Origin of the sequence: Tenacibaculum amylolyticum (assembly GCF_964511145.1) — a bacterium.
In the GTDB taxonomy this organism is placed as follows: domain Bacteria; phylum Bacteroidota; class Bacteroidia; order Flavobacteriales; family Flavobacteriaceae; genus Polaribacter; species Polaribacter amylolyticum.
This window is the reverse complement of record NZ_CAZEFZ010000063.1, coordinates 123,085-180,755: the sequence shown is the minus strand read 5'-3', so window position 1 is coordinate 180,755 and position 57,671 is coordinate 123,085. Positions and strand designations below refer to the sequence as shown.

Sequence of the window (57,671 nt, the reverse complement as noted above, 5' to 3'; positions counted from 1 at the left end):
TGTAATAAACTATAAAACATCTAAACTACCTTTACCTTCTCTAATTATTACTGGCTCGTCTTCTGTTAAATCTATGACTGTAGAAGCGTGATTATCTCCATAACCACCATCTATAACGATATCTACAATATGTTGCCACTTTTCGAAAATTAGTTCAGGATCTGTAGTGTATTCAATTACTTCGTCTTCATCGTGTATTGAAGTAGATACAATTGGATTTCCTAATTGTTCTACTATGGCTCTCGCAATATTGTTATCTGGTACACGAATTCCAACTGTCTTTCTTTTTTTAAATATTCTAGGCAAACTATTACTTCCAGGTAATACAAATGTATACGGTCCTGGTAAAGCTCTCTTTAATATTTTATATACAGGTGTTTCTATTTGCTTTACATAATCTGATAAGTGACTCAAATCATTACACACAAAAGAGAAATTAGCCTTCTCTAGCTTTATACCTTTAATTTTAGCTACTTTTTCCATGGCTTTTTGGTTTGTAATATCGCAACCTAAACCATATACTGTATCTGTAGGATAAATTACAATTCCTCCTTTTTGTAATACTTTTACAACCTTATCAATCTCTTTCGGATTGGGATTCTCGTTATATATTTTTACAAATTGCGCCATATTAAGTAACTATTTTTATCAAAAATAAAAAACTTCCAACTTGGTAGTGTTGGAAGTTTTTAAATATTTTTTAGTAGTTATGCTTCATTCTCTATAAGCCTGAAACCTTCACCGTGAATATTTAAAATTTCAACTGTTTCGTCTAATTTTAAATATTTTCTAAGCTTAGCTATATATACATCCATACTTCTAGATGTAAAGTAATTATCATCTCTCCATATTTTAGTAAGTGCTAATTCTCTTGGCATTAAATCATTTTTATGAATTGCCAACATTCTTAATAGCTTACTTTCTTTTGGTGATAATTTTTGAGGATCATCTCCATTAAATGAAAGGTGTCTCAATTTAGAATTAAATGCAAATTTTCCAATTGTAAATTCAAACTGATCATCATCCTTAGACTTTTCAGTTTCTTTACGTTGTAAAATTGCTTTGATTTTGTGTAACAGTACTTCTGAATCGAAAGGTTTGTTAAGATAATCATCAGCCCCCACTTGATAACCTCTTAATACATCTTCCTTCATTGTTTTTGCTGTTAAAAAAATAATAGGCACTTCCTTATTGGTAGTCCTAATGTCTTCGGCTAAAGAAAAGCCATCTTTTCTTGGCATCATTACATCTAAAATACAAAGATCATACTCTGAATTTTTAAACATAATTAAACCTTCGATTCCGTCTTTAGCATGTGTTACATTGTAATCATTTAATGCTAAATAATCTTTTAAGACTGTTCCAAAATTTGGATCGTCTTCAACTAATAGAATTTTTCTTGTTCCCATTGTTCCCTTCAAATTTATATTAATGGTAATTTCACTGTAAACATACTTCCTTTGCCTTTTTCACTTTCCACATATACTGTTCCGTGATGATTGTCTACAATTTCCTTCACATATGCCAAACCTAAACCGTGGCCTTTTACATTGTGAATATTTCCTTTATGTTCTCTATAAAATTTATTGAACACATACTTTTGAGCATTCTTACTCATTCCAATTCCTTCATCTTTTATCTTAAAGATAAAGTATTTATTTGTACTTTCTGTATATACATCAATTTTAGGGGATTTATCCGAGTACTTTATTGCATTTTCTAATATGTTTACAATTACATTAGTTAAATGGAATTGATTTCCAAGTACTTCAGAAGAGATAGCTCTAAAATGTGTTTGTATTTCTCCTTTTTTATCTGAAACTAACAGACTAACATGATCTATTGCTTCTTCTATGATATCATGAGCTTCAACAGCTTCCTTGTTAATCTCTATTTGATTCTTTTCTAATTTAGAGATTCTTAAAACGTTCTCAACCTGCCCATGCATTCGTTTATTTTCATCTCTAATCATCTTTACATAACGTTTTACCTTTTCCTCATCGCTTATTATTTTTGGGTTTTTTATAGCATCTAAAGCCAAATTTATAGTTGCAATAGGGGTTTTAAACTCATGCGTCATATTATTAATAAAATCGGTTTTAATCTCCGATATTTTCTTCTGACGGATTAATTGATATAGAGATGTTGAGAATGCAGCAATAATTATTCCAATAAATAATAATGATAAAATTAATGTTTTCATCATCCCAGAAAGAAGATTCTTTTTCTCATTTGGAAAGGAAACATATAGCTTATAGTTACTATTGCCGTTATCATCTTCAAATAGTGGATAATAATAGCTATTATTCTCATCTACTTTAAAATAACCTGATTTAATAGCTGTAGCAAGCCCTCCTTCATACACTCCAAATTTAAATTTCTGATGAATATTCATTTTTCCTAACTCATCTCTTAGCGTATTGTCCAATTCTCTACTACTTACCCTTTTATGAATAGGCATATGTCGTTCATTCTGACTAAACATATATTCGATTTGCTCTCTTTCCCAATTCGGGTAAGTCATGTATCTCGAAAATCTATTCTCGTCGGTAAAAGTATTTAACTTACTATCTTCTGTTTTGTAGATTGTTGTGGATGAAAAATCTTCTTTTCCTGTAAATCTTTTAATAATTACAGTATCGTTACTTATGAAATCTACTGGTATTTTAAAATTTTCTTCTAAAATAGTAGCTCCAAATGTAAATTTTTGCTTGCTTACAGTATCTATTTGTTGAAATAAATAGTTTTTTATCTCAGCTGTTGATCTCGATTTATTTTTTTCAAAGAACTCTCGATGTCTATCAACAAACTCTTTGTATTCCCTTTCTTTAATTCTTTCAGAAGTTCTTGCAAGAGCTATTGTAACATTGTTTTCAAACTCTAATTGTCTACTTTTAACGGCATCCTTAACCCAATATACTTGTACTGCTATAATTCCTATTAAGGAAATACTCATTAACACCACAATCAGAATAAAAATTCTCCTTCCCATTATTCAAAGGTACTTTTTTAACATAAAGCTTAAAATGCTTTTAACTTAGATTAACAAAGATACTATGTTTTTAAGAAAAATTTAAGATTTATGTTAAAGTATCGATAACTGAAGTCTACCTTTTTGTTAAATTATTATGAATTCTATTCACTTCATCAGTAACAGATGTAATAGACAGATTATGAATTACATAGTGAGATTGTAACATTTTTTTCGCATCGGACCATTGGTTTTTAATTCTGTTTTTCACCTCTTTTTCAGTTGTTTGATCTCGTTTTACTACTCTTTCTACTCTAATTGCTTCTGGTGCTGTAACTGTAATAATTTTGTCGCATAGTTTTTCGCTTCCATTTTCAAATAGAATAGCATTTTCATAAATTATATAATCTTTGTCCTCGTGAGATTTAACAAAGTCTTGTAAGTGTTGATACACAACTGGATGCACGATTGCATTTAGTTTTCCTAGCTTTTCTTTGTCTTTAAATACAATTCCTGCTAAATATGGTCTATTTAAAATACCATCCTTGTATACTTCTTGAGAAAACTCTTTGATTAACTCGTTTTTAATTACTTCTGAGTTATTCATTAATTTTTTTGCTTCTATATCGGCAAAATATATAGCAACATTATCAAAATTAGCAAACATATTAGCCACTGTAGTTTTCCCACTACCAATTCCTCCTGTTACGCCTATTAACATACAATATGGATTATTTATGAATTAAAAAATCGATTTTTTGAGGTGAAACCCTTACTGAAGACACTAAGTTTGATCTGCTTTTTACAATTGGTGTTAAATACATAACTCCTTTTTCTTTTGCCGCTTTATAGTCGCATAACACCTCAAATGAATCTTCTGTTATTTTACTATAGTTCTTTAAGCCTACTTTAAATGTAACTTTTACTTTTTTAGGGAAAATATTTACATCTAACTTTTTGGAAATATTAATAAGTTTAACCGGTATTTCAAAGGTTCCTTCTGTAAACTTATCTACAAGAATTTTGGCCTCAACACTATTGTTACTCAATTTAATTCCTTTTCCATCATTTGGTAGCTGAATAGCAATATCTGTTTGAATATCTTCAGAAACATCTTGTATATTTAACGTTTCTGTTGACAAACTACTTATTTTGCTAATCTCAGATGCAGGACCAGACACCAAAATACTATCAGGTTTTAATTCTGTAGCTGCCAAACCATAACCTGGTTTAAACTTAATTGCGTTTGTAAATCTTACAGGTACTTTTTTAACACTCAACGTTCCTAAGTTAAAATGAATTGTATCTTGTAATATATCTACTAATTCCAAACCAGATTTTAACTGATTTTGCAATGCCGATTTTTGAGTATTTGGTAATAGATAATATAGTGTATCTCTTTTCCTTTTTAATTTATTTAGCGATAGTACTAACTTTTTATTAGACACATTTGCAGAAAATAAATTAAAACCATTTCCTTGTACTAATAATGTAATTTCCTCTATTGGAGTTTCTTTAAATATTTTCTCTTGAGATAGCTTATCATATTGTACATTAAAGGTTATCTCTGTTTTATATTCTTTTGAAAGGTTTATTAAAAACCACATACAAAAAGAAATAATTAAAAAGCTAAAAAATATTCTCGGTATGTTAATTATCCTATTCAACTAGTACTTTTTTATTGCAATCTAATTAAAAACAAAAAAGTGAGCAAAAGCTCACTTTAGTTTATATACTTACAAAGAATTTATTTCTCTGCTATTTTTTGTGTTAGTTCCATAGAAATAGCAGCTCTTTCAAATCTAATTTTTCCTGCTCCTGTTTCTATTACTACAGTATTATTGGTATCGTTTACCTCTACAATTCTTCCATGAATTCCACTTGTAGTAATCACTTTAGAACCTTTTTTAATATCTGATCTAAATTGTTTTTCTTTTTTCATTCTTCTTCTTTGTGGTAGAATCATGAAAAAATACAATACAGCAAGCATTGCTACAAATGGTAACATTTGCATTAAACCATCTGTACTTGCTTGTAAATAAATTAAGTGTAACATTATGATGCTTTATTTTTTGGAGTTACCATTCCTGTAACTTTAACTTGCTCCTGACCTTTTGCAGTATTTGTTGTTAATGTTACTGTTTTACTTTGTTTGTTTGGTTTTCCTGAAGTATTGAATTTAACAACTACTTCTGCAGTTTCTCCTGGTTTAATAGGATCTTTTGGCCAAGTTGGTACAGTACAACCACAAGTAGCTTTAGCATCTGTAATTACTAAATCAGACTTTCCTGAGTTTGTTACTTTAAAAGAAGTTTCAACAACATGTCCTTCATCAACAGTACCAAAGTCGAATACTTCTTTATCAAAAGTAATCACAGGAGCTCCCAAGTTAATTTCCTTATCTCTTTGTTGTGCTTCTGCTACGTTTTCTTGCTTTACTTTAGATGCTGCATTTCCTTTACCGCAAGATACGATAGTACCTAAAGTAGCTGCGATAGCGAATATCCCAATTATTTTTCTCATTTTTTTATTTGTTTAAGTATTACAAAAATAAAGATTTAAAATTTTTATAATAAACCTCTACCTATTTTAACCATTTTATTGTTTTCTAAATAATCTTTTGCAAGTTTATCTAAAACTCCGTTGATAAAATAACCACTTTTATTTGTTGAATAGTCTTTTGCTAATTCAATATATTCATTAATGGTAACCCTACTAGGTATAGAAGAAAAATGTAAAAACTCTGTAATTGCCATCTTTATTAAGATCATATCAAGATCAGCAATTCTATCTGTTTCCCAGTTTGGAGTTTTTTCTCTAATATCATCTTCATATTTGTGGTGGTTTAACATTACTTTGTTAAACAAACGCGTCACAAACTTTTTATCGTCATCATCTTTGTATAATTGACCTAATACGAAAGGACTATTTTCTTTTTGTTTATTTAACGTTTTAACGATCCACGTATTAACAAAAGGAATATCATCTACCCAAGAAATCATTTCATCCTCGTAATAATCTGCTAACTTCTCATTAGGCGCAATGAGTTCTTTGAAAAAGCTTACTACTAATAATCTATCTGCATGATATGAATCTTCAGGAGAATTCATATAGTCTTGATACATTTTACTAGCTTTTAATTCTTCCCAGATAATTTTAACATACTCTTCTTCTATATCCCAATTATCTATCTTATTCAATTCAAGATACCCTTCTAAACTTACGCTATCTTTAATTTGATTGATTAATCTATTATTGACAAACTTTGTATTGGGATTTAAATCTTCTTTAGTAGCTAAGATTTTTTTCTTAGAAAGCTCTATTTTTTTTGAAGCTAACTTTTGTACTTCTACTAATAACTGAAGGTTTAGTACATACAGGTCGTACATTTTTTGAATACTGAACTTCAAAAATTTCTCCTCCTTAATTAAATCTGTATTATTAGATTGCTGCATTGCATATACAGATTGCATTACTTTTAGGCGAATATGTCTTCTATTTATCATTAAATGATGAACTTTAAAAAAGGCGATAGAAGTAACTTTCTATCGCCTTGCAAAAATATAATTTTTATTGATTCAGTCTAGCTATTTTGCTCTTTTTTACGAGCATCTATTCTTCCTTGTGCAATGTTAAATGCAGCTCGGTGTGTAGTTATATTCTCCTTTTCTGCTAAATCGAAAATTTCTAAAGTAGTATTGTAGATATTTTCTGTTCTCTTAATGCTCTCTTCTTTGTTATATCCTACTACTTCTGCATATACATTAATAATTCCTCCAGCATTAATTAAGAAATCTGGTGCATAAGCAATTCCTTTTTCTTGTAACATTTTACCATGTCTAGCTTCGTTAGCTAATTGGTTGTTTGCTGCTCCTGCAATTACTTTTGCTTTTAGTTGAGCAATACTATCGTCATTTACTGTTGCTCCTAAAGCACATGGTGCGTAGATATCTATGTCTAATCCATAAATATCGTTTCCTAAAACAACATTTGCATTGTATTTTTTACTTAACTCTTCTAAACGAGCTTCGTTGATATCATTTAAAATTACTTGAGCTCCTTCATCAGTAATGTGTTTTACTAATGTTTCTCCAACATGACCAACACCTTGCACTAATACTTTTTTTCCTTCTAAATTATCAGAACCAAACTTGTATTTAGCAGCTGCTTTCATCCCCATATAAACTCCATAAGCAGTTACAGGAGAAGGATTTCCAGAACCTCCAATTGCTTCAGAAACACCTGTTACGTGTGGTGTTACTTCTCTGATAATATCCATATCACGAGTTTCCATACCAACATCTTCCGCAGTAATATATTTTCCACTTAAAGAATTAACAAACTCTCCAAATTTACGCATTAACGCATCGTTCTTTTGCGTTTTTGCATCTCCAATAATTACGGCTTTACCTCCACCTAAATTTAAGCCTGTTATTGCAGATTTATAGGTCATTCCACGAGACAAACGTAATACATCATTTAATGCATCCCATTCCGTTTTATATTGCCACATTCTAGTTCCTCCTAAAGCAGGTCCTAAAGTTGTGTTATGAATACCAATAATTGCTTTTAATCCTGTATCTTCGTCATTGCAAAATACAATTTGCTCATGACCATCGAAAGATAGTTGTCCAAAAACAGGATCGTTTTTAAGGTCTTTAGTATCAATAATTTCCGACATCATATGTTGTTTGTTTTTAATGAAGATAAAATTATTATTCTTCAAATTTCAGGTGGCAAAAATATGAATTTCGCAATTACAAAACAAAAAAAGACTCTTAAATTGAAGAATTTACAACAAGAAAACGTTTTCTGTTTCATTAAAAACAAAAAATAATTCTTTTAACGTATTTTAAAAATTTGAAAGCATTACAATACCTTAACAAGTACTTTATTAAATATAAATGGCGATTATTTGTAGGAGTTGTCATTACTATTTTATCGAAACTCTTATCGCTAAAAATTCCTGAAATAATTAAAAATTCCTTAAATATTGTAGAAGATTATGTTAAAGGAAAGGAAACAGATCTAGATGTTGTAAAACATGAATTATTAATAAATGTACTCATTATTATTGGTGTGACTTTATTGGCTGGTTTTTTCACTTTTTTAATGCGTCAAACTATTATTGTAGTTTCTCGATTAATTGAGTTTGATTTGAAAAATGAAATTTATCAGCAATACCAACATCTATCTGTAAACTTTTATAAAAAGAATAGAACTGGAGATTTAATGAGCCGTATTTCTGAAGATGTTTCAAAAGTACGTATGTATTTCGGTCCAGCTATTATGTATTCTTTAAACATGGTAGTACTTTTTGCGATAGGTTTTACAAAAATGATGGAAACAGATCCTACACTAACTATGTATACCCTAATTCCATTCCCTATACTTTCTATTTCTATCTTCTATTTAAGTAAAGAAATCAATAAAAAAACAACCATTGTTCAACAATATTTATCTAAACTAACAACTTTTAATCAAGAGTTCTTTTCTGGTATTAATGTTGTAAAATCTTATGCTATAGAGAAGTCTGTTTATAACGATTTTTATCAGCTGGCAGATGAAGCAAAAGAGAAAAATATTGAACTTTCAAAAGTGCAGGCATTATTCTTCCCTTTAATGATTTTATTAATTGGAATTAGTAATATTTTAGTTTTATACATTGGAGGAATGCAATACATTGCTGGTGAAATTCAGATAGGAGTTATTGCTGAGTTTATTTTATATGTAAATATTCTTACATGGCCTGTTGCTGTTGTTGGTTGGGTTACTTCTATTGTACAACAGGCAGAAGCATCTCAAGCACGTATTAATGAGTTTTTAGAGCAAGTTCCTGAAATTAAAAACAACTCTACTGCTGATACTCATATTAAAGGTAAAGTTACTTTTGACAATGTATCTTTAACTTATGATGATACTCATATTACTGCTTTAAAAGGAATAAGTTTTACTGTTGAAGAAGGAGAAACATTAGCAATTATGGGTAAAACAGGTAGTGGTAAATCTTCTATTGTTAATATGATTACGAGAATGTATGACGCTACTGGAGGAGCCGTTCTAATAGATGACATTCCTATTAAAGAATTGAATTTATACGCTGTGAGAGACCAAATCGGTTTTGTTCCTCAAGACCCGTTCTTATTCTCTGATTCTATTGAAAATAATATTAAGTTTGGTAAAAACGATGCTACACAAGAAGAAATTATTGCTGCAGCTAAGAATGCTGTTATTCACGATAATATTATTGGTTTTACAGATGGGTATCAAACTATATTAGGAGAACGTGGCGTTACTTTATCGGGTGGACAAAAACAACGAACTTCTATTGCTAGAGCTATTATTAAAGATCCTAGGATTTTAATTTTTGACGATTGCTTATCTGCTGTAGATACTGAAACAGAGGAGCAAATTTTATCTAATTTAGAAAGAATTTCTCAAGGAAAAACTACTTTCATTATTAGTCACCGTGTTTCTTCAGCAAAAAATGCTGATAAAATTATTGTTTTAGACGAAGGAAAAATCGTTGAACAAGGAACTCACAATCAACTAATAACAAAGGGAGGTATTTATAAAAACTTGTACGAACAACAACTTTTAGAAAAAGAAATTTAGAGTTTTATGTGTACAAGTAAAATATTTTGTTAGATTTGTTTACGAAAAAATGAAATAAACTACTATTTACTAAGATTCGAATTATGAGCGAGAGAGTTGAACAAGAAGAAATCTTTTCACAGGTATTAAGAGCAGGAAGAAGAACGTATTTTTTTGACGTTAGAGCGACAAAAGCAGATGACTATTACTTAACTGTAACTGAGAGTAAGAAATTTACTCATGATGATGGATCTTTCCATTATCAAAAGCATAAAATCTATTTATATAAAGAAGATTTTAGCGACTTCAAAGAGATGCTAAATAAAGCTACGGATTTTATCATCGATCAAAAAGGTAGCGAAGTAATTAGTGAGCGTCATCAAAAAGATTTTAAAAAGCAAGAAGAAACAACTTTTGCAGAGCAAACAACTGAGAGCTTTACAGATGTTTCTTTTGACGATATATAAGACTTTAATTCAAATTCAATTTACACAATGTAAAAACCGCTTAATAAGCTTTTAGCTTACTAAGTGGTTTTTTATTTTTATGTAATAATGCTTTTCATTGCTTTAGACTTAGCAACCGTTTCTTCCCATTCTTTTACTTCATCGCTATCTTTTGTTATTCCTCCACCAACATATATAGAAACTTTAGAATTTTCTACCTCCATACAACGTAAGTTCACATACAAATTTGTGTATACCTCTTGATCACTTTCAAGATTTAATTCTCCTAAAAATCCTGTATAAAAACTACGATCATATCCTTCTTTCTCTATAATAAATTGTTTAGACTTTTCTTTTGGAAATCCACAAACTGCTGGTGTTGGATGCAATACATTAATCAGGTTAGCTATACTATCTAAAAACCTTCCTGTAATAGTAGTCCTAAGATGCAATAGGTTTCCTATTTGAATAGTTTCCAAATCATGAATTTGCAATTCATTACAAATAGGATCCAATTTCTTTTTTATATACCTAGTTACAATCTCTTGTTCTTCTATTTCTTTTGGTTCCCAAACAACTTCATTACCCTCCTTAAAAACTTGAGTTCCTGCCAATGACATTGTTTTAAAACTTTCTCCTTCAATTGACATCAATGTTTCAGGCGTGGCTCCTAACCACATTCCTATAGTGGGGTGGTACCAAACATAAACAAAAGCCGTTGGGTATTTTACAATTAACTTTTGTAATATCTCGACAACCTCAAGTTTTTCTAGGGAAATAATTTCTTTTCTGGATAGTACTACTTTCTCAAAACTTCCTTCCTTAATAGCATTTACACCCTTTTTAACCAACGTAATATGCTTCTCTTTTCCTTTTTCATTTAAAGGGAAATCTACAGAATTTAAATCAACACCTGTAAAAGCTACTTCTTCTTTTACATAAGTGGCTTTATTTATAGGTATTAATATAGTATCCTTATTACTATCAAAAGGAGCAAAAACAAATCCTGATTCTTGATAACTCTTTGTATAATATTTTTCATTAGTATGCTGAAAAAAACCTTTTAATTTATTTGTGTTTGGAGTTTTGTAAACAACAAATGGTAGTTCTTTTGATAAAGAACTTATAATATCTTGAAATATTTTCAATGTAAGTTTTTTAATAATTCTTCTTTTATAAAGCCAAAATTCGACCAAACTAAACCATGTCCAGCGTTCGGCACATCAACCAATTCAAACTGATCTTTTGGAAACTGTTCTTCTAGCATTTTCGAATTTTCATATGGTACTATCCAATCAGTTGTTCCATGAATATCTACGACTTTATTTGGTGTTTCTTGCCATGTTTGTTCAAAATTTTTCAAATCTTCTCTATGGGAAAGTTTTTCTTTAGATGCCTCTTTCCATACTTTAGGAACCAACCATCTTGTTAAAGACCATTTATAAAAATTCAGCATCCAAGGCATTGGCTCTACGCTACTATGTACAGCTGGAGCTAACAATATTATTTTTCTTACTTTTTCTTTTACTGATAGTGCAATAGGACCTCCGTAAGAATACCCTACTAATATTACTTTATTCTTATCTAAATCTTTAATTATATATTCTAGCATATTACGTTCAAAAGCAATACTTTCTCTTACACTATTTTTATCATCATAATTATACCCAATTCTATCATAGGCTATCATATTTGCTTTAGACTGCAATACGCTATCCGAAAGGTATTTAGAAAAATCATTTATAGAACCAATAGTTCCATGTACAAATACTAATGTAGGCAATGTAGTATCTTTTTGTATTGCTATTTTTCTAAAATCTAACCCTTCAAAACGCTCTTTAGTTAATATAGGTTTTTCTACACTTTTTGTATAGGCTTTTAAAATATCAGCATCTGATTTTGGAGCTGTAAATGTTCTAAATGCAATGTATACTCCAATAAGAAGTAAGAAGATTAATGCGAAAATCACTTTCAATATTTTTTTGAGCACGATTTATTATTTTTTATCTAATATAATATTTGTGAGCTTACATATAGAGATCAAATTTTCCTCTTCATCAGTAACTTTTACTTCCCATAAGTGTGTCGTTCTACCTCTATGAATTGGTCTGGCTGTAGCGTATACTACACCTTCTCTTTTACTTTTTAAGTGATTAATACTTAATTCTATTCCTTTTACAATTTTATCATTTGTTTTCAAAAAAAACATAGATGCAGAACTTCCAACTGTTTCTGCTAATGCAGCCGTGGCTCCTCCATGTAAAATACCATATGGCTGATGCACTCTTGAATTTACTGGCATTTTAGCAACTAAGAAATCATCTCCTATATCAACAAATTCAATCTCTAATGTTTCCATTAATGTGTTGTTATTATACGAGTTAAACTTCTTTAAAACTTCTAGTTTTTCCATGAACATTCAATAAAATTGATAAATACATAAATGAGGAGTAAAAATACGTATTTTTGTAGTCACTAAAAATTAGATATGTATAAAGTTCGCGCCATATTAGATGTAGAGGAAGATGTTATCAGAACCATTATTGTAAATGAGAATTTATCTTTAGAGAAACTTCATTTCGATATTGCTAAAGCATTTGGTTTTGACGGAAAAGAAATGGCCTCTTTTTATAAAAGTGATCATGAGTGGAATCAAGGAGTTGAAATTCCTTTATTCAATATGGCTGAAGCCGGTGAAGAACTTTCTATGAGTTCTTGTATTATAAAAGAATTACTTCCTAATCAAAATGATAAGTTAATATATGTATACGATTTCTTACATATGTGGACTTTTTACGTGGAGATTATAGAAATGTCTAATAAAATTACTCCTGAAACTAAAGTTATTCTAACTGTTGGAGATATTCCTAAGGAAGCACCCGATAAAATCTTTGAATCTGATAAAGTATCAAATGATTTTGATGATGAATTTAATGACATGTTTAATGATTTTGAAGATTTAGATAGCTTAGACCTTGACAACTACTAACTAGACTTTTAATAAAAAGTTAAAAATCAAGCGCCTAAAAATCTCGTAACATTTTGGTATCTTGTTCGTCGTATAAGAAATCGACTAAACATTTATAATCTTGGATACCATTTTATCTATTAAAAATCTCGACAAAAAATACGGTCGAGTACATGCAGTTAATAATCTTTCCTTTGATATAGAAAAAGGCAATGTATACGGAATTTTAGGTCCAAACGGAAGTGGTAAGTCTACCACTTTAGGAATTATCCTGAATGTTGTTAATAAAACTTCTGGAGAGTTTTCTTGGTTTGGAGGAACTATGTCTACACATGAAGCTCTTAAAAGAGTTGGCGCTATAATAGAGCGTCCTAATTTTTACCCATATATGACAGCTGTTCAAAACTTAGAATTGATCTGTAAAATAAAAGGAGTTCCTCATAGTAATATTAAAGAAAAGCTTAAAACCGTTAACTTATACGATAGAAGACATAGTAAATTTAAGACCTATTCTTTAGGTATGAAGCAACGTCTTGCTATTGCTTCTGCATTATTAAACAATCCTGAAATTCTAATTTTAGACGAACCTACAAATGGTTTAGACCCACAAGGAATTCATGAGATTCGACAAATTATTAAGGAAATAGCAAAGAATGGTACAACAATCTTATTGGCCTCTCACTTACTAGACGAAGTAGAAAAAGTATGTAGTCATGTAGTTGTTATTAGAAATGGGATTAAGTTATATAGTGGAAAAGTTGAAAACATGATTGCTTCTAATGGCATCATAGAAGTTAAAACAGATGGAGACCAAGAGCAATTAGTCAATACACTTAAAAACTATTATGATATTGCAACTGTTAATGTTGAGGATAATACTGTTATTGCTCGCCTAGAAAACGAGACTTCAGCTGCACAAATCAATAAATACTTATTTGAAAATGGGATCATCGCTTCTCATTTAGTTATGCGTAAACCTAGCTTAGAAGAACAATTCTTAAACCTTACTAATAACTAAACAAAAAAATTACACTATGTTACGTCTTTTAAATATTGAATTTCATAAACTAAGATATAATAGAGCCAGTAGAGTTCTATCCATTATTTATTTCGGATTACTAACTTCTATAGCGTTAATTGCTGCTATCAAGTTTGATATTGGTCCTATTAAATTTCATCTAGCTGAACAGGGGATTTTCAATTTTCCTTACATCTGGCATTTTAATACTTATGTTGCAGCCACTTTAAAGTTTTTTCTTTTATTAGTTATTGTATCTATGATGGCTAATGAATATAGTTACAAAACTTTAAAACAAAATCTAATCGATGGTTTAAGCAAAAAAGAATTTATCTTATCTAAATTCTATACCGTAGTTGCATTTGCAGCTATTTCAACAGTATTTGTCTTCTTTGTTTCCTTAATTTTAGGACTCATTTATTCTGATTTTAACGAATTCACGATCATCTTTTCAGATCTAGAATATTTATTTGCATTTTTCATCAAATTAGTTGGTTTTTTCTCTTTCGGGCTTTTCTTAGGTATTTTAATTAAAAGATCAGCTTTTGCAGTTGCAGGAATGATTGTTTGGTTAATAATCGAAAGTCTTTTTAAAGGATATCTAATATGGACCTTCAAAGATTTAAGAGGAGGCGCAACAGCAGAAGCTAATAAAATTATGCAATTCTTCCCATTGGAAGCCATGTCAAACCTTATTAAAGAGCCAGTTACTCGTTTAGGAGCTGTAAAATCTGTAGCTAAACAAATAGGAGAAAACTTTGTAAAAGATTACTCTGTAAATATCCTAGATATTGTTATTGTTTCTGCTTGGACTTTCATTTTTATTTACCTTTCGTACAGTTTGTTAAAAAAGAGAGACTTATAAGTAATTTTCACTATTTTCGGGGATTCAACTAAAATCCCGCATGAGAAAACAGATATTAATCGTATTTATATTTGTGTCTATCGCTGCATTTTCTCAAAAACAAGCCAACGTTTGGTATTTTGGGCAAAATGCAGGTATAGACTTTAACACATCACCTCCTACAGCCCTAACTGACGGGCAATTGAACACCGATGAAGGTTGTTCTTCATTTTCTGATCAAGACGGAAATTTACTTTTTTATACAGATGGAATAACAATTTATGCTAAAGATCATTCAGTAATGTTGTATACTGATGGTACTCCTGGTAATAATTTAAAAGGAAATCCAACGAGTACACAATCTGGTATGATTATTCCAAAACCTGGTTCAGATACTATCTATTATTTATTCACTGTAGGTACCGATTTTGTTCCTCCTGGGATTTTACCAAATCCAGGGTTCAATTATTATACTATAGATATGGCGCAACGTGGTGGGCTTGGTGAAATTATAGACGGTCCTGTTAATTTAGCTATAGATCCTGATACAGGAACAGATATAAGTCAATTTTGGTCTGAAAAAGTGGCTGCTGTAAAGGCACAAGAATGTAATGCCTTCTGGGTTATTTCATTTGTTCAAAATACATTTTATGCTTACAAAGTAACAACTGCTGGTGTAGATACAATAAATGTAGTTAAAAGTAATGCTAATTTTACTGCTGTTGATAAACGAGGATATTTACAAGCCTCTCCAGATGGTCGCTATTTAGCCTTTGCTGATTTCAATGCTAATGGTTCTTTACGATTATTTGAATTTGATAATGCTACAGGACAAGTAAATGGAACTTCCTCCCAAGTGCTATTCTCTTCCAATGTTACGGGAGAGTCTGTATATGGTATAGCGTTTTCTCAATTATCAAACAATTTATACGCTTCTACTTTTGACGGTCTTAATGCCACTTTTAATATACATCAATTTGACTTAACTAGTACTAATATTCCTGCGAGCATTAATCCTGTAATATCAAAACGTGGCTTTTTTAGAGGTGGTCTACAGTTAGGACCTGATGGAAAAATTTACGCTTCCATTCCAGGTAATTCTTTTTTAGATATTATTGAAAACCCTAATGAAAATAATGCTCAATTAATTTATACCGAGGATGCCATAGATTTAAATGGAAGAATTGCTACCCAAGGTTTACCTCCATTTATATCTTCTTTATTACTACCTATTAATATTATTGACAATGCTACTTCTCAAGTATTAAATAATCAGAATATACAATATTGCAGAGGGACTTCAGTAACTATCTCACCTGAAACAGTTTCAGGCACTGTTTCTTCTTATGAGTGGACATTTAATAACGGTACTACAACTACCACAATATCTAATCAGCCCACTCTAACACTAAATAACCTAACAACCAACGATAATGGAACTTATACATTAATTATTTCTTTAACTGATACTTGTGGTAATATAACTCGATTTGAAGGACTGTTTAACATCAGTGTCTTCGAACCTGCTACTGCAAATCCAGTTTCAGATATTAATTTTTGTGATATTGATGGAGATGGAATTAATACATTCGATCTACAAACCGATATTGCTCCAATAGTTTTAGGCTCACAAGATCCAAGTATTTTTGAGGTACTATTTTTTGATAATTTAAACGATGCTCAAAATAATATTATAGCCAATGCTATAGCTAGTCCCTATACAAATACAATTCCTTTTATCAATCAAGATATTTATGTAAGGATAAATAACCGGAGCGCTCCTAATGCTTGTTATGATTTAACACAATTTAATTTAGCCATTACAGGTTTGCCTGTTCCATCACAACCTACAAATTATTCAGTATGTGATGATGTTGCAAACGGTGGAGATACCGATGGTTTTTTCAATAACTTTATTTTGGCTACTAAAGACTCTGAAATTTTAGGAAGCCTATCTCCTACCCAATATAATGTTTCGTATCATACTACATTAACAGGTGCGCAAACTGATAACACGACAGATGTTATTGATAAAAATACACCATATAGAAATACAACTGTTAATCAACAGACCATATATGTTAGAATTGAAAATGTAGATAATACAAATTGTAATACGGTTTCAGACCCTATATCAACAACTTTTCAACCTTTTGATTTAATAGTTAACTCACTACCTGTTATAGCTAATAATCCAGCTCAAATCAATCAATGTGGCACCAGTGTAGGTTCAATAACAACTATAAATTTAACTCAAGCACAAATCTCTATTTCTGATAATAATGCAAACGAAACGTTTCAATATTATCCAACAGAGAATGATGCTATTAATGATACAGCAGTAATAACTGACCCAATAAATTATGTTACTACTAATGGAGATAGTGTTTGGGTACGAACCATAACCAATAATGGCTGTTACAGAATTTCTAGATTAAACATAACCGTTTCTTTTGCAGGTGACGTAGCATACAACCAAGAATTTACAACTTGTGATGATTTTTTAGATGCTGACGGAAATAATTCTATTAATAATGATGATACTGATGGAATTGCAAACTTTGATTTGTCTTCTGCTATAGATGATATTAAGTTACTATTTGATCCATCAATCAGAAACGATTTAGATATTTTACTCTTCGAATCAGAAACAGATCGAAATGCTGTTATCAATCAAATTTCTGATCCTACTAATTATAGAAACACTGCTTTACCTGCTAGTACACAACAAACTATTTTTGTAAAAATTATTAATAAGATTAATAACGACTGTACTGGATTAGGGGAATTCTTTATTAGAGTACTTCCATTACCCGAATTTGAAGTAACAACTCCGCAAATTGTATGTTTAAATAACCCTTCTTTTATTGAAGTAGAAATGCCTAACGGTATTTATAATTATGAATGGAGAAGAAATGGAACATTATTAACTACATCTAATTCTGAGCAATTAAACATTACCCAAGGAGGTACTTATGAAGTTACCGCAATCAATACCTCTACTCTATGCAAACGATCTAAAGAGATTATCGTAAACGAATCTATTATAGCAAGTATACAAGATGATGATGTAACCATTGTAGATGATTCTCCCAATAATTCTATTACAATTAATAATAATGCTAATAATCTAGGAATTGGTGATTATGAATTTGCTCTACAAAATGAAAACAGCACAATAGTTAGAGATTTTCAGGACACACCTTTCTTCGAGAACTTAGAGGGAGGTGTATATACTATTTTAGTTAGAGATAAAAATAATTGTGGTATCGCACAATTAGAAGTTTCTGTGTTAGAATTCCCTAAATTCTTTACCCCAAATGGTGACGGGAATAATGATGTATGGAATGTAAAAGGAGCTAGTACTACTTTTTACCCAAAAAGTAGTATTCATATTTTTGATAGATATGGAAAAATAATTACAGAAATAGCCATAGATGGCGTTGGATGGGATGGATTATATAATGGTAAAACACTTCCTTCTTCAGATTATTGGTTTAATATAGAACTTACAGATAATCAAGGAAAAACCATTAATAGAAATGGTCATTTCTCCCTACTAAGAAAGTAATAATAAAATTACTTTCTTTTTTATCAATAAAAAATAGTTTTCGTCCCCTAATAAACTATTAAATAATTAAAAATTAAAGATGCAAGCATCTTTATATAAATGTTGAGAATTATTAGTAATTTTTAAATTAATGTTAAAACTTAAACCCTTATTTATATGCTTATTTTTAAGCATACTTATCCCTGTAAATGCACAAGTTGATGTAAACCCTCCTTCAACAGCAGAAACAAACTTTAGCCCTGATCAATTAATAAATGATATCTTAATTACAGGACAATGTTCTACTGTTTCAAACATATCATCTTCAGTAAACGGAACCCCTAACCAAGCTGACACAAAAAGTTATGGTTATTTTAAACGGTTAGCTGGTAGTAACTTCCCTTTTGAAGAAGGAATCGTATTAACAACAGGAATAGCACGTCGAATAGGAATGGGATCAGCTGGGCTAGATTCACCATCAACAGGAACCACAGATAGTGATTTAAGCAATTTGTTAAGTGTACCACCAAACCAAGTTACAGATGCAAGTTCTATTGAGTTTGATTTTGTTCCACAAACTAATAAAATTAGTTTTCGATATATAATGGCTTCTCAAGAATATCAAGGGACTTTCCCTTGTGTTTTTGCAGATAGTTTTGCTTTCTTACTAAGAAGAGTTACAGACACTAATTATGAAAATATCGCTACTTTACCTGGCACTACTACTCCCGTAAGTGTTACAAATGTTCATGGCCAAATAGCTGCAGATCCAGTGACTGGAGCTGCTGGATGCGCTCCTCAGAATGAAGTTTTTTTCCATGGTAGTGATGTTACAGAAACAAGTTTTATTGGTAGAACAGTTGTATTAACTGCTGAAGCAGATGTAATTCCTAATGAAACTTACCATATTAAATTAGTTATTGCCGACTTTGGAGATAATCAATTTGATACAGCGGTTTTTCTAGAAAAAGGTAGTTTTAACCTAGGTCTTGATTTAGGTCCAGATGCAACAATTGCTGGGAACAACTCTGTTTGTGGTACAGAAACTTTATTAACAGCCAATATTCCTGGTTCAAGTTATAAATGGTTTAAAGATGGTGTAGAAATAGCTGGAGCCACGAGCCAATCTTATTTAGCAAACCTTGGAAATGGAACGTATACTTGCGAAATTGACAATGGTGGAGGCTGTACTTCAAGCGATGATATTATATTAGAATTTTCTGATGCACCTACACCTATTCCTAGTATTCCTAATATAGAAGTTTGCGATACTAATGTTGTAGATCTTACTATTAAAAACAGTGATGTTTTAAATGGACAAAGTAATACTGATTTTGAAGTATTATACTACTTAGATTCTGCATATACCAATCAAATTACTAGCCCAAATAACTTTACTATTACTGGTTCTAGCAATACTATTTATGTACGAAAAAGAAATATTACCGCTCAAAACTGTACAGCGGATAGCTCTTTTGATGTAATTGTTTCTAGTTCACCAACAGCTAGTACTCCAACCAATTATTTAGCATGTGATGATATGATGAACGGCGGAGATACAGATGGTTTTTTCAACAATTTTATTTTATCTACTAAAGATGCAGAAATATTAGGAAGCTTATCACCTACTCAATATAATGTTTCTTATCATACCACATTAATTGGTGCGCAGACTGATAATACTACAGATGCTATTGATAAAAATACTCCTTACCGAAATACAACAGCTAATCAACAAACTATTTATGTAAGAATTGAAAATGTAAATAATGTAAACTGTTCTATAGTATCTACTCCTACATCAACAACTTTTCAACCTTTCAATTTAGTTGTAAACCCATTACCTGTTATTATTAACAATCCTGCTCAAATCAATCAATGTGGCACCAGTGTAGGTTCAATAACAACAATAAACTTAACTCAAGCACAAATCTCTATTTCTAATAATAATGTCAATGAAACATTTCAATATTATCCAACAGAGAATGATGCTATTAATGATACAGCCGTAATAACGGACCCTATAAATTATGCAACGAATAATGGGGATAGTGTTTGGGTACGAACCATAACTAACAATGGCTGTTATAGAATTTCCAGATTAAACATAACCGTTTCTTTTGCGGGAGATGTAGCTTATAATGAAGAACTTACTGCTTGTGATGATTTCTTGGATGCTGCTGGGAATAATTCTGCAAATAATGACGATACGGACGGAATTACAAACTTTGATTTATCTCCTGCGATAAATGATATCAAATTACTATTTGATCCTACGATTAGAAATGATTTAGATATTTTATTCTTCGAAACTCCAGCAGATAGAAATGCTGTTATCAATCAAATTTCGGACCCAACTAATTATAGAAACACAGCAATACCTGCGAATACACAACAAACTATCTATGTAAAAATCGTTAATAAAATTAATAATGATTGTACTGGTATTGGTGAGTTTTTTATTAGAGTACTTCCCGTACCAGAATTTGAAGTTACAACTCCACAAATTGTATGTTTAAACAATCCATCTTTTATTGAAGCTGAAATGCCTAACGGAGCTTACACATATGAATGGAGAAGAAACGGTACTTTATTAACCACCTCTAATTCAGAACAATTAAACATTACTCAAGGAGGAACTTACGAAGTTACAGCAATTAATTCTACCACCCTATGTAGAAAATCTAAAGAGATTATTGTAAATGAATCTATTATCGCCAGTATTCAAGAAGATGATGTAACCATTGTAGACGATTCTACAAATAATTCTATTACAATTAACAACGATGCTAATAACTTAGGAATTGGTGATTATGAATTCGCTCTGCAAAATGAAAATAATATGTTTGTTAGAGACTTTCAAGACACTCCTTTTTTTGAAAATTTAACTGGTGGTATTTATACTATTTTGGTTAGAGATAAAAATAATTGTGGTTTAGCTCAATTAGAAGTTTCTATATTAGAATTCCCTGATTTTTTCACACCTAATGGTGATGGAAATAATGATGTATGGAATGTAAAAGGCATAAGTGCTACTTTCTACCCTAAAAGTAACATTCACATTTTTGATAGATTTGGAAAAATAATTACAGAAATAAATATAGATGATGTTGGATGGGATGGTTTATACAATGGAAAAACACTTCCTTCTTCTGATTATTGGTTTAATATAGAACTTACAGATACCCAAGGAAAAACGATTCAAAGAAAAGGTCATTTTTCTTTACTGAGAAAATAAAGTCTTTAAATTTTTAAGATTTTCATACTTTTATCCCCCTTAAATTGTAAAACATATGAAAAAAGTTACTTTATGGTTGTTTCTTTGCTTTAACTTAATAGTTTACGCTCAAGATGGTGCAACTACTTGTGATATGGCAGAACCTATGTGTTCGGATAGCTCTGGCGTTAAAATATTTAATAATGTTACTGGTGTTGCAGACACTGGTCGTGTTGGTTGTTTAGGTTCTACTCCTAATCCTGCTTGGTTTTTTATTAGAGTGCAAAGTAGCGGAGATTTAAATTTTCGAATTATTCAAGCTCCCGATTTTGATGCTGCTGGAAATCCAGTAGGAACTCCTTTGGATGTAGATTTTATAGCATGGGGACCGTTTACATCACCGAACTCTAACTGTACAAATTTAGCAAATCAATGTATAGATGCTGGTGGTGGCACAACATTCTGTCCAAGTAATACAGACGGAGCTCTTCCTGGTGCTACTTCGGATTTTTATACCACTAATCAAGACAATACAAATATAATTGATTGTAGTTATGATGGAACAGCAATTGAAAGCTTTACCGTTAATAATGCACAAGCAGGTGAATTTTATATTTTACTAATTACTAACTTTGCTAATACAGCAGGTAAAATAAAGTTAGAACAAACAAATTTTGGTATTGCAGGTGCAGGTGTTACAGATTGTTCTATTGTTGCTGGAGAATTAGGTGCAGATCAATCTTTATGTAACGGAACTCCTACAACTTTAGATGGTACTCCTACAACTGGAACAGCAATATCTTATGAATGGCAAATAGATACTGGAGCTGGATTTACTACAATTCCTGGAGAAACAAATGCTACGTTAACAATTAATGATAACCGTACTGGAACCTACAAAGTAATTATTACAGACGATGTTGGTAATACTTCTGAAGATGAAGTTGTAATTACATATTATCCAGTACCTATTGCAAATGCAGCAACAGATATCAATTTTTGTGATACAGATGGCGATGGATTAAATACATTTAATTTACAAACTGATATAACTCCTCAAATTTTAGGAGCTCAAGACCCAGCTCAATTTGAAGTTGCTTATTTCTTAAGTCAAGCAGACGCAGATAACAATACCGTAGCTAATGCTTTACTTAATCCTTATACTAACCCAACGCCTAATAGTAACCAAACTATTTATGCAAGAGTCCATAATACTGCGAATCCTTCTGTTTGTTTTGATACTACTTCATTTACTTTAAGAGTTACTACAATTGCTACTCCTACACAAGCTACCAATTATGAAGAATGTGATGATACTGCAAGTGGTGGAGATACCGATGGCTTTTTTAATAACTTTATACTAGCTTCCAAAGATGCTGAAATCTTAGGAACACTTTCAACTGCGCAATACAACGTTTCATATCATACTACATTAGTAGGAGCGCAAACTGATAACGCTACAAATGTAATTGATAAAAACACACCTTATAGAAATATAACTGCTAATCAACAAACAATTTATGTAAGAGTAGAAAATGTAGACAACACTAGTTGTGTTGTCGTATCTGATCCTGCATCTGCTACTTTTAAACCTTTCAATTTAGTTGTTAATCCACTTCCTGTTATTGCTAATAATCCTGCACAAATAAGACAATGTGATACAGATGGAGATCGAATTACAATCATGAACCTTACACAAGCTCAGATTAGTATTTCTAATAATCACTTGAATGAAACATTTCAATATTATCCAACGAAAGCCGATGCTGATGCTGACACTAATGAAATAGCTAATCCAATAAATTATACTGTAAGTAACGGGGATGTAATTTGGGTTAGAACAATAAATAACAACGGTTGTTATCGAGTATCTAGCATTGATATCTCTGTACAATTTGCAGGCGATGTAGCTTATAACAGAGTGTTTTCTGCTTGTGATGATTTATTAGATATCGACGGCAACGATACAGCTGCTAATAGCGACACTGATGGAATCACTAACTTTGATTTAAGTTCTTCTAGAGACGAAATATTAGCATTATTCCTCCCAGTTTTAAGACCAGATCTTGATGTATTATACTTTGAAACTATTGCAGATAGAGATGCAGTTATAAACCCTATTCCTGATATTGCTAATTATCGTAATAGAAATATTCCTGCAATTACACAACAACCTATTTATATAAAGATTATTAATACTATTAATAATGATTGTACTGGTATTGGACAATTTTACATTCTTGCTGATCCTGTACCAATTGCAAACCCTGTTAATAATATTGAATTATGTGACGATTTTGCCAGTGGTAGTTTTACTGATGGTGAAAATGTAGGAATTAACTTGAGAGATCAAGTACCTACAATATTAGGTGCACAAAATCCAGCAGATTATACTGTAACTTTTTATACTACTGAAAGTGATGCTATTGCTGGCACTAATCAAATTGTGAATGATACAAACTTTAGAAATACAGCGCCTCCTGGATTTGTTACAGGAGCTATTAGTCAACAAACAATATATGTTAGAATAGTTAATAATACTACTAATTGTTATAACAGTCATCTTTCATTTGAAATTATTGTTAATCCACTTCCTATAATAACAACTCCTATCACTCCGCTCGAAATTTGTGATACTGGAATTGGTGATGGAGATACTAGAAATGGATTAGAACAACAAATTGATTTGAGTGTAAAGGATGCTGAAATACTCAATGGAAGAGATCCTGCTATTTTCCAAATTTCATATCACAAAACACAAGTTGAAGCAACTAACGGGATTAATCCTGTAAATAAAACTAATTATAGTAATGATCCAGCAACTACTACTATTGTTGGGCAAGAAGGAGAAGAAACCCTATGGATTAGTATACTTAATACAAATACAAATTGTAGATATGGCGCTTCTTCTTTATTAATTAGAATTCACCCTGAACCAAATATTTTAATTACAGATATTTCTAACCTTTCGGAGTGTGATGATGATTTAGATGGAGATGATACAAATGGTATTATTCAAAATATCGACTTGACAACTCAAGCAACTGATATCTTAACAAATTATCCTATTGCAGAACATGATGATTTTATCATTTCATATCATACAACTCAGAATGGTGCTATGACTAATACTGATACAATTCCACGAGCTGAAGAAAATTCATATACCAATACTAGTAATCCACAGAGAATTTATATAAGAGTTGAAAATAGAGATACAGGTTGTGTAAATGATGATACTTTCTTTGATATTATTATCAACCCATTACCTCAGTTTGAGGTTACTACGCCACAAAGTGTTTGTTTAAACTTATCTCCTATTCAAATAGAGATAGAAAACCCTGATGGTAATTATACTTATGAGTGGACAAAAGATACAGATCCTACCGTCATTGGAAATACTACTATGATAATCGCTAGTAATGGTGGAAATTATCATGTAACAGCAACCAATACAACTACATTATGTAAACGTACAAGAACAATTGTTGTAAATGAATCTAATATTGCTACAATTACTGAAGATGATGTTACTGTTGTAGACGATTCTAACAATAATACAATTACCATTGATAATGCAAATAATAATCTAGGAATTGGTGATTATGAATTTGCCCTTCAAGATCAAAACGGTGTCATTATTAGAGATTACCAAGATGATCCTGTATTTGATCAATTACAAGGAGGAATTTATACGATTCTTGTAAGAGACAAGAACGCATGTGGTATAGCACAAGTAGATGTATCTGTTATTGAATTCCCAAAATTCTTTACTCCAAATAGTGATGGAATAAATGATACATGGGCCATTAGAGGTGCTAACTCTACTTTCTATCCTGAAAGTCAAATTTATATTTTTGATCGTTTTGGTAAAGTTATTACCAAATTAGATATTGATGGAACTGGATGGAACGGATTATACAATGGTAAAGTACTTCCTTCAACTGATTATTGGTTTAATATTCAATTAGTAGATACCAAAGGAACTCCAAGAAATAGACGAGGGCATTTCTCTTTGTTAAGGAGATAAACCTTCTTAAGATAAAGTTAAGAAATAAGGATAGTTTGTATGTAAAACTATCCTTATTTTTGTTTTATGGACTTTCAATTAGTATCAGATTTCCAACCTACTGGAGATCAACCACAAGCAATTAAACAACTTTCAGAAAATATTAATGCTGGTGAGCAATTTCAAACACTATTAGGAGTTACAGGTTCAGGAAAAACCTTTAGTGTAGCAAATGTTGTTGCAACTGTAAACAGACCTACATTGGTTTTAGCACATAACAAAACACTAGCTGCACAGTTATACTCAGAATTTAAACAGTTCTTTCCTAATAATGCTGTAGAATATTTTGTTTCTTATTATGATTACTACCAACCAGAAGCATATATTCCTGTTACTGGAACTTATATCGAAAAAGATTTATCTATTAACGATGAAATTGAACGATTAAGAATCAGCACCTCCTCTGCACTGCTTTCAGGAAGAAGAGATGTTTTAGTAGTAGCTTCTGTTTCTTGTTTATACGGTATTGGAAATCCTGTTGAGTTTAAGAAAAATGTTATAGAAATTGAAGTTGGACAACAAATCTCAAGAACCAAATTTTTGCATCAGTTAGTTACCAGTTTATATGCTAGATCTGAAGTAGAAATTAAAAGTGGAACATTTAAAGTAAAAGGAGATGTAGTTACCATTTATCCATCTTATGGAGAAAGTGGTTATAAAGTTCACTTCTTTGGTGATGAAATTGAAGAAATAGAATCTTTTGATATTGAAAGTAATCAAATTATAGAGGAATTTGAGCGTTTAAACATATATCCAGCTAACTTATTTGTTACCTCTCCAGATGTATTACAAAATGCCATTCATCAAATACAAGATGATTTGGTAAAACAATGTGATTATTTTACTGAAATTGGAAAACACTTAGAAGCAAAACGCCTAAAAGAACGAACAGAATTCGATTTAGAAATGATTCGCGAATTAGGATATTGTTCTGGGATTGAAAATTACTCACGTTACCTAGATGGACGACAAGCTGGCACAAGACCTTTCTGTTTATTAGATTATTTTCCTAATGATTATTTAATGGTGATTGATGAAAGTCATGTTACCGTTCCGCAAGTACACGCAATGTATGGAGGTGACCGAAGTAGAAAAGAAAATTTAGTTGAATATGGGTTTCGTTTACCTGCTGCAATGGACAATCGTCCTTTAAAATTTGAAGAATTTGAAGTTTTACAAAATCAGGTAATTTACGTTTCTGCAACTCCTGCTGATTATGAGTTGCAAAAAACTGAAGGTGTTTTCGTTGAACAAGTTATTCGTCCTACTGGTTTATTAGATCCAGAAATTGAAGTACGTCCTAGTTTGAATCAGATTGATGATTTAATTGAAGAAATTCAGATTCGAGTAGAAAAGGACGAACGTACTTTAGTAACAACACTTACTAAAAGAATGGCCGAAGAATTGGCAAAATATTTAACACGTATTCAGGTACGTTGTAGGTATATTCATTCGGATGTTGATACCTTAGAACGTGTAGAAATCATGCAAGATTTACGTAAAGGTTTATTCGATGTGCTTATTGGAGTAAACTTATTACGTGAAGGATTAGATTTACCAGAGGTTTCTTTGGTTGCTATTTTAGATGCTGATAAAGAAGGCTTTTTACGTTCACACAGATCGCTAACTCAAACTGTAGGTAGAGCTGCAAGAAATGTAAATGGTAAAGCCATTATGTATGCTGATAAAATTACAAACAGTATGCAACAAACCATTGATGAAACAAATAGAAGACGCGAAAAACAAATTAATTATAACACTAAATTTGGTATCACACCAAAACAGATTAATAAGAAAATAGACGACACACTCTCTAAAAGCGCAACTACTTCATATCAGTACGATCAAGCAACACAGAAAGCTGCTGAGCAAGATTTAGAATTCTTACCTAAGTCTGAAATAGAAAAGCGTATTAGAGATAAACGTAAACAAATGGAAGTTGCTGCTAAGAATTTAGATTTTATGGCCGCTGCAGCGTTAAGAGATGAAATTACTGCTTTAAAAGAGCATTTGTAAATAAAAGAAAAAGAGCAAAGTAATCTAATTACCTTGCTCTTTTTTATAAATTAATAATTTCTAGAACTTATTTTATATGCTTCAATAACTTTTCTAATTGTACATCTTTCTGCAATGCAATTTCCGAAGCCTCTATTGGAATATAGATATCTGGTTCTGTCCCATTACCGTCTAATGTTTTCCCATTCCTTTGAAAAGATAGCATTGTAGAAACCTTTACTCTGATCCCTGAATTTGGAAGGTACAGTTTCTTAGAATTTCCACTAGAACCATCTGTAGTAACTCCTGCTATTTTTACGTTTGACAATCCTTTTAATGCAGAAGTGAATACAGAAGCTGCACTAAAGACATATTCATCTACTAAAATATAAACAGGCTTTGTATATGTTTTATCTCCACTTTTCAACACCATATAATAAGGCTCTGTAAATTTAGATTCATCAAAATCTCTTTCTATTTTAAAGCTCTTATTAAATGCATCAATAGCTTTTCTATCCTTATTCGTTAGTTTTTCAGAATTATAGGAATATAAATAACGGCCATTCATAGATTTTTTGCTTTTAGCATTCGCTCTTAAAAAAGCCACATTTGCAATCCATGGAGATTCATTGGGTTGAATAAAATAAGGTGCTAATGTTTGTAAAACATCTCTTACTCCACCTGGATTCCCTCGAACATCTATAATTAAGGCTTTAGTGTCTTTGTATTTTTCCATGGTTTCTTCAAGATACTTTTCGAATTCTTCTACTTTTTTATAGCTTCCCATCATAGGAATAGCTATATAACCGATATTATCTTTTAAGAGTTTATCTAAACCTTTAAAATCCTTCATAAAGTAACTTTTAAAATGCTCTCTTTGTACTTTACCTTTAAAAGTTCTGTACTTATTCTTTTTCGTAACCACTACATCAACAGTCTTGGTTTTATGTTGATCATTTTCTAAAGTAACTGAAATAGTTTTTGGTAATTCCATGTTATTTTCAAAAAACAGTCTTCCAATTCGCTGAATTTTATCTGCTCCTCTAGACAATCTAGCTTCTTTAGGAGCTTTCTTATTTCTATAATTTAATTCGTTAGTAAGTTTAGCGACAGGAATTCCATTAATCGCATTTAAATAATGATAATCTTTATTATAAAATGCTGTGTTTTCTTCGTTCATCACAGCTATTTTTCCCTCTACAGCTTGTAAACCAAAAGGCAATTCTAAGGAATAAGTACTATGCTTTTTTCTATCAAAGTTTTCATTTTTCACAGAAGAATGTCTATCTCCTATTTCAGCCATTATTTTTCCTAATTCATTTACCAAATAGTTAGTATTAACTTGCTTTTTATTTTTGACTCTTTGCTTTAATTCTGAAAGTGCCTTTTTATAATCATAATCTGAAACTTGAACATAGGATGATTTAGATTCTAAGATTTCTATAAATACATTGATATCTTCGATCGCTTTCTTACTACTAATTTCTGTTACTTTTTCCTTTTCTTCTTTCTTTTTTAGAGCTTTTAAATAACTATTTAACTTTTTATTATCCTTGCTATTATATGCCCAAACTTTATCTCTATTTTCTCTTGAAAAAGTCCCAATATATTCTTTTGATTTTCCTTCTTTAGATAACTGCAATCTTACTTTAACTTCTGGTTTATAATTCATTCCTTGTAACACTTCAACTAAATCTTCAGAAAAACGTTTTTTCCATTTTTTCCCATATTCCTTTTTACAAAACTTAATCAACTCTTCTTTTTTAAAATTATCGAGTTTTTCAAATTGATACCATTCATTATTAAATTGTACTATTGGAGTTTCGTTTTCCCATTTTACTGCGGTAAAAGGAGAAGCTTTTTCTAATGTTAATTTCTGAGCATAAGCCATTGAAGAGATCAATAACAAAGCCAATAAAGCTAATTTTTTCGCTTTCATTTATACTACATTTAAATTATTGATTCAAAAGTAATATTCCAATGAAAGGATAAAAAAACAAATCGATCACCAATACTTCAAAATCGACTTATAAAGTATGAGTATCGATTTCTTTAGAAAAAAAGCTCATTTTAAGAAAAATGAGCTTTAATTTTTTTATATACTTCTTTAATTTACAAACTATAAAGAGACCATTTTTACGGGTAAAGTATATACTGTATTTCTAATACTTTTAGATAATTTCTTATAATTTAATCTTGCTTTAATATATCCTTCTACAAGGTCTTTATTTCCATCTGTATCTACAGATAAGACTACAATTTCATTATTCTTATTTACCGTTAATTTTACGGTTACAAACATTGTTTTTTCAACAGGAAAATTTGGTTGCTTTAATAATTTTTGAATATCTTTTGTAATGGTCCATTTTCTATCTTTATCGTCTGTAGGTGTATTATTTGCTAATACATTAGTACTAATTGCGATAAACATAATTGCTAATAAAAACTTGATTGATTTCATACTGTTTTTTTTAATGAGGGGTGATAATTTTTAATATTTTCTCTAACTTTTTGTTTGGTATTTCGATTTGCAAATCATGACAAATGTATTTTAAAAAAGAAGTTACGATGTTATCAGATGCTTATCAAAAACATAAAGAACTGTTACTAAAACAGAGATAAATCACGTTAGCTTAACAACAGATTAACCTACTAAAAAACAACAAATTAAAGCAATAAACAAAATTCATAATTTTGTTTTTCAAATATTAATAGGTAGCTAAAAAAAGCACGTATAATTTTCCAAAATGATAAAAAAACCATCTAAATAAAACAAGTTATTTAGATGGTTCTATATTAAAAAAAGGTAATGCTATTCTTCTAATTATGATTTATTCAATCATCACTATTTCATTTTTTATTTTATAAATATTCTTTTAGTTGTTGAATTTTTAGTTGAATTTATTTTTATAAAATATGTTTCTGCTTTTTTAAGTTTAAAAGCACTTAGATTCAATCGTATTTCTTTATTTCCTTCTTCTGATTTTATATGTGTAGTTCCTTTTTCAATTCCATGAGAATCATAAATTAAAATTTCAACACTTTCATCTTTTGAAAGATTTGCTACACTAATAAAAACATCTGAAGATTCATCTACAAAAGTTGGATATACCTTTGTTTGTTCTATTTCAATACGTGCTTGAACACCTCCAGGAATTCCTCCTCCTAAACATTGGTGCATCAAAATACAAATTTCTAATGGGTGATTATGTAACTCTCCATTTTCATGAATATAATTAGCAGCAATCACTTGTCCGTTTATATTTCCTGACGATTTCTTAATAATGTTTGCTTTAGGTGCTAAAACACTTCCTACAATTGTTCCTCCACCTTCTAATATTATATTAGTTGCATTGTAAAAATTCCATACAATATAAGCCCCATCTTGGTCTCCTAAACCAGCTAAGTTCAAAATATTCCAATTAAAATTCCCTGTTACATTTACATTAATAATTACAGGTGTAGTGCTATTAGGCTTGTTTTTAAATGTAATATGAGATAAACTCTTTAAATTATTTCCTGTTAGGTTTAATACATTAAGTTGATTCTCTATCAATTGTATATTTCCGTTTACTAATCTATTTGTTGGAGTCATATTACTAAAACGCGTAGATACTTGCTCTAATCTAGTAAAAGCAGCTGCAAAATCTATAACATCTTTTTCTATTACTGATGTTACTGACTGGCGACTACTTAGTCGAATTGCTGGTCTTGCATGAAAATCTCCTGGTGTTAAACGAGTATTAACAGAAGCTCCATTAGGATCTTTATCATATATGGTTGTTCCTGTTGTATCTCCTAATTTTGCTAACCCATTATTTAAATGAATCCCATCTCCAGAGGTGTAAATAATTCTTCCATTTGTAACTAACGACACTGGTTTATCTAATCCACTTACGTAATTATTACCCGCAGATTGAGCTGCAATTGCAAATGTACCATCTACAGTTAAGTCATTTCCTAAAGCTAATGCTCCTTCAAAATCTCCTCTCATTACCGTAACATCTCCTTTTACAAAAGCATTGTAACCTAATGCTTCTCCTAATGGATTTCCTTTTTCAGAAACACAAAAAGTAGCTGTAGCCTTACAATCATCACATCCTTCTATTTCAACATTATAAATACCTCCTTTATTTACATCAATAGAAGGTGTAGTAGCGCCGTTAGACCATTTATAAGTAATACCACAAGAAGATTCTCCTTCAACTATCGCATTTAAACTTATCGACTCTTTATCACAATCTATAAAATCACTATCAGCTTCTATGGTAACAGCAATATCACATTCTTCTTCTAAAGTAACACAAGATCTAAAAGGATGATGATGTAATTCTCCGTTTAAATGACTGTAATCTACAGCGATTATTTGTCCATTTACGTTTCCTGAAGATTTCTTTACAATAGTAGCTTTAGGTGCAAGTATTGTTCCTATTACAGAACCTCCACCTAATAATTCCATATTTGAAGTATTAAAGAAGTTCCAAATTATATAAGAACCATCATGATCTCCTAAGCCTGCTAAATTAGGTACGTTCCAAATAAACTCTCCATTAGCATCTACATTAATTACTAAAGGATTATTAGCTGTTGGTTTGTTTTCAAAAGTCAAATGCTGTAAACTTTTTAAAGTGCTTCCTTTTATATTTATTACATTCACTTGATTAGGTAATAACTTTATCTTGCTATTTCCTCCTAGAACATTATTCGCAGGAAGTTTACTCATTTTCAAAGACCTGCTATTTAGCTCATTAAAAGCTGCTTCAAAGTCAATATTTAAGTTCTTTCTTACATCTGTAATTGACTCCTTTGTTTGAACTTGAATTCTAGGTTTTGCATCATAACTACCTCCTGTAATTCTTGTATTTGAGAGTGCTCCATTTGTATCTTTAGTATAAATTCTAGAACCTGCTGTATTACCTAGATTAGCATATCCTCTATTAACGTATACACCTTCTCCTTGTTGGTAATGTATTTTTCCATTTATTACTAAACTAAATGGTTCACTACTTCCAAAGTAATTATCACCAGCATTTACAAGAGCAACAACATAAAGTCCATTTATTGTTAAATCATTTCCTAGAGCAATAGGTCCTTCAGATTCTCCTCCTCTTAATAGCATATTTCTTTTTATAAAAGAATTATAGCCTAGCGCTACATCTAAAGGGTTTTCACATTTTTCGTTTTCAATATTTTTGTTTCCTTCTTTAGTAATAGAAGAAAAACTACTTAATACTACGGTAAGTATTAATAAAGAGAAGATCCATAAAGATCTGTGATAATTTTTTAAATTATCTAAAAAATTAATTTTAAGTTTCATAAATGTTCGGTTAATTGAATACTAACACTTTATAAACTTTGTATAGATTTTACATCTATATGTTTAATCGTGCTTTTTTTTTATGTATTCAAGGTTATTAAAATGAAAAAAAGAGTGATTTTATACAGTACGCATATTGAGGTAAATCATAGTAGTTGAATAGCAAAACCCTATGTCTTTTTTTCAGTTTTAAAAAGTGTGTAAACTACCACATGGGCACAACAATAACAGCTAATATTTAGCTTTTAGATAATAAACAACTTTCTTTATTCTCTTTAACAGGGCAACATACCCCTAAGGAGGAATACTAAAGTAGTTTAAAGAAAATAGTATACATACTTTCTAAAAACAATTCAACAAAGTTGTCTTATTCCTTGAATAAAATAAATATGTGTTATGTTTATTATGTGTGTTTACATAAATACTATTAATGAGTTCTTTTTAGTTAGGAACTTCCATTTTTAGTTATAAAGTTGTGGATTGTTGGGATAGTTGCATCTTTATTATGCAACAAAGTAATAGTACTTTTAAGCTTCATTTTTATTTGGTTTTCTGTAAATAATATATCGGGGAAATATATGATCAAATATATACATTTTCTCTTGGCTTTAAAATGATTTATATGGTACTATTAAATCAATTTTCAGTATTATTTTAATTCACTAAGCACTGCAAAGATTCTTTAGAATGATAATCCACTTTTTATATTGCTTTATACCAAGTAGTAATATTGAAAAATTCTTACAGTAAGATAGAAACGAAATCTAAAACAAATACATGAAAAAATACTCTTTCTAAGAATTGTTCTTAAAAAGAGTATTTAAAATATTATTATCAAGAATTTTTAAGCAGTAAGTACTTCTTGTACTTTATCAGCAGCTTCTTGGAACTCAGTAGCTGAGATAATTTCCATTCCACTATTGTCTATTAATTCTTTAGCTTCTTTTGCGTTCGTTCCTTGTAAACGACAAATAATAGGCACATTAATTTTGTCCCCCATATTTTTATAAGCATCTACAACACCTTGAGCAACACGATCACAACGAACAATTCCTCCAAAGATGTTTACTAAAATTGCTTTTACATTAGGATCTTTTAAGATAATTCCGAAAGCAGTTTCAACACGTTGTGCATCTGCAGTACCTCCTACATCTAAGAAGTTTGCAGGGTCTCCACCAGCTTGCTTAATTAAATCCATAGTTCCCATTGCTAAACCAGCTCCGTTTACCATACATCCAACATTACCATCTAAATCTACATAGTTTAATCCAGCAGCTTTTGCTTCTACTTCAATAGGGTTCTCCTCACGTAAATCACGCATTTCTGCATAATCTTTATGACGGTATAATGCATTCTCATCTAAAGAAACTTTAGCATCAACTGCTAAAATTTTATCATCAGATGTTTTTAATACTGGGTTAATCTCGAATAAAGAAGAATCAGACTTTACATAAGCTGTATATAAAGCAGTAACAAACTTAATCATTTCCTTCATTGCTCCTCCGCTTAATCCTAAGTTAAATGCTATTTTACGAGCTTGAAATGGTAATAATCCTGTTCCTGGATCTATTTCTTCTGTAAAAATTAAATGTGGAGTTTCTTCTGCAACAGTTTCAATATCCATTCCTCCTTCAGTAGAATACATAATCATATTTCTACCTGTACCACGGTTTAATAAAACCGACATATAAAATTCGTTTGGTTCACTATCACCTGGATAATATACATCCTCAGCAACCAAAATTTGATTTACTAATTTTCCTTCAGCAGAAGTTTGAGGTGTAATTAACATCATTCCTAAAATATCATTAGAAATACTTTGTACCTCATCTAAATTCTTAGCTAACTTAACTCCTCCACCTTTTCCACGACCACCTGCGTGAATTTGAGCTTTAATTACGTGCCAACCTGTACCAGTTTCTTCAGTTAATTTCTTAGCAGCTGCTACTGCTTCTTCTGGAGTACTTGCCACAATACCACGTTGTGTGCGAACGCCAAAACTACTTAATATTTCTTTACCTTGATATTCGTGTAAGTTCATTCGTTATGAATTTTAAAAGTCGAACAAAAATACAAATTCAATCGAAACTTTACCCTTTTTCCAACATTAAAAAATCATCATAATATATTACAACTCCTCTTTTCTCCCTTGAAAGGATTTTTTCACACTTTTTAACAAATCTTTTGGTTTTTAACCTGTAACGCTTCATTTTTTCCTGAGTCTTTACGTTAGTAAATAATTTCCCTTAATCATCTATTGTTAAACTATGTAATCATCTTATTTATAAGAAATAAGCTATTCAAAAATGAAAAAACAAACTTTCACTTTACTGTTAATGCTATTAACGAATGCTTTGTTAGTTAATAGTCAGGTAAACCAAAACAGAAAAAAATTAGCTGCCACTAGGGTTAATTCATCTCCTAAAATTGATGGAAATTTAAATGATGATGTATGGCAAAATGTTCCTATTGCGAACAACTTTGTACAACTTCGTCCAGATAATGGTGTACAGGAATTATCTGACTACAGAACCGAAGTAAAATTAATATACGACGATAATGCTATTTATATAGCTGCGAAAATGTTTGACCCTAATCCAGATAAAATTCCAGCAGAATTTACCAATAGAGATAATTTTGGGAACTCCGATTTCTTTATGGCAATGATTAATCCTATAGATGATGGACAAAACCCTGTAATGTTTATTGTTACCGCTTCGGGTGTTCAAATTGATTCTAAAGTTTCAAACGGAAATAATGAAGATTATAACTGGAGTGCTGTATGGGATAGCGACTTTCAGATTACTAAAGATGGTTGGGCTGTAGAAATGAAAATTCCGTATCGTGCTTTACGTTTTGCTAATGAAGAAGTACAATCTTGGGGAATGAACTTTCATAGAGAAGTGCGAAATATAAACACACGTTACACATGGAATCATATTGATAATACTGTTGGTAGATGGACACAGTATGATGGTTTAATTGAAGGGTTTAGAAATATTAAACCTCCTACACGATTAAATTTTTATCCATATGCTTCTGTAACAACTATTACTGAAGGTAATTATACTACTGCAGATTGGAGTGTAGGAATGGATGTAAAATATGGACTTTCTGAAAATTTCACATTAGATGCAACACTTATTCCTGATTTCAGTCAAGTTGGTTTTGATAATGTACAGCTGAATTTAGGTCCGTTTGAACAACAATTTACAGAACAACGACAATTCTTTACAGAAGGAACTGAATTATTTAGTAAAGGTAGATTGTTTTATTCTAGAAGAATTGGTGGTTTCCCTACTGATCAATTCAATGTTAGAGGAAATTTACAAGTAGATGAAGATTTTGTAGATGGTAAGAAAATTACTGAAGAAATTATAGATTATCCTACAAGAGTGCAAATGCTTAACGCTGTTAAAATTTCTGGTAGAACTAAAGGTGGATTGGGTATTGGTTTTTTTAATGCAATTACAGAACAAACTGAAGCTACTGTAGAACGTACAGAAGAAACACAGGTTGGTAGTGATATCACGACTACAAAAAATCAGTACAAAGTAGTTACGGAGCCCTTTGCTAATTATAATATTATGGTATTAGATCAGCAATTCAATCAGAATTCTGCAATTACTTTAATTAACACCAATGTTACACGTGATGGTCGTTTTAGAGATGCCAATGCAACAGGTTTATTATGGCACGTAGAAGATAAATCTAGTACGTATAATATTGATGGAAGTTTTAGAACAACTCATATTAGCGACGATCCTGGTAACCAAACTCCTGGATATAGTTTTGATACGAGTATTGGTAGACAATCTGGGAAATGGCGTTGGGAAATAGGTTATAATTTTGAAAATAAAGATTTCAATCCAAATGACTTGGGAATTCTTTTTAGTAATAATGAACAAACTATTTATGGATTTACTGGTTTTCGTCAATTAAAGCCTGTAGGTATTTTCAATAATTTTGGTGTAAACTGGTGGTACAATGTCAATTTCCAACATAAATCTGGTATTTATACAGGAACCAATACTGGACTTTCATTTTGGGCTTCAACCAGAGAGCGTTTCGATTTTGGAGGAAATATTAATGTTCGTACAAAAACAAAAGATTTCTTTGAGCCTAGACAAGGAAGTACTTCTGGAATCTTTTTTGAAAGACCTTTTCGTGTAAATATTAACCATTGGGGATCTACAGATTATCGAAAAAAGTTAGCCTTAGATTATAACTGGTACTACACTTTCTTTAAAAACATTCCAAAAAACAGTTATGGATTTAGACTTGGGCCTAGGTATCGTTTTAACGATCGTTTCTCGTTGAATTACGCTTTTAGATTTAATAAAACGGATAATGATTTAGGTTTTGTTGATAATTTAGATAATGGCGATATTATTTTTGGTGAAAGGGATAGAACTACATATGAAAATACAGTTTCAGGAAAATATAGTTTTAACACCAACTCTTCATTATCATTATCATTTAGACATAATTGGAGTAAAGTCCCTTATAAAGACCAGTTTTTTAGTTTAGATACTACAAACGGACAGTTACTTCCAACAACACATACAGATAACTACGATAGAAACTTTAATAGTTGGAATTTAGACTTGAATTATTTCTGGCAATTTGCTCCAGGAAGTCAAATAATTGCTTTTTATCGTAATTCTATCAATCCTAATGCGACTTTTGCACCAGCGGATATTAGTTTTTCCGAAAATATAGATCGATTATTCGATGAATCTATGACCCATACATTCTCTTTACGAGTAGTATACTTTATAGATTACAACAATATTAAAAACGTATTATTTTAAATAGCTGAAACCTGTTTTTATTACTCACAACAACCCAAACAGAACACTATTTAGGTAATATATTAGTTATGTTCAAGAAATCAGATAAAGCTACTTTGTCTGGTTTCTTTTTTTATAGCTGCTCTCTACGAATATTGTACACTTTTTAATTTATTTTTATTCATTTTCTCTTCTTTGCCTTGATACAAAGAAGCAAAAATCAAGACTCATAATAAAAGTTTAAGAAAATACTACAGAACCTTCCACGGATGAAAAAAACTCGCTTCCGCTCAAACAGTTTTTCATCTATCATCCAACACTGCTTCTTTGATTTTCAAAATTTTTATTGATAGGTCGTATTTTCGAGATACTAATTAAGTAGATTTAATAGCTGACATTCACTTATTTTTATGAAATTATAATTCAGAAATTGTATTACATTCGTGCTATTGAAAGTTTTTATATGATTGTAGGAAAAAACATACACAAGTATTATGGAGATGTTGAAATTTTAAAAGGTGTAAATCTTCATATTAAAAAAGGAGAAATTGTTGCAATTGTGGGGCCTTCTGGGGCTGGAAAAACTACCTTACTTCAAATTTTAGGTACGTTAGACAGACCTCAAAAAGAACAAAATTATGAGTTAACTTTTAATGGAACTTCTATTAAAGAATTATCTGATAAACAAATCTCTGCTTTCCGTAACCAACATATTGGTTTTATCTTTCAATTCCATCAGCTATTACCAGAGTTTACAGCTTTAGAAAATGTGTGTATTCCTGCTTTTATTGCTAGAAAAAGTAAAGCTGAGACTGAACAAAGAGCTAAAGAGTTATTAGATTTTTTAGGACTTTCACATCGTATTCATCATAAACCTAGTCAGCTTTCTGGCGGAGAGCAACAACGCGTTGCAGTTGCTAGAGCTTTAATCAATAATCCTTCTGTGATTTTTGCTGATGAGCCTTCTGGAAATTTAGATTCTACAGCTGCTAAAAACTTACATGAATTATTTTTTAAGTTACGTGATGAGTTTGGACAAACCTTTGTTTTAGTAACGCATAATAAAGACTTAGCAGAAATGGCTGATAGAACCTTAGAAATGAAAGATGGTTTGGTTGTGTAAACTTTATACTATTAAAACTGTAAGTTATGATTTGTATTTCCTGCGATTATCAACATGAAGAAAAATTCTGCCCTAATTGTGGTGAAAAAGGTGATATTCCTAAAATAACTTTCAGTTCTACCATATCTAATGCTTTTCTAAGTATTACCAATATGGATAAGGGCTTTTTATATAATTTAAAAAACTTAACCTTATCTCCTAAAGTTACAATTGAAGCATACTTAAAAGGAAAACGAAAACAAATATTTAACCCAATTTCATTTTTAATTATAGCTGTAACGGCATATTTACTTCTTGCTTCTTTACTTAAAACTAAACCTATATTCCCTAATGAAAAAACTAGTTTAATTCAAGAAAGTTTAATCAACAAATCTGGTTACGAAATTGGTGCTAGTGCTGGTAAAATAATTTTTGAGTATTTTAAGTTTTTCTGGGTATTCACCATAATACCACTTTCTCTGTTTACTAAATTATTTTTTAAAAGATATAATTTTGCTGAAAACTTGGCTATTAATTCTTTCATTTTAGGCCATGTCACCTTAATAATAGGTAGTATCTCTTTTATAATATTCAAATTCCCCATACTTATAAACCCTTTTATTTACCTTGGTTTAATATGGTATTTATATAGAGTTTTTGGGAATAAAAAGTATAAATCTGATTCTTTAATAATGGCATTTACTACCATATTCTTTTTCATTATTAGTTTAATTTCAATAATTATTATAATTGGTCTGTTCAACTTAAGTTAATTTTTCAATTTTAGGTTGGAGTTATCTTTATAAAAACTAAGAGTAAAGAGGTTTCTTTACTCCTAGTGATAATTTATACTCTATCCCCAAGGATTAAAAATATTCTGAATTGAAGTTGCATAATCCAACAAGTTAATGTGAGGTTGTAATTCCACAATCCCTGGATATGAACTATACTTATCGAATAAACCTATAATTTTATTCATGTTTGATGCATTGCTTAAAATTGCTACAGAAGGTAACATTTCATCAAAAGTTGCTACTCCCCAATAAATAGCTTTATCTAATGTTTTCGCCCATTCGCTATAATCGTTAGAAGTACCTGCTCTTCCACCAACTTGTAACAACGAAGTAATTTGAAACTTATCTGTTTGAGTTGTTGTTTCTGTACTTCCAGAAGCGTTGTTATAGGATGCTCCTCCACCAATACTTGTAAAAGCAGCTTTAAAAGAGCCTCCGAATTCTTGTCTATTCGTTTCTGATTCACTAAACTCAGTTATTGTTGTAGAGTCACTAGAGAAAAGTGCTCCGCCTAAGTTATATTCTTTGGGAATATAATATCCGTACTCATTTAATACCTCAACTACAGCTTTACAAATTTTAAAATCATTATCTGTATATTTTAGTAAAGCTTGATTGATCGCATCATTAAAATCTTCGGAAGCTACATAATTATCGATATCCACTTGTAACGCTACTTTTCTAACTAAAAATTTACCTGTGATATATTGGGTTACTTCACTACTAGACTGATTTTTACTTTGCTCAAACTTGAACTCTGCTTCTCCTCCAATTTTCGGGCCTGCTAATGATACAGAACCACTATTTGTATTCGTTTCTTGTAATGAATGTGTTACTTTAGAATATGCATCTTTATACTCAACTTCTGTAAGTACTCTTGGTACCAAAGCATCTGGAAATCTTCCTTCTTTCCATGAGTATAATTTTTTATATGATTTTGTAAATCCTTTTTCTGGATCAAATGTTAGTCCGTTATAAATTTGCACATTTTCAAAAAGTGATAATTTTTCAGTAGGACTTAAATCCATATAATATTGAACACCATCTTGAGGGTCTAATGGATCTGAAAGATCTAATGCCCCAATTGTTACAGTATTTCCTGCATTTAATAAAACGCTTAATGCTATTTGAGATTCCGTAGAAAGTAAAATTTTGCTTCCTTCATTTAAAAAGTAATCTTCTCTTTTCATGAAGTTGTCAACTTCCGTTGATTCTAACACTTTTCTAACCTCTGATAATTTAGCATTAATATCAAAAGGATACGAAATCGACTCTGCTCCTGCTTTTTGAAATACTATTAATTTTATATCGCTGTTTTTCTCTATACTTTTTTTAGCCATGTTTTCTTAATTTTAATTGAACTCAATTATTTACCAACTATTAACCTTCCCAAATTGAAGGATCTATGTTATTCATTTTTCCAAATACAGCATCTGCTTCTGCTTTACTTTTGAATACAAAAACATAAAAGATGACTTCTCCAATGATATTTTCTGGACTCTGACTATCTTTTACATTATAAATTGTTCCGAAGTTTTGCTGTGATTGTGATCCTGAAGGAACTGTTGTCCCTGGTTCTATAGTTGATCCTGGTATTACCGATTCGTCTCCACTAACCAATTTAGCATACGGAGTTGTTACCGTTGAAGTACTTTTAACAGATTCACTTTGGTAAGGAACAGGAAGTGGTAAATTACATTTATATACTTTACCACCAGACTTGTACTCTGTAACTTTCCAAGTTCTTATCGAAAATTTCATGTAATTTAATGTACTTCCTCCTATATTTAAACTATCAGTAGCAACAACTTTGATCATACTTTTATGTTGACTCTGATTTTTAGTAAAGTAACAACGTAAGGTTGACTTTCCGTAGTTACCTCCATCCGTAGGACAAGTTGTATACGTTCTATATAAAGGTTCACTATTAATTGGAGAACCAGAAGTTGGTTTTATAGTATAACCATAACCTGCCGCTGCCCAAGAACTAAGTTCAAATTGAATAATACTGTCTTTTTCACAAACCACTACATTTTCTAAACTAACACCAGGTAAATCTGGATTAGCAGTTTTTACATTGGTTAACATAAAAGGTTGAAACTTTCCTAAGTTGGCATTTCTAGCTTCTTCATCTGAAGTATTCAATCGCATTCTACAAGACATGTATCTATCAAACCACCAATCTGTACTAAAACCAATTAAATCGGTTTCTTTTGTTTTATTTACATTCGTTAAATACGCTTGATTATTAATTCCTATAACACCACTTAAAGGCACGTATTTTTCTGTTCCCATACCAATAACCATATCTTCGTATTTCAAATTGGTGTTTTGGTAATTGATAAATCTGAAGTTATCTATACTTTCAGAAGTTGTCATGAATCCTGATGCGACTAGTTTGTTTCTAATCTCATTAAGTGTAGTTCTTTCATCAAATTCAAAAGGTGTAAAGTCACTCTCACCTTTATAAAAATAAAAAGTTTTAATCATCTTTTCTTTTTTAAGTTTATACTCACTTGGTTTAAAAGCATTGAAAAACAAGTGTTTTTAATACTTACACCATAAAACTATTTTGAAAAAGATGTATTAATTTGTTTTTTGGTATTAACTCTACAAAACGCTACATGAAGTTGTTTTTTTAGTGTATAGGATTTTCTTTTACGTATAATTTATCTTAAAACGATATTTCTTTTTATAATGTCTTTATACTTGTCACTTAACGTAACTTTATGTCCCCCTGAAAGAATTATCAAATTATCATTAGGGAAAATTTCTTCTATCATAGATGTATTCACTACAAAATTCCTACTCGCTTTACTAAATAATTTAGGATCTAATAATTGCAATACTTTAGTTAATGATATTAAAATGACAAACTTCCCTTTTTCAGTTATGATATTACAGTAACGACCTTCAACTTCAATAAAAATGATTTCAGCAATTAGTACTTTTTTGAGCGATCTTCCTTTTTGAATATATAAATAATCGTTGCTCACTATGGTATCTTGATAGTCACTTGCAAAAACATCGTTTTGACCATAAAATTTTTCCATAGCTAAATGAATAGAGAACAACAATTCTAATTCGTTAAAGGGTTTTACCATATAATTGAAAGGCATTGTTGCTTTGGCTCTTTCAAACAATTCTTTATCTGTTGAACTTGTTAAGAATAGAAATGGTTTTTGGGTATCTTTTAAACTGTTTATCGTTTCAGCAAAAGAAATTCCATCGGGATGTTCCCCTAAAAAAATATCGATAATAACTAAATCAATATCTTTTCTTGACAAATATGTTGCTATAGCATCTTTAAAATTTTGAGCTACTCCAATCACATTATAATTATGAGCTTCTAAAACTTCTACCAATGCTTCACTTTCAACAGGATTATCTTCAACGATAAAAACATTTACATTATCCATTTACAAGAGGTTTAGGTAAAGATACAATCATTTTTGTTCCTTTTCCTAATTCGCTTTGAATAGATAGTTTTCCTTTATTTTTTTGAATCATCGATTTACACAACTGTAAACCTAATCCTGAACCTATTCTATTTTTATGTGTATGCTTTTCAACCGCAATAGTTGCTGCTAATAATTTCTCTTGAATTTTACTATCCATTCCAATACCAGAATCTTCAATAATAATGGCTATAGAATCGTTATTAATATCTTTTGTATAAATCTTAATTTCATCTTTAGTATCAGAAAACTTAATCGCATTATCTAACAAATTTCGTAGTATTATTTTTAATGATTCTTGATCTGCTAAGACTTTAATTCCTTTCGTTACTAAATTTGTAAATTGAAGTTGTTTTTCTTCTAGTAAAGGAAGATAGTTATATACTACATGTTCTACTGTAAAATACAAATGAATTTCTTGTATTTCGAAATATGATTGTTTTGTTTGTAACATCGCCCAATTCAACAAATTATCTAGTAAGTTATAAGCGCTACTAACTATGGTACTATTACGTTGTAAAATTTGATGAGCTTCACTAATATTTTCTTTTTCTATATTTCGAATTACTTTCTTATTACTCAGTTTTAAGGTATTTACTGAAGAACGTAAATCATGACTTACTATTGAAAACAACTGATCTTTCGTTGCATTTAATACATCTAACTCTTCTTTCTGAGTTAAAATTGTTCTTTTGGATTTTACATTTAATCTATAAAAAAAAGTGATTACAAATAATAAAACTAAAAGTGCTATTACTATATAAAAAAAGCTATTTCGTTCTGCTACTTTAGCTTTATTCTCTGCCTTTAAAAGGTCTACCTCAACTTGTTTCTTTTCTACAGCAAGCTTTTTCTCTAACTGTGCTAATTCCCATATTTTATTATGATTATTTAAGGAATCATTCCACTTTTCATATTCTTTCCTATATTTTAAAGCAGCAGTTAAATCTTTTCGATTTTCTTCTACTACAGCCATATTTTTTGCTGTATTCTTTTTTAACGTGAAGTTATCTACGTTTTTAGAAAACTTATAGGCTTTTACAAAATAAGGAATCGCTAAATCGTCTTTATATTGTTCGTAATATAAATTGGCAATATCTCCATAAGCCCCTACCAATTCAACAGTATCTTTATCTTTTTCATACAATTCAATACTATTCGTTAGATATTGCTCTGCTTTTTTAAACTTTTTTAAGTGTAAATAACATAGGCCTATATTATGTTTAACATTACTAATTTCGATACCTTTAACAGTATCGTTCCATTGGTTTTCAACTTCTTTGAAAATAGTTAGTGACTTAAAAAAATTATTTTCTTGCAATGCTATCTCTCCTAAATAAGAACTTACTTGAATAAATAACTGAAAAGGCTTAGCAATTTTATGAAATGTTTCTTTAGCTGATGTAAACTTTTTCTTCTTATAAAATCCATAGCCTTTGAAAAAGAGATAATATTTCTTAGACTCTCCTCCTAGTTTTGAATTTATATCTAGTTGTTTTGTAGTATGTAATAAAATCGAATCCCATTCCTTTTTCAAATAAAAATCCAGCATTTTTTTAAAATTAGAATCATGAATAGATATATCAGATTTGGATATGATTTCTTGTTGAAGAGAAATTAATTCTTCTCTTTCTTGACTCTGCATAATATTATTTAGAAGAAGAAAAAAACACAATAAAAAGAGATTATTGTTTAGCATTTTAAAAACTTATTTGGTTGGTTTTTAAAATACAAAAAGCGGCGATAAATTCGCCGCTATATTCGTAAAAATTAGAACCCTTCTGTTCCTGAAGATGGTTTTACCGTAGTAACTGTTCCTCTAGATGTTTCTGGGTTTCTATTAATAACAAATAATTCAACTGTTTTTATTTTATCTATTGGAACAGTCTCTTTCTCACTACACTTTATAGCCCCGTCACAAAACTCCATTAGAAATGGATAATACCTAAAACCTTGTTCATTATTCTTATCGCTATGAATAAATGTCATATAGATATTCAATTGATATTCCCCTGAAGATTTATACGTGAAGTTGTAATAAAACTCAAACTGATCTTTTTTCACTTCATAATCACTATTTACAAAAGCTACTCCTTGCACGAAAATGTTCTTATTTTTTCCTTCTTCTCTAAGGTATGTAAGTAATGTTGGTGCTAAAACTCCAGGATATTCCACACCAAAATCTACTGGTATTACGAAATCCTCACCTTCTCCTACAGAAACCTTTATTAGTTTATCTTTTTTAGAGATCTTGTGCCCTGGAATTCTTGCTAGTTCTTTTTTCTCCTTTTTACCTTTATCTAAATGGTTTGTTATTGTGTTACTCATATTATATTGCTTTTGATTTATATTAATTATTATAGAATTACTAGATTTTTAATTAAGTAATTCTATAACAAAGAGAAACTAAAAAAGCAATTAAGAACTTTAAAATGTTATGAAGTAGGTAAATCCATGCATAAAATAGGTTAGTACTTTGTATGAGTTTTTGATGCTATACTAACTCTCTTATAAATACATAAGTTTTAATATCTTTAGAACACCAAATGACTTTATAAAACTTTTAAAAATGAAATATATATTAAGCTCGTTTTGCTTGCTATTCTCTATTTGTATTATGGCGCAAGACATGCGTATCCCTGTAGACACAACCGTAGTTACTTCTAATACAATTACTATAAAAGGGAAAAAAGTGAGTTATAACGCACAAACAGGAACACAACCCGTTTTTGATGCAAATGGAACTATAAAAGCTACTTTATTCTATACTTATTATTACAGAACAGATGTAAACAATACTGCAACTAGACCTTTAATTATGTCTTTTAATGGTGGACCAGGTTCTGCATCTGTTTGGATGCACATTGCATATACTGGACCTAAAGTATTGAAAATAGATGATGAAGGAAACCCTATTCAACCCTATGGTATTAAAGACAATCCATATTCTGTTTTAGATGTAGCAGATATCGTTTTTGTGAATCCGGTAAACACTGGGTATTCTAGACCTGTTGTAAAGAAAGATGAAAAAGTAGATAAAAAGTACTTTTTTGGCGTAAATGCAGATGCAAAATATTTATCGGACTGGTTGAATACTTTTGTTACTAGAACTAACAGATGGAGATCTCCTAAATATATTATTGGAGAAAGTTATGGTGGTACACGTGTAATGCAATTGGCATACGAATTACAAACCCGACAATGGATGTATTTAAATGGTGTAATTATGGTATCTCCTGCTGATTATAAAATTATAAGAACGGGAAATTCTGAAGATTATGCTGTAAATTTCCCTTATTATACTGCTGCGGCCTGGTATCATAAACAGCTGCCTAAAACACTACAAGAAAAAGATTTACTTGCTATTTTACCTGAATCAGAAAACTTTGCCATTAATAAACTACTTCCTGCTTTAGCAAAAGGTGGTTATATTGAGGAAACAGAAAAAAATAAAATTGCAGAACAAATGTCGTACTATTCTGGTATTGATAAAGAAGTAATTCTACAACACAATTTAGAAATGCCTAAAGCCTATTTCTGGAAAGAATTGCTTAGAAAAAGTGGAAAAACGATTGGTCGTTTAGACAGTAGATATTTAGGTTTAGACCGAAAAGATACAGGTACTCGCCCAGATTATAGTCCTGAGTTGGTTTCTTGGTTACACTCTTTTACTCCAGCTATTAATTACTACATTCAAAATGTATTGAAATTTAAAACAGATGTAAAATACAATATGTTTGGCCCTGTACATCCTTGGGATTTTTCGAATAACAACTCTAGAGAAAACATGAGAAAAGCAATGGCTGAAAATCCTTATTTACAGCTTTTAGTCCAATCTGGATACTACGATGGAGCAACAACATTCTCTGCTGCAAAATATACTATGGGAAAAATAGATCCTAGTGGCAAGTTAAAAGATCGTATGTCTTTTAAAGGTTATCGTAGTGGACACATGATGTATTTACGAAAAGTAGATTTAGAAAAAGCAAATGATGATTTGAGAGCTTTTATTCAAAAAAGTTCTAAAAATGTTGGTGCTGCAAAATATTAAGGTTTTTTTATTTTCCAGACAACCAAACTTCAGTGCTTTTAAAAAGCACTGAAGTTTTTTGTAACACATACTTCCTTATAACTACTTATTGAGTAAATACCATTTTTATGTTAGATACTTTTAATGAACTTGTCGCATATTTAAAAAATCCTGTTTTAGAAAAGGATCCGAATAATACTCCTACTCATCGTTTAACGAAATTCTTTCATATATTTTTAATTAGTGTTATTACTGGTATTATTCTTACTCCTGTTCTTATTTACATTGAGTCTTCTGGGCTTGTGAATATGGACGACCACGCGATGAAAGAATTAGCAAGAAATTTTTCTAAAGCAAAAGTTCTTTTTTTAACGGTTATAGTTGCTCCATTAATTGAGGAGTTAATTTTTAGAGCTCCCATTACACTTTTTCATTCCCAAAAAGCTTTTAAAATAGCCTTTTATGTATTTGCAATTGTTTTTGGTTTAGTTCATTTAACAAACTTTACAATCACTACCAATGTTATATTATTAGCTCCAATATTAGTAGCTCCACAAATTATATTAGGCGGATATCTTGGATTTATTCGTGTAAGATTTGGTTTAGGTTGGAGTATATTACTTCATGCTAGCTACAATTGTCTTTTTATTTTGTTTAGTTTTGCCAGCGATTTTACCTAATTATGAGTTATAAATTTTCAATTACAAGCATTAATTGTGAATTACATCTTTTATTAATTAGTTTTTCATCACAAATTAATTTGTAACATTTATTATCTGTGAAAAAAACAGAACTTAAAGAGTTTTTAGACGAAAAGGCTGATTTATACGAAAATTTAGATTTTATTGATAGCGATCCTATTCAAATCCCACACTCTTATTCTTTAAAGGAGGATATTGAAATTGCTGGATTTCTTTCAGCTATTATTGCTTGGGGAAATAGAAAAATGATTATTAATAATGCTAAGAGAATGATGGAATTAATGGGGAATTCTCCATACGATTTTGTCTTGCATCATACAGAAGAACAATTAGCTACATTTGATGGTTTTGTTCATAGAACTTTTAATGCTGAAGATTTTAAATTTTTCATTCGGTCATTAAAAAACATTTATACAGAACACAACGGATTAGAGGTTGTATTAAAGCCTTCTGAAGGAGTTGATAATTACCAACAAGCAATACATGATTTTAAACAGGTATTTTTTGAAATTTCACATTTACCTAGAACACAAAAACATATTTCTGATCCTGTAAAAGGTTCTGCTGCTAAACGTATTAACATGTTTTTGCGTTGGATGGTAAGAGATGCTAAAAAAGGTGTGGATTTTGGTCTTTGGAACTCACATAAGGCTGCACACTTACATTGTCCATTAGACGTACATACTGGAAATGTAGCACGTAAATTAACTGTTTTAACTCGTAAGCAAAATGATTGGAAAGCTATTCAAGAATTAGATACAACATTAAGAGCTTTCGACCCAAATGATCCTGTAAAGTATGATTTCGCTTTATTTGGATTAGGTGTTTTTGAGAAGTTTTGATTTAATTACATCGTTCAATTGAAATATAGACTTGCTTTTACAAGGGACTTCAGTCCCTTGGCATCATTCTAATTCTATTTTTAAACCCAAGGAACTGAAGTTCCTTGGGTTTAAAAATAGAAGAACTCAAAAGTAAAATTTCAAAAGAATATATAAACAGCAAAAGGGCTATCAGTTATGATAGCCCTTTTTACATTAATTAATTCAAAAAATCTATTATTTAATTACTAGCTTTTTGGTTAACACCTTATTTCCTGAAATAAGTTTGTATAAATAAACTCCTCTATTTACTGAAACTTCGCTAGTTGCTTTATTCCATGTAATCGTATGAACTTTATTTCCTTCAACCTTCTCAGAAACAAAAGTGTGTACTTTTTGTCCTAATAAATTATATAAACTGATATCTACAAATTCTGTTTGTGGAATACTATAAGTAATCTTAGTTGAATTTGTCATTGGGTTTGGTGTATTTTGACCAAGAGAATACCCATTATTTACAATAGTATTTACCTCGTCAATAGATTTAGCTGTATAGGTAAGTGTATAAGGGTTTTCAACATTTCCTTTTACGTCTGTTCTATCAAAGCTTATCGTATTGTCTAATGATACAATGTTTTCTCCATCAAAAAGTTTGAAACTTACTTCATCGTTACTAAATCCTCCAACTCCAATGAAATAACGATATTCATCATCAATCATTACAGCTTTGGCAACTCCTCTAACTTCATCGTTTACAAAAGCAGCAATTATATACTCTTTATCTTCATCAAGATCGTCAGATGATACATTAGCTGTCATGTACATGAAACTTGGGTAACGGTTTCTATCTACTTCCCAATTAATAACCTTAGCTTTCTCTAAAAACTCTAAAGAGCTTTGTTCTTTAGCAGCAGCAACTGTTCCTCTTGCTTGTGCTTGAGGTATTGAAACTAAACCACTATAATTTAAAATTCCTGAGTTCTCTGCTCTATATAAATATCCTGTACCAGGTGTTAAGTGTGTTAAACTACCTGTCCAACCATTTGATGTATACTCAGCAATTAATCCTCTTCCTTCGATCATATCTCCTACACTTACTGTAGTAGATGTTAACGATCGTAATGCTAATGATACTGTTTGTAAGTTATTAGGGAAATATGGAATTGCATTGACTGCTTTACTTCCTTCAATATCAATATTAGTATCAATAGGTACAGGTACACCTTCTATTTCTATTATTTTAGATGAAGTTGAATTAATTATATACGCTTTTCTAACATCTATAGCTTCAACACCGTTAGTACCTGTATAGGTTCCATTATCTCCAGCTGTAGCTATTAAATTAGTAGTTTTAGCATCTAAGATTTGATCTCCTTTAGTAAGCCCTTTTATAGAAGTTAATGATAATACATTAGAAACATCATTATCTTTTAGGTTAAAACTAACTTCTTGGAAATTTTCCACTAATGATAACCTTTTTGTTACTCTCTCTCCTACAGTAAATGTTATTGGATCGCTTGTAGTTCCTTCAGAACCTCTAAATGAATATGTATATCTTTCTACAATTCCTTTATATTCTGTACATTCAGACGCATCCCAAACATTGAAACTTAATATTCCTGACTCGTCATTGTTTCCTGAAATACTTAAATTAACCAATCCATTTGTTCCAACATTTGCTAATCCTCTATACTCTCCATTTAAATAAGCCACTACAATATCGCCTCTATCTAATGATTGAGTTTCGCCAAACATTAACTTTCCTGTCATGTTCATTCGTCCTAAATATGCATTAGATGAGAAACCTTCTGCAAAGTTAGGCACTGCACAAGTTACATTTACTTCTAAGTTAAAAGCTTCAACTCCTAATGGAATATCTCTACCATCAACCGTTTGTAACACTTCTACATATACATCTGTTGAATGAACTCCAGGATTTAAGTATGGTGCAACTATAAACTCTAAATCACGTTCTACAAAACCAGCAGCTAAATCATTTTCAGCTCCCTCTTCAATCGTAGTTACTGTTGGACCAACTACTCGCTCTACTCTTAACCAAGATGGTAAGTTTCTGAAGTTATATTTGACAGGAGAACCGCCTTCTGAGTTATCTAAATCAACATTAGTTATTCTTGTTGATTGTCCTTGAACTTGCGATACAATAACATTATTTTGACTCCAATGAATTGTGTTTCTATTTACTGTAAATGACCATGATCTACCTGCTATCTTATTTCCAGCTGGATCTTGCAATCTTCTATTACGAATCATTGCTGTTAACTGTGCTCCTTCAATAAAAGAATCGTCAAAAACAGGATCTATATGCACTTGCGTATTATCGTGAGAAACAACAACTCTGTACTGTAAGTTCTTAGCTAATCTAGTAATATCTAACGGAGCTGCATTAGCTGCACCTGTCACAAATTCTAAACCTACCGCTGTTGTTCCAATAGCATTTCCTGTGTAATCTCTAATAGCTTCATCTGGCGCTCCATTTGCTCCCTCTAACGCATTATTATCTAATACAAAATATGCTTTTAAATTAGTTTCATTTCCAACTAATTGCTCATCTAAATTACCTACAATTTCTGATGGAGATCTATCTATATTCCAAATACGAATTTCATCTAATTTTCCTATATAAGATACTCCATTTTCAGCCTTAGCTATTTCGATAGCATCTTCATTTGCTTCTAATGCTGTTATTGTACCTGAACCTACAGAAACTCCATTAAAGTAAATTGTTACAGTATTTGCTCCATCATAAACTGCAGCAACATGCGTCCAACTTAAAGGTTGTAATCGTCTAGACGATGTAACAACATCATTAATTATAATATTTCCTTGAGGTGATAATTTTACTGAATAATTATTTCCTTTTTGTATTATTGGAACATTTACTCCTGATGGTAATGTACTTGGATTTACCCACATCTCTAATGTAAAAGGTCCTGTTAAATCAAACTCTGTTTGATGAGGTACTATAACTTCATCAGGAATTTGTGCAAATTCAGCTGAAGTTAAGTTTTGTGGTAAGCCTCCTAAAATTCCTCTTAAAGAAAAACTACTATTTACTGCTGTTTGTGGATTAATAGCTCTATTAAATTCTGCTGTAATTTGCCCTTCTCTTAATACACCTCCATTTACTGGGTTTGTACTAATAACTACAGGAGCTATTCTAGCAATTCTACCTTTAGCAAATTCAGTAGGTGTTTGTCTGTTCGCTACATCTTGTCTTGTTGGATCACAAACTGGTGTAACTCTAAAGCTATATTCACCATCAGTTAAACTTGATACATTTGCTGAATAAGTAATAAATCCATCTTCTTGTAAATTTTCTCTTAACTCAGTTAATGATAACGTTTTTAAAATACGTGGCTCATTATTTCCTTCAATAGCATATTCTAAATCTACTGAGAACGTATCTGCTACAGTTACTTCATCTGCTGTTATTTCAGGTATTCTAAATCTAAAATCTAATTGGTCATTATCTTCACCATTTACTACCCAATTCGCAGCTGGTTTACTAGCTTCAATTTGACTAATACATGCTCCAGAAAAATGAGCTGTTACTTCGATCTCTTGGAAAGGCACAACTCCTACTTCAGCGTATTCATCTACACCATAACTTCTATAACGATCTCCAGCTTGCTCACATTCTGAATAAATTCTAACTTTAATATTTTCATATGTGATGTCTTCTGGATCTCCCATACCTCTGGTAATTTTTAATTCAGCTTTTACTTCTTTTGTTACACCTGTATCTGAACTAGGGTCTAAGGTGAAAACAATTGGAGAGCTTGTTGCTGGTTCAAAAATAGGAGATTCATTTAAGAATACTTGAGCTCCGTTACTATTTGAAGCTCCGTCCATTGCTACTATATAAGTTTTACGTGTTGCATCATTTGCTCTCTGTGTATTTCTTAGTGTAAGCTCATATTCAATAATAGCATCTGCTCCTACACCATATTTTACAGCATTGTCTACAGAAATTTCCACTCCCTCTCTAGGCACTGTACCTGCTTCAAAAGGACAGCTACTTCTTCCTCCAACAGTATAAAAATAAGGAGTACCATAAGTTTTATCTCTACCTATTCTTACAGTAAATTGATCTCCTGCAGAATTATCCGACAACGTAAAACTATCTGTTCTTGAATTTTCACTAGTTGTATTATCGCTAGCTTCAGTAGTTCCTAATACTTCTACATTAACATCAAAATTAAACAATACTCCAAAGATGGTATTACTTGTTGATCCACCTCCACTTAATCCTCCAGTAGTTCCTCCAGAGTTTTGAGTACTTGAGCTTACAGTTCCACTTATATTGTAAGTAATCGAATTACCTCCTCCACTGAAAGATAATTGAGTAGGTACACTAGTTATTGTTGCTCCTAAATTATCATTTACTTGTGATAATTCTGCAACTACTTCCGAATATGACTCTGTATTATTAGCCAAATATTCTTCTCTCTCTTCTTTATTTCTTCTCTGTACAATTTTTCTCCATTGTTGAATTTGGTGTACATAATTCCCTAATTCTTTATCAGTACTTTCTGAAGCTATATCTATATTAAATCCATCTATAGTTGCTTGTAAATCTAAGCTACTACGAGTATCTTTTACTTCCTGTGAAGTATTTTCTAGATTATCATATCTACTGATTAATAAACGTTGTAAATTTGGAATAACTACATCTTCTATATCTTGTCTACTGTATATAAAAGGGTTTAATTCATTCGTTGTTACAACTTTTTGATCGTTTCTTATAATAGGGTTACAGTTTTCTCCAACAATTAAGCTTCGTCCTGTACCAAAAGTTAATAATCTTGATACACCTACAAATACATCTGCATCTTGTCCTACAATATCTGTGCTTGTAGAAGTTTGAATAGTTTGGTCTAATGAAACACTAAACCCATTTTCTTCTGTATGTCTATACGTAGCATTTGCTGTAATAGTTCCTACAGTTTTTGAAGTAGATGATGCTACTGTTGTACTAACACCGCTTGCTACCCCAACTCCTAATGGTGCTGCAATTGCTAAGTTTACTGTTTCTGTATTAATATCTAATCCAGCAGAAATAGCTGTAGTAGTATTTACATCTAAACCTCCTCCAACAGATTTACTAAAAGAATAAGAAGTTCCTCTTGCTAATGTAGCAGAACTTGCGTCTCCTGGTGGGTCATATAATACAATTCCTACTTGCGGATCTGTTAATGTAAAATCTTCATTACCTCTTTGTGCTCCCGTTACATAAGCTAATCTAGTTAAACTAATATTACGACTATTATGAGCTAATGAAATAGCTAAGTTTCGTGTAAAGTCTCCTGAGAAATTTGGTTGTCCAATAGTTGTTAAGAATCCACTTTTACCATTAACTCCAGACTTACCATTAGCAGCTGCAACAATCATATCTCCAGATAAATCTACTACAGCGTCTTCTACTTTACATCTATCTCCATTATAATCTTCAAAAACATCTACTTCTATATATACTGCGCTACCTGTAGCTAAATTATAAATAGAATTACCATCTCCACAAGTTGCAGTTATTCTTTTACTTTCTAATTCTTCTCTAGTTTGTAAAGCTTGAAATTGCTCTTGTGTTATTGCAAAAATACTAACCTCTGCTTGTAAAGGATTTCTGTATGAAAAATCGTAACTTTTATTTCCATCTCTTAAATCAATAATAGCTGAGTTTACTCGATCGCTAGTTCCTACTCTTGTTAGTTCAACTCTATACTGACCTGGTAATAAATCGTGAATCGTAAATAAGTTATTTTCATCATTAAAATCACTTGGCGTAATCGCTTTTTTATACTCTGGAAAAGCTACATCTGTTCTTATAATCTGACCTTCCCAATTTCCTACATCATTATTACATGGTATTACAACATTTCCTACAAAAGTTCTTCTTGTTGTATTTTCAAAATTTATATCTGATGTTGCTTCTGTAAGATTAAATACATATTGCGTATTATTTTCTGGATCAATAAAACGTGCATTGTCACTATCTTGAGAAGCTATATAATCAAATTCAAATTTTCTAATATACTGAGAACTTGACTCATTATTAAAATAGGCTCCTTGCTTTAAATCTAAATAATTATTACTAACACCAGAATTTGTTGCTAAGTTTACTGCTTTTGATCCCAGTCTATGCTCAAAAGTATACGATAACTTCAAGTGATCTTCATCATTTTCAACTATATCTCCTGATCTAATACTTGATAATTTAGCTGGTGTATAATATGTATCTCTAAATTCTAAAATATCTACATTAGCTACTGAATAATTAGTTAAGGTTGCGTCGTCTACATAAGTAGCTCCAACATATACTTTATTATCTATTCCATTGCTTGTATATGCTGCATTTAAAGGAGCTTTATCTTCTACTTTTAAATAAATTACATCTGTATCTGCATCATATGTTATTGCAAAAAATGTATAGGTAGCTGATTCTTCTTCAATTCCTGTTGAGGCTAACTCAGAAGTTCCTGATAATAATACTAATCTGTTATTATTTCTTAATTCTAATCGTAAATCTCCCCAGTGTAATACAGTTTGATTTTCAGGTTTTTCTACTTGGTTTCCATTTCCTACTTCAGGTAAAAAAATATCTGGTTTTATAAAACCAGACCAAGTAAATCCTTGACCAGCTGTAGCAACTACAGGTCTTGATGATACTGCATATCCTTTATCTTCTTTTTTAAAGTCTAAACTTACACGATCTACCGCTAAATTAGCTCTATCGAAATTAGGTTGTCCTACAGAAACAGTTACTCTACCTGGAGATTGTGATATGTTATAAATACCTTCATTATCTGTGCCAGCACTTGAGTTTGGATCTGAGCTAGTAACTTCTGTACCGTTTACTTTTATACTTGTATTTTGAATGGTTGGGAATGTCTCTCCGTTTAATAACTTATAAAGAATCTTTCCTGATATTTGATATTGTGAAACATTAGAAAACTCTATAAGTCTAGGATCTCTTGGGTTTAATGCTCTATCTATATTTCTAACATCAAAAGTTGGTGAAAATCTATTATTTGGTTTCGACGGTCTTACTTCGTAGGCTAAAAAATTATCTGAACTATCTACACTTTGACGTCCTGTATTTAAACTATTAAATCTAAAGCGTCCAATCTCATTTGAATATACAGCATATTCTAGTGGTACATTACTAGTAGTAGTTACTCCTTCTCTTTCTTCTGTTACTACCTGATAAGGTGGATTTACAGTTTGTAATGCTTGTATTGTAGTACCTCTGAACTTTCCTATACTATTTGCTGCTTGGTTATAAATATTAAATGGATCATTCATATCTAGGCGATAGTAAGCTAATAAGTTTGCTTCATTATTATCTCCTAAAATATATTGCCAATAGTTATTAATTTGAGTAGCTGTTCTCTTAACACTCCAAATACGAATTTCATCTAATTCATATGTACTTTCAGCATTTGCATTAAAAGAAAATTTTGACGCTCTATTTAAACCAACAACAAACGGACTACTAGTTGTATGATTAGCTGCTATAGGCTGCTCTCTATTTGTTGGTTGACTTACTCCTCCATCTATATATAATTCTCCTCCAGTAGGACTAAATGTAAATGCAAAATGATGCCATTCATTATCAAGATCTATATCTTTTGACAAATACGTTACCGTACCATTTCCACTTAAATTTTTAGATATTAATTCTACTCTTGAGTTATTTATACGGATTTCACCTTCACTTAATTTAAATACAGTATTAGTTCCTGTTCTCACTGTTGGTGTACGATACCAAAACTCAATAGTTCCTGTTCCTCCTGCTTCTCTGAATAAACTTATATCGTTAATATTTATTGGTCTGCTTCCATTAGAAAATCTAAGTGCATTACCAGGAATATTTCCTTCAGCAACTTTTGCTCTTAGTAACGCATTTTGTGTAGCAATACCTGTACTAGTTTCTAATGTTCCTTCTACAGCTCCGTTTGCAAATACAAAACCATTGTCTTCACCTGGTTCACTATCTTCAAGCCTATTATTATCTGCTCCAATAGCTGTAACTGTGTACCTATAAATTTCATTCGGAAGTACTCCGTTTACATCCTCATAATTTATATACTGCGAAATCGCTTGTAAAGTTGGCGGTGTATAATCAATATTTTGAGGATCACTTTCCGGATCTGCTAAATTTCTTCTTTGAATTTGATATTTCTCAGCACCTGCAATATGTGGCCAACGTAACTGTATCCCTTTACTACTACTAGAAGGAATTCCACCGTAAGACGCACTTAATATAATATCTTTTAAACTATAAATTGGATGATCAGTATCTGTACGTAATTGAGCCAATGTAGCTGTTGGACTTAATATACTACCTATACTACTTGTTACTCTTGAATATGAAGTTTCTTCATTATAATTATTTTCTAATAAATTTAACCATAATAAATTATTAACAGATGTACCTGCAATATGGTTTTCGTCTGAAGTATTTTTAACATATGCAGTTACTAACCCCTCAGACATTAAATCTCCTTGATTTGTTGAGTCTGGATTTGAATATGTTAACAATCGTTCTCTTGCAATTGTTTCTCTATCACGAACTTGATTCCATGCTCTATATTCTGCAACGCTTAATTGTACATTAGTTGCTGCAATATACATTCTTTCCAAGTTGAAGTTTTCTGGATAAACTAAAGAAGTTACTCTAGTACCGTCTATAAATAAAGTAAGTAATGATTGTGATGGTACACTTTTATTTATATCTATAGTTATAGCTATATGATACCATTTATCTGATGTATAATCTTCTACTACTTCATTTAAAGCTATTGTTTGGCTATTAGTACCTACCTTAAGCATTAATTGATCTCCATTACCTGCAAGCGTAAACTCTTTATTTCCTGGAGTTAAGTTTGAGAACTCCCATTCATTTCGAGTACTATTCATTCCAGGCATTTCGTTAATCATTCCTTTACTTACCCAAAATTCA

38 protein-coding genes (1 of these 38 running past the window's edge) are annotated in these 57,671 nt (G+C 30.9%); 15 read left to right on the top strand and 23 right to left on the bottom strand.

Going from position 1 to position 57,671, the window contains the following annotated elements:
• The 10 genes from ACKTTC_RS13940 to ACKTTC_RS13895 form a co-directional block, all read right to left on the bottom strand.
• Positions 1–20, bottom strand: partial view of a hypothetical protein gene (locus ACKTTC_RS13940; RefSeq protein WP_408040450.1) — the beginning only. 664 nt of this gene lie to the left of the window's left edge; 20 of the gene's 684 nt are visible here — the first part of the coding sequence; the start codon lies at positions 18–20; its stop codon lies beyond the left edge, outside the window.
• The gene (locus ACKTTC_RS13935; RefSeq protein WP_408040449.1) at positions 10–630 is read right to left on the bottom strand and encodes an L-threonylcarbamoyladenylate synthase; all 621 of its coding nucleotides are present in this window, start codon (positions 628–630) and stop codon (positions 10–12) included. The genes ACKTTC_RS13940 and ACKTTC_RS13935 overlap by 11 nt, the downstream gene beginning before the upstream one ends.
• Positions 631–707: 77 nt before the next feature.
• Complete coding sequence (locus ACKTTC_RS13930) at positions 708–1,409, bottom strand: response regulator transcription factor (protein ID WP_408040448.1); 702 nt, start codon at positions 1,407–1,409, stop codon at positions 708–710.
• 14 nt (positions 1,410–1,423) lie between these two features.
• On the bottom strand, positions 1,424–2,992 hold the full coding sequence (locus ACKTTC_RS13925; protein ID WP_408040447.1) for a sensor histidine kinase: 1,569 nt from the start codon (positions 2,990–2,992) through the stop codon (positions 1,424–1,426).
• Between the two features lie 115 nt (positions 2,993–3,107).
• Complete coding sequence (coaE, locus tag ACKTTC_RS13920) at positions 3,108–3,692, bottom strand: dephospho-CoA kinase (RefSeq protein WP_408040446.1); 585 nt, start codon at positions 3,690–3,692, stop codon at positions 3,108–3,110.
• Between the two features lie 10 nt (positions 3,693–3,702).
• Positions 3,703–4,578, bottom strand: a complete 876-nt coding sequence (locus ACKTTC_RS13915) for a CdaR family protein (RefSeq protein WP_408040445.1) — start codon at positions 4,576–4,578, stop codon at positions 3,703–3,705.
• Positions 4,579–4,718: 140 nt separating this feature from the next.
• Complete coding sequence (gene yajC, locus ACKTTC_RS13910) at positions 4,719–5,027, bottom strand: preprotein translocase subunit YajC (RefSeq protein WP_408040444.1); 309 nt, start codon at positions 5,025–5,027, stop codon at positions 4,719–4,721.
• Positions 5,027–5,494, bottom strand: a complete 468-nt coding sequence (locus ACKTTC_RS13905) for a DUF1573 domain-containing protein (RefSeq protein WP_408040443.1) — start codon at positions 5,492–5,494, stop codon at positions 5,027–5,029. Before ACKTTC_RS13905 ends, yajC begins: the two co-directional genes overlap by 1 nt.
• A gap of 44 nt (positions 5,495–5,538) precedes the next feature.
• Positions 5,539–6,477, bottom strand: coding sequence for a transcription antitermination factor NusB (gene nusB / locus ACKTTC_RS13900; protein ID WP_408040442.1), 939 nt, complete (start codon positions 6,475–6,477; stop codon positions 5,539–5,541).
• A gap of 77 nt (positions 6,478–6,554) precedes the next feature.
• Positions 6,555–7,655, bottom strand: a complete 1,101-nt coding sequence (locus ACKTTC_RS13895) for a Glu/Leu/Phe/Val family dehydrogenase (RefSeq protein ID WP_408040441.1) — start codon at positions 7,653–7,655, stop codon at positions 6,555–6,557.
• Positions 7,656–7,831: 176 nt separating this feature from the next.
• Between ACKTTC_RS13895 and ACKTTC_RS13890 the strand changes: the two genes are divergently transcribed.
• Both ACKTTC_RS13890 and ACKTTC_RS13885 read left to right on the top strand, forming a co-directional pair.
• Complete coding sequence (locus ACKTTC_RS13890) at positions 7,832–9,586, top strand: ABC transporter ATP-binding protein (protein WP_408040440.1); 1,755 nt, start codon at positions 7,832–7,834, stop codon at positions 9,584–9,586.
• Between the two features lie 83 nt (positions 9,587–9,669).
• Positions 9,670–10,032, top strand: coding sequence for a PUR family DNA/RNA-binding protein (locus ACKTTC_RS13885; protein WP_408040439.1), 363 nt, complete (start codon positions 9,670–9,672; stop codon positions 10,030–10,032).
• Positions 10,033–10,109: 77 nt separating this feature from the next.
• Here ACKTTC_RS13885 and ACKTTC_RS13880 read toward each other — a convergent pair whose 3' ends face one another.
• From ACKTTC_RS13880 to ACKTTC_RS13870, 3 genes are read right to left on the bottom strand one after another with little or no spacing between them, the layout of a single operon-like run.
• Complete coding sequence (locus tag ACKTTC_RS13880; protein ID WP_408040438.1) at positions 10,110–11,159, bottom strand: chorismate-binding protein; 1,050 nt, start codon at positions 11,157–11,159, stop codon at positions 10,110–10,112.
• Positions 11,156–11,980 carry an alpha/beta fold hydrolase gene (locus ACKTTC_RS13875; RefSeq protein ID WP_408040437.1) on the bottom strand — a complete coding sequence of 275 codons (825 nt, stop codon included), beginning with the start codon at positions 11,978–11,980 and terminating at the stop codon, positions 11,156–11,158. The genes ACKTTC_RS13880 and ACKTTC_RS13875 overlap by 4 nt, the downstream gene beginning before the upstream one ends.
• A gap of 27 nt (positions 11,981–12,007) precedes the next feature.
• Entirely contained in the window at positions 12,008–12,424 is a 417-nt protein-coding gene (locus ACKTTC_RS13870) for a PaaI family thioesterase (protein ID WP_408040436.1), read from the bottom strand.
• Between the two features lie 75 nt (positions 12,425–12,499).
• On the opposite strand from ACKTTC_RS13870, the gene ACKTTC_RS13865 reads away from it, so the two are divergent.
• The 7 genes from ACKTTC_RS13865 to uvrB all read left to right on the top strand — a co-directional run bounded on the left by ACKTTC_RS13865 (position 12,500) and on the right by uvrB (position 27,693).
• On the top strand, positions 12,500–13,000 hold the full coding sequence (locus tag ACKTTC_RS13865; RefSeq protein ID WP_408040435.1) for an IS1096 element passenger TnpR family protein: 501 nt from the start codon (positions 12,500–12,502) through the stop codon (positions 12,998–13,000).
• A 100-nt stretch (positions 13,001–13,100) separates the two neighbouring features.
• Positions 13,101–13,997 (top strand): ABC transporter ATP-binding protein, encoded by an 897-nt coding sequence (locus tag ACKTTC_RS13860; RefSeq protein WP_408040434.1) that lies wholly within the window; start codon positions 13,101–13,103, stop codon positions 13,995–13,997.
• Positions 13,998–14,013: 16 nt separating this feature from the next.
• On the top strand, positions 14,014–14,862 hold the full coding sequence (locus tag ACKTTC_RS13855) for an ABC transporter permease (protein ID WP_408040433.1): 849 nt from the start codon (positions 14,014–14,016) through the stop codon (positions 14,860–14,862).
• 40 nt (positions 14,863–14,902) lie between these two features.
• The gene (locus ACKTTC_RS13850) at positions 14,903–18,412 is read left to right on the top strand and encodes a T9SS type B sorting domain-containing protein (protein ID WP_408040432.1); all 3,510 of its coding nucleotides are present in this window, start codon (positions 14,903–14,905) and stop codon (positions 18,410–18,412) included.
• Positions 18,413–18,542: 130 nt separating this feature from the next.
• Positions 18,543–21,629, top strand: coding sequence for a choice-of-anchor L domain-containing protein (locus ACKTTC_RS13845; protein WP_408040431.1), 3,087 nt, complete (start codon positions 18,543–18,545; stop codon positions 21,627–21,629).
• 55 nt (positions 21,630–21,684) lie between these two features.
• Positions 21,685–25,638: a T9SS type B sorting domain-containing protein gene (locus ACKTTC_RS13840; protein ID WP_408040430.1), complete on the top strand. Its 3,954-nt coding sequence runs from the start codon at positions 21,685–21,687 to the stop codon at positions 25,636–25,638.
• Positions 25,639–25,704: 66 nt separating this feature from the next.
• The gene (gene uvrB, locus ACKTTC_RS13835; RefSeq protein ID WP_408040429.1) at positions 25,705–27,693 is read left to right on the top strand and encodes an excinuclease ABC subunit UvrB; all 1,989 of its coding nucleotides are present in this window, start codon (positions 25,705–25,707) and stop codon (positions 27,691–27,693) included.
• 67 nt (positions 27,694–27,760) lie between these two features.
• Here the strand turns inward: uvrB and ACKTTC_RS13830 are convergent, their stop codons facing one another.
• The 4 genes from ACKTTC_RS13830 to sucC all read right to left on the bottom strand — a co-directional run bounded on the left by ACKTTC_RS13830 (position 27,761) and on the right by sucC (position 35,030).
• Positions 27,761–29,611 (bottom strand): S41 family peptidase, encoded by a 1,851-nt coding sequence (locus tag ACKTTC_RS13830; RefSeq protein ID WP_408040428.1) that lies wholly within the window; start codon positions 29,609–29,611, stop codon positions 27,761–27,763.
• 180 nt (positions 29,612–29,791) lie between these two features.
• Complete coding sequence (locus ACKTTC_RS13825; RefSeq protein WP_408040427.1) at positions 29,792–30,133, bottom strand: hypothetical protein; 342 nt, start codon at positions 30,131–30,133, stop codon at positions 29,792–29,794.
• A gap of 396 nt (positions 30,134–30,529) precedes the next feature.
• The gene (locus ACKTTC_RS13820) at positions 30,530–32,989 is read right to left on the bottom strand and encodes a collagen-binding domain-containing protein (RefSeq protein ID WP_408040426.1); all 2,460 of its coding nucleotides are present in this window, start codon (positions 32,987–32,989) and stop codon (positions 30,530–30,532) included.
• 844 nt (positions 32,990–33,833) lie between these two features.
• Entirely contained in the window at positions 33,834–35,030 is a 1,197-nt protein-coding gene (gene sucC, locus ACKTTC_RS13815; RefSeq protein ID WP_408040425.1) for an ADP-forming succinate--CoA ligase subunit beta, read from the bottom strand.
• 265 nt (positions 35,031–35,295) lie between these two features.
• Here sucC and ACKTTC_RS13810 point away from each other — a divergent pair, with 265 nt between their 5' ends.
• From ACKTTC_RS13810 to ACKTTC_RS13800, 3 genes are all read left to right on the top strand, one after another.
• A complete protein-coding gene (locus ACKTTC_RS13810) occupies positions 35,296–37,803 on the top strand; it encodes a DUF5916 domain-containing protein (protein WP_408040424.1) in 2,508 nt (835 codons plus the stop codon).
• A gap of 442 nt (positions 37,804–38,245) precedes the next feature.
• Positions 38,246–38,905: an ABC transporter ATP-binding protein gene (locus ACKTTC_RS13805; RefSeq protein WP_408040423.1), complete on the top strand. Its 660-nt coding sequence runs from the start codon at positions 38,246–38,248 to the stop codon at positions 38,903–38,905.
• 26 nt (positions 38,906–38,931) lie between these two features.
• Positions 38,932–39,657, top strand: a complete 726-nt coding sequence (locus tag ACKTTC_RS13800; RefSeq protein WP_408040422.1) for a DUF3667 domain-containing protein — start codon at positions 38,932–38,934, stop codon at positions 39,655–39,657.
• Between the two features lie 80 nt (positions 39,658–39,737).
• On the opposite strand, the gene ACKTTC_RS13795 is transcribed toward ACKTTC_RS13800, so the two are convergent.
• From ACKTTC_RS13795 to ACKTTC_RS13775, 5 genes are all read right to left on the bottom strand, one after another.
• Positions 39,738–41,018, bottom strand: coding sequence for an MAC/perforin domain-containing protein (locus tag ACKTTC_RS13795; protein ID WP_408040421.1), 1,281 nt, complete (start codon positions 41,016–41,018; stop codon positions 39,738–39,740).
• Between the two features lie 40 nt (positions 41,019–41,058).
• A complete protein-coding gene (locus ACKTTC_RS13790) occupies positions 41,059–42,168 on the bottom strand; it encodes a hypothetical protein (protein WP_408040420.1) in 1,110 nt (369 codons plus the stop codon).
• Positions 42,169–42,347: 179 nt separating this feature from the next.
• Positions 42,348–43,097: a LytR/AlgR family response regulator transcription factor gene (locus ACKTTC_RS13785; protein ID WP_408040419.1), complete on the bottom strand. Its 750-nt coding sequence runs from the start codon at positions 43,095–43,097 to the stop codon at positions 42,348–42,350.
• Complete coding sequence (locus ACKTTC_RS13780; protein WP_408040418.1) at positions 43,090–44,781, bottom strand: tetratricopeptide repeat-containing sensor histidine kinase; 1,692 nt, start codon at positions 44,779–44,781, stop codon at positions 43,090–43,092. The genes ACKTTC_RS13785 and ACKTTC_RS13780 overlap by 8 nt, the downstream gene beginning before the upstream one ends.
• Before the next feature lie 125 nt (positions 44,782–44,906).
• On the bottom strand, positions 44,907–45,464 hold the full coding sequence (locus tag ACKTTC_RS13775; RefSeq protein ID WP_408040417.1) for a hypothetical protein: 558 nt from the start codon (positions 45,462–45,464) through the stop codon (positions 44,907–44,909).
• Between the two features lie 241 nt (positions 45,465–45,705).
• Here ACKTTC_RS13775 and ACKTTC_RS13770 point away from each other — a divergent pair, with 241 nt between their 5' ends.
• The 3 genes from ACKTTC_RS13770 (at position 45,706) to ACKTTC_RS13760 (ending at position 48,709) form a co-directional block, all read left to right on the top strand.
• Positions 45,706–47,187: a S10 family peptidase gene (locus tag ACKTTC_RS13770; RefSeq protein WP_408040416.1), complete on the top strand. Its 1,482-nt coding sequence runs from the start codon at positions 45,706–45,708 to the stop codon at positions 47,185–47,187.
• A 107-nt stretch (positions 47,188–47,294) separates the two neighbouring features.
• Complete coding sequence (locus ACKTTC_RS13765) at positions 47,295–47,846, top strand: CPBP family intramembrane glutamic endopeptidase (protein ID WP_408040415.1); 552 nt, start codon at positions 47,295–47,297, stop codon at positions 47,844–47,846.
• A gap of 98 nt (positions 47,847–47,944) precedes the next feature.
• Positions 47,945–48,709 carry a TIGR02757 family protein gene (locus tag ACKTTC_RS13760; RefSeq protein ID WP_408040414.1) on the top strand — a complete coding sequence of 255 codons (765 nt, stop codon included), beginning with the start codon at positions 47,945–47,947 and terminating at the stop codon, positions 48,707–48,709.
• A 216-nt stretch (positions 48,710–48,925) separates the two neighbouring features.
• Here the strand turns inward: ACKTTC_RS13760 and ACKTTC_RS13755 are convergent, their stop codons facing one another.
• On the bottom strand, positions 48,926–57,205 hold the full coding sequence (locus ACKTTC_RS13755) for a LamG-like jellyroll fold domain-containing protein (RefSeq protein WP_456243512.1): 8,280 nt from the start codon (positions 57,203–57,205) through the stop codon (positions 48,926–48,928).
• Positions 57,206–57,671 lie beyond the last annotated feature (466 nt).

What these genes read in the sequence shown, in the direction of transcription:
- yajC (WP_408040444.1), bottom strand. Translation starts at nt 5,027, where the DNA reads ATGTTACACTTAATTTATTTACAAGCAAGTACAGATGGTTTAATGCAA.
- sucC (WP_408040425.1), bottom strand. Translation starts at nt 35,030, where the DNA reads ATGAACTTACACGAATATCAAGGTAAAGAAATATTAAGTAGTTTTGGC.
- uvrB (WP_408040429.1), top strand. Translation starts at nt 25,705, where the DNA reads ATGGACTTTCAATTAGTATCAGATTTCCAACCTACTGGAGATCAACCA.
- ACKTTC_RS13765 (WP_408040415.1), top strand. Translation starts at nt 47,295, where the DNA reads ATGTTAGATACTTTTAATGAACTTGTCGCATATTTAAAAAATCCTGTT.
- ACKTTC_RS13905 (WP_408040443.1), bottom strand. Translation starts at nt 5,494, where the DNA reads ATGAGAAAAATAATTGGGATATTCGCTATCGCAGCTACTTTAGGTACT.
- coaE (WP_408040446.1), bottom strand. Translation starts at nt 3,692, where the DNA reads ATGTTAATAGGCGTAACAGGAGGAATTGGTAGTGGGAAAACTACAGTG.
- ACKTTC_RS13810 (WP_408040424.1), top strand. Translation starts at nt 35,296, where the DNA reads ATGAAAAAACAAACTTTCACTTTACTGTTAATGCTATTAACGAATGCT.
- ACKTTC_RS13825 (WP_408040427.1), bottom strand. Translation starts at nt 30,133, where the DNA reads ATGAAATCAATCAAGTTTTTATTAGCAATTATGTTTATCGCAATTAGT.
- ACKTTC_RS13885 (WP_408040439.1), top strand. Translation starts at nt 9,670, where the DNA reads ATGAGCGAGAGAGTTGAACAAGAAGAAATCTTTTCACAGGTATTAAGA.
- ACKTTC_RS13805 (WP_408040423.1), top strand. Translation starts at nt 38,246, where the DNA reads ATGATTGTAGGAAAAAACATACACAAGTATTATGGAGATGTTGAAATT.
- ACKTTC_RS13800 (WP_408040422.1), top strand. Translation starts at nt 38,932, where the DNA reads ATGATTTGTATTTCCTGCGATTATCAACATGAAGAAAAATTCTGCCCT.
- nusB (WP_408040442.1), bottom strand. Translation starts at nt 6,477, where the DNA reads ATGATAAATAGAAGACATATTCGCCTAAAAGTAATGCAATCTGTATAT.
- ACKTTC_RS13755 (WP_456243512.1), bottom strand. Translation starts at nt 57,205, where the DNA reads ATGTCTGAGGGGTTAGTAACTGCATATGTTAAAAATACTTCAGACGAA.
- ACKTTC_RS13840 (WP_408040430.1), top strand. Translation starts at nt 21,685, where the DNA reads ATGAAAAAAGTTACTTTATGGTTGTTTCTTTGCTTTAACTTAATAGTT.
- ACKTTC_RS13850 (WP_408040432.1), top strand. Translation starts at nt 14,903, where the DNA reads ATGAGAAAACAGATATTAATCGTATTTATATTTGTGTCTATCGCTGCA.
- ACKTTC_RS13915 (WP_408040445.1), bottom strand. Translation starts at nt 4,578, where the DNA reads ATGTGGTTTTTAATAAACCTTTCAAAAGAATATAAAACAGAGATAACC.
- ACKTTC_RS13925 (WP_408040447.1), bottom strand. Translation starts at nt 2,992, where the DNA reads ATGGGAAGGAGAATTTTTATTCTGATTGTGGTGTTAATGAGTATTTCC.
- ACKTTC_RS13790 (WP_408040420.1), bottom strand. Translation starts at nt 42,168, where the DNA reads ATGATTAAAACTTTTTATTTTTATAAAGGTGAGAGTGACTTTACACCT.
- ACKTTC_RS13865 (WP_408040435.1), top strand. Translation starts at nt 12,500, where the DNA reads ATGTATAAAGTTCGCGCCATATTAGATGTAGAGGAAGATGTTATCAGA.
- ACKTTC_RS13895 (WP_408040441.1), bottom strand. Translation starts at nt 7,655, where the DNA reads ATGATGTCGGAAATTATTGATACTAAAGACCTTAAAAACGATCCTGTT.
- ACKTTC_RS13780 (WP_408040418.1), bottom strand. Translation starts at nt 44,781, where the DNA reads ATGCAGAGTCAAGAAAGAGAAGAATTAATTTCTCTTCAACAAGAAATC.
- ACKTTC_RS13820 (WP_408040426.1), bottom strand. Translation starts at nt 32,989, where the DNA reads ATGAAACTTAAAATTAATTTTTTAGATAATTTAAAAAATTATCACAGA.
- ACKTTC_RS13770 (WP_408040416.1), top strand. Translation starts at nt 45,706, where the DNA reads ATGAAATATATATTAAGCTCGTTTTGCTTGCTATTCTCTATTTGTATT.
- ACKTTC_RS13845 (WP_408040431.1), top strand. Translation starts at nt 18,543, where the DNA reads ATGTTAAAACTTAAACCCTTATTTATATGCTTATTTTTAAGCATACTT.
- ACKTTC_RS13775 (WP_408040417.1), bottom strand. Translation starts at nt 45,464, where the DNA reads ATGAGTAACACAATAACAAACCATTTAGATAAAGGTAAAAAGGAGAAA.
- ACKTTC_RS13855 (WP_408040433.1), top strand. Translation starts at nt 14,014, where the DNA reads ATGTTACGTCTTTTAAATATTGAATTTCATAAACTAAGATATAATAGA.
- ACKTTC_RS13795 (WP_408040421.1), bottom strand. Translation starts at nt 41,018, where the DNA reads ATGGCTAAAAAAAGTATAGAGAAAAACAGCGATATAAAATTAATAGTA.
- ACKTTC_RS13870 (WP_408040436.1), bottom strand. Translation starts at nt 12,424, where the DNA reads ATGGAAAAACTAGAAGTTTTAAAGAAGTTTAACTCGTATAATAACAAC.
- ACKTTC_RS13930 (WP_408040448.1), bottom strand. Translation starts at nt 1,409, where the DNA reads ATGGGAACAAGAAAAATTCTATTAGTTGAAGACGATCCAAATTTTGGA.
- ACKTTC_RS13785 (WP_408040419.1), bottom strand. Translation starts at nt 43,097, where the DNA reads ATGGATAATGTAAATGTTTTTATCGTTGAAGATAATCCTGTTGAAAGT.
- ACKTTC_RS13830 (WP_408040428.1), bottom strand. Translation starts at nt 29,611, where the DNA reads ATGAAAGCGAAAAAATTAGCTTTATTGGCTTTGTTATTGATCTCTTCA.
- ACKTTC_RS13935 (WP_408040449.1), bottom strand. Translation starts at nt 630, where the DNA reads ATGGCGCAATTTGTAAAAATATATAACGAGAATCCCAATCCGAAAGAG.